We start from the raw sequence: 49,739 nt of genomic DNA, 5'->3' as shown, positions 1-49,739 counted from the left end.
GGGCCGCCCTCATATCAGGCGCATCCTCTACATGGCGTGCCTTTCCATCATAAGGGCCAAGAGCCAGCCACTGGCACGCTTCTACCAGAAACTCAGAGCCGCTGGAAAACCCTTCAAGGTTGCAATTGTGGCCATCATGCGAAAACTCATCGTCATCATCAACGCCATCATCAAAACCGACACACCATGGAGATTAGAACACCAAATCTGATCAACACCCAAACACAGTTGCTCACCATGAGGGAGAGGTGTGATGAAAGGGAGACACGTTCGTCCCATCGTAGTCGATAAGTTTCGAGCATCGTTGTTTACCAATGGTGACGGATGAACGGCAACAGATCAATATTTCGCGCTTGTGGAACCACCGAACTTATAATTCAGACGCCCCAGCACAAGATTAGTACCGCCACCTGAACTGAAGCCCCCGACGGAGAGATCATTCGGGGTGGTGAATGTCACGCTGTGATGATCATCGAAGATGTGATTGTATTCGATACCAAGCGACCAGTTCTCAGCAAGGCCCAATTCGAGACCTGCACCCGCTGTACCGCTGATGCGGGTGTCGAAGCCGGTTTCGGATGCAAATGCACCGCCCGGTGCCAGAAACTGATAGTTTCGATTGGTGACGGCCAAACCGCCCTTTGCATAAAGCAAAACGTCGCTCCACACATAGCCCACTTGACCGGTCAATAGACCGAATGCATCCATCTTGGAGCGAACAACGCCACCCGGAACGACAAGATTGGCGTTGCTCCCGGAGATGTCGGCCCAATTGCCCTGCGCTTCCAGACCGAACACCCAGCCGCTGGTCTGCCAGCGATAGCCAATCTGACCACCGGCTGAGCCGCCGCTGGCATCGTAGCTGCTTAAGCTGCCGAGGCCATCGATCCCACGGTTATCGTGGCTTTGGCCCCAACCACCGTTAATTCCAACGTAGAACCCACTCCAGTTTCCAACCCGAACAACTGTTTCCGATGATGGCAATACCGGATCGGAAGCAAAGGCGGATGTGGAAAAAAGCAACATCGCGGTAAGAAAACCGTACTTCATTGAAAAATCCTACAAATTAAAATGAAAAAAAGATGAATAGAATCAGAATATGCATTTGAGATATATGAAGTTCTCAAAATAACCATACGACCTTCGGCTAGTACGCCCGTTCAACTTTGTATCAGGGATCTCGAACGCAAAACTCCGGGTTTCCGAGCCCAGCGTTTTACTGCAAATTATCCGGCCGATGACGCCGTCGTTTCGCGCAACCAGTCGTCGAAAACCCAGCCAGCTTCGGTGAGCGGCTCGGATGCTTGAGCTTGCGCAGTGCCTTGGCTTCGATCTGCTCTAAACATCTTCTAGTGATTAAGGTCCGGGCTCTAGTTGAGGTGGTAGGAGAGCCCCGCTCTCACTGTCCGCAATGGCAGCTTCCCACCGTCTACATCGAAATATTTCTCGCTTCCAAGGTTGATATACATATATTCTACGTTGGCCGATAATTTCGGAGTAACCATATACTCAAGGCCTCCGCCCGCAGTCCAGCCAGTATGCCAGTGACTTTCAGTTACTTTAAGGTCAAAGCCACTGACAGAAAGCCTATTATGTGCCAAAGCATACCCACCTTTCAGGTAAAACAACGCAGGATCAACAGCGATACCCACGCGACCTGTAACAGACCCAAGCGCGTTAAGTTTACTAGCCATAGTGATCCCGAAGAACTCTACTGATGCTTTGGCGTCCGCGACTCCGGCATAAACGTCGACGCCCAAGACCACCGGGCTATTTGGTATCTGCCAGTTATAGCCAAGCACACCGCCGCCAAAGCCACCATCGACACGAGGGGCGTTCTTACTATCTTCTTTTGCGTAACCGCCCATGATACCGGCATAAAAACCACTCCAGTTGTGGGCAGCGACAGGCGGTTTAGGTGTCGAAGGAAGGGCATCCGCAGCCAATGCTGCTGCGGGAGTCAGCAGAAAAATTGCGAAGAAAAAAACATACTTCATTGGCAAAAACCTTAAAACAAAACAAAATAAAAAAGACAAATAGAATCTAAGTACGCATCGATTATATATAAGATGAACAGAATTTATATTATACTTTTGACTAAGTTACAGTCTCAACTCGTGAATGCAAAAACGCCGGGCTCTGAGGCCCGGCGTTTTCTAGCAAGATATCCGGTCATAAAACCGGCGATATAACGCTTAGCTGTCGAGGAACGAGCGCAGTTTGCGCGAGCGGCTCGGGTGCTTGAGCTTGCGCAGTGCTTTCGCTTCGATCTGGCGGATACGCTCGCGCGTAACCGAGAACTGCTGGCCGACTTCTTCCAGTGTGTGGTCCGTGTTCATGCCAATGCCGAAGCGCATGCGCAGAACGCGTTCCTCACGCGGGGTCAGCGAAGCCAGAACGCGGGTTGTCGTGTCACGCAGGTTCGCCTGAATGGCCGCATCGATTGGCAGCAGCGCATTCTTGTCTTCGATGAAATCGCCAAGATGTGAATCTTCTTCATCACCCACCGGCGTTTCCAGCGAAATCGGCTCCTTGGCGATCTTCAGAACCTTGCGCACTTTTTCAAGCGGCATGGCCAGCTTTTCAGCCAGTTCTTCCGGCGTCGGTTCACGGCCAATTTCATGCAGCATCTGGCGCGATGTGCGGACGATCTTGTTGATCGTTTCGATCATGTGCACCGGAATACGGATGGTGCGCGCCTGATCGGCGATCGAACGGGTAATCGCCTGACGAATCCACCATGTCGCATAGGTCGAGAACTTGTAACCACGGCGATATTCGAACTTATCGACCGCCTTCATCAGGCCGATATTGCCTTCCTGAATGAGATCGAGGAACTGCAGACCGCGGTTCGTGTACTTCTTGGCGATGGAAATAACGAGACGCAGATTTGCCTCGACCATTTCCTTCTTGGCCAGCGCTGCTTCGCGCTCGCCCTTCTGCACCTGATTGACGATGCGGCGGAATTCCGAAATCGAGATCGCAGTTTCCTGCGCCATGTTCTGGATTTCCGTGCGCAGGTTCTTGATCGTGTCTTTTTCGTTCTTGGTGAACTCTTTCCAGCCACGGGTGGTGAGGTTGGAAACGGCCTTCAGCCAGTTCGGATCAAGTTCGTTGCCCTGATATTCCTTCAGGAAGTCCTCGCGGCGCACGCCATAGGATTCGGCAAGACGCAAGAGGCGGCCTTCATTCTGGACCAGACGCTTGTTGATGTCATAAAGCTGGGCAACCAGCGCTTCGATACGGTTCTGGTTCAGCGACAGTGACTTCACTGCCTTGATCAGCTGATCCTTCAGTTCCTTGTAGCGACGCTCCTGGCTGGGCGACAGGGAACCCGAGGCAGCGAGGCGGGCTTCCACCTGCTGGTCCTGCAGCTTGCGCAGCTTCTTATAGGTATCGGCGATAACGTCGAGCGTTTCCATGACCTGCGGACGCAGTTCAGCTTCCATCGCGGCAAGCGACAGATTGGCTTCATCGTCCTCATCATCATCGTCTTCAACGGGCGTATCACCACCAACATTGGTAATGTCATCATCGTCGCGGCGGCTGCGCGAGCGATCATTGCCAGCGGCAGGCTTTTCTTCCTCGACGCGCTCGATCACTGGAGCCTGCTTGGCTTCGGGGCCCGCATAGGTGGTTTCCAGATCGATGATTTCGCGCAAAAGAATCTGCGAGTCGTTCAAGGCATCGCGCCAGATGATGATGGCCTGGAAGGTCAACGGGCTTTCGCACAGCCCTGAGATCATCGTCTCGCGCCCGGCCTCGATCCGCTTGGCGATGGCGATTTCGCCTTCGCGCGACAGAAGCTCGACGGTGCCCATCTCGCGCAGATACATGCGAACAGGGTCGTCTGTACGGTCGGTTGGTTCTTTCTTGGTGACGGTTGGTGCGACGGCTGTGCCGGTTGCGTCGGCGAGTTCGCGAGCATCGCTCTCGTCGTCGCTATTGTCAGCCTCTTCGGCGTCCGCGTCCTGTTCGTCGTCCTCGACAACATTGATGCCCATATCACTGAGCATAGCCATCGTGTCTTCAATCTGTTCGGAAGTGACCTCTTCGGACGGAAGAACGGCATTAAGCTCGTCCATCGTCACATAGCCGCGCTTCTTGGCGAGCTTGATCATCTTCTTGACAGCGTCATCGGAAAGGTCGAGAAGCGGTCCGTCCGGCGCGCCTTCGCGCTCGACTTCTACTTCTTCGTTTTCCTTTGCTTTCGTTGCCATATTCTATGTCTCCAAGCGACGTTTCGCTTTGTTCATGCATGGGAACTAACGAGTGCGGTGGCGCACCGGTTCCCCTACAGCGTCAAGGTAGTAAATGATCGACTAGCCGAAATCCCGTTAATGCCGGATTAACCTTGTTATTCCGATGGCGAGCACATTGTATATTTGCCGTATTTACAGGTTTTTCAGCCAAACCTACAAACATCAACGCAATATTTTCAATTCCGCGCAATCTGATTCCGTCATTATTCACCCACGTCAACCCCGACTCAACTGATTCGGGGTAAAAAAGCGAATCAATTCCGTCAAAAACCCTTTCCGGAGCGTCCGGAGGGTATTCCGAAGCCCTCGATCAGTGCTTCCGTAGCTTGCGCGTTACGGATATCGTTCTGAATATCGAGCAGCCGGTTCAGGTTTTCGTCGGTTGTATCGGTGGCCAACGCGGTTTCAGCTACTTTCAGCTCTTTATGTAGTGTGCTTGCGCGCTGATGCAAGTGAACGGCCTGCCGTAATGCTTCCAGCGCGTCTTCTTCAGCGGCTTCTGCGGTGGCCGTCCACATGCGCGCCCGCCGGGCAAGCGCTTCCAGCGCCTCGATCAGCGTGCCATGTCCGGCCTCGGTCATCGCTTTGCGCATTTCAGCGCCGTCCACCACATGGTGCTCGGCCAGCGCATTCAGCATGGCCGAATGAAAGCGCTTCAGATCCGGGTGGCTGAATTCCAGCCGCACAACCGTTTCAAAATCCTCTTCGATCAGCCGGGGATGGTTGAACAGCGTCATTAATATAGCTGTTTCGCGCAAAGGCGGCGCTGCCGATGTTGTCTTAACCAGCACCGAACGAGCCAGACTGTCGGAAACCGCCAGCCGTCCCGATGCAGCGCCCCTGCCCCTTTGGCCATAACTGTTCTGGCCATAACCGTTCTGGCCATTGCCGCGCTGCCCGCCATCGCGGCGATTATTGTTATTGCGTTGATTTGACCCAAAGAACTGCTGGATACGCTCGCGCACATCCTGCGCATAATGGCGGCGCACATTTTCATCGGCAATCAGCGCCGTCATCTGCTTGAGCCGGGATTCCAGTTCAGCCCGCCGTTCGGGCGTGTCAAACACGCCGCCGCTGGTCTCGCGGGTCCACAGCATGTCGGCGAGCGGACGCGCATCGTCAAGCACCGCCTGAAATGCCTGCGGCCCTGATGCCTTGACGAGATCATCCGGGTCTTTGCCCTCGGGCAGCACGGCAAAGCGCAATGACCGGCCCGGCTTCAAAGCAGGCATGGCAAGATCAATGGCGCGGTAAGCGGCCTTGATCCCAGCCTGATCGCCATCAAAACACAGGACCGGCTCCGGCGACATGCGCCACAGGAGATCAAGCTGGTCCTCAGTCAGCGCTGTCCCCAGCGGTGCAACGGCCTGGCCAAAACCCGCCTGCGCCAGCGCGATCACATCCATATAGCCTTCAACGGCGATAACTGATTTGGCCGCCTGACCCGCCTGCGGCTGGGCAAACCTGCGCGCACGCAAAGCATTGAACAGGACCTTGCCCTTGTGGAAAAGCTCGGTTTCGTTGGAGTTCAGATATTTGGCTGGCGCATTGGGCGTCAGCGCACGGCCGCCAAAGGCAATAACCCGCCCGCGCAAATCCTCGATCGGGAACATGATGCGGTCGCGGAACCGGTCATAGGAAACAGGCTTGTCGTCGCCATAGACCACCAGCCCGCAAGCCTCGATCTGTTCCCGCGTTGCACCTTTCAGCGCCAGATGTTCCTTYAGCGCATTGCGGCTCTCAGGCGAATACCCCAGACGATAGGCATGTTGTGTGGTCGCTGACAGCCCGCGATCACGCAGATAGGCCCGCGCCTTGGCACCCGCCGCCGACTGCAACTGCTCCTCAAAGAATTTCGTCGCCATATCCATGACGTCATAAAGCGTCGCGCGCTTGGCCTCGCGTATTTCCATTTCGGCATCGCGCGCCGGCATGGGAATACCCGCCATATCAGCAACCCGCTGCACGGCCTCTGGAAAGCTCAGGCCCTCAAGCTCCGTCAGGAACTTGAAGTGATCACCCGTCACCCCGCAACCGAAGCAATGGTAGCGGCCCTTGCGATCCTCACAATGGAAACTCGGCGACTTCTCGCCATGGAACGGACAGCATGCCCAGAAATCACCCTTCGGCGCGTTGGTTTTTTTCCGGTCGAATGACACCCGCGTGCCGATCACACTGGAAATCGGTACACGCTCCCTGATCTCGTCGAGAAAGGATGGTGGAAATCGCATGCTGTTCTTCGTTCGCTCAATCTGGCGGTTCTAAAAACCGCACTGTTTTGATGGCTCGCACAGCGGTCTGCAGAACCAAATCCATATTGCATTATATCGTGTGGCGGTGGAAGGCCTGCAAGGCTGTCATCCCCTGCTCATCACTCTGATTCCGATTTAAATATCAGATTACCTTATCAACATATCAGCGCGCCTTATAGAAAGCCGGCTCATAATTTCCGATTCATCAAAAAACTGTCATAAAACTGTTACACTTTGCCAAAAACGACACAATTCTTCTTAGCCGGAACATATTTTTTCCCCTTTTGGAATGATATGTTATCTTAATAATTAGCAACTAGAATTCGTCTGGTTGTCTACCGCATTTTTCCACCTAGTCAGGATTGGCTCAAGTGAACGGTTCGACAGTTTTATTGCATCTTGCTGGTGCAGTGGCTCTTTTATTGTGGGCGACCCGCATGGTTCGCACCGGCGTCGAGCGCGCCTATGGTGAGCGTATGCGCCAAAGCCTGCGCGGCGTCCTGCACAATCCGGTTCTTGCGGTCCTTTGGGGAACGATGCTTTCCATCGCTCTGCAGAGTTCGACTGCGGTCAGCCTGCTCGTTGGTTCCTTCGTGGGCTCTGGCATTGTCAGCGGCATTTCTGGCCTCATGGCCGTGCGCGGTGCCGAGGTAGGTTCGGCGCTTGTGGTCCTCATCCTCAGTTTTGATCTGACGCTGCTGGTTCCCGTCTGTCTTCTCGCCGGTACCGTCATTTTCATGTCGACCGAACGCGGCGACTGGCGCCAGATCGGCCGCATTCTCGTCGGCATCGGTCTGCTCGTGCTTTCGCTTGAGATGACCGGTCAGGCTACAGAACCGTTGCGCAACAGCGATCTCCTGCCGGTTATCGTCAGCTATCTGAACACCGATCCGATCACCGCCTTCATGCTGGCTGCCCTGATGACATGGCTGTTTCATTCCAGCATTGCCGCCATCCTGCTGCTCGTCACCTTCGCCTCGCGCGGCTTGATCGAGCCGGAACTCGGCGTGGTCATGGTGTTCGGCGTCAATCTCGGCTCATCCTTCATTGCGCCGCTGCTCACCCGTAACGCCGCACCGCAGGCGCGTATCGTGCCCATGGGCAATCTTTTGATGCGCGGCGCCGGTTCGCTGATAATCCTCATCGCATATCTCACCTTCAAACCATCCGTGGCTTTCCTCGGCTCGGCTCCAACCGACCAGATTATCCACGCCCATATCCTCTTTAACGTCATCATTCTGCTAGCTGGTGTACCGCTGTCGGGTCTTGTCCTGAAAGCCACTAAAGCCATCGTCGCACTCAACGCCCCTGCCCCGCAGGCTCCGTCGCTGGAACAGGCGGAGATGAGTGCATTGGATGAAAGCGTGCTGGATATGCCTAATCTTGCACTTGCCAATGCCACCCGCGAAACGGTGCGCGTTTGCGAGACTGTAGAGATCATGCTGCAGCGGGTTATTGGCCTCTACGAGAACCCCGAGCAGCCCCGCATTGACGAACTATCCGGGCTTGATGACAAGGTTGACCGCAAACATGCGGCGATCAAGCTTTACCTCGCCAAGCTGACGACCCGCTCGCTCTCCCCGCAGGAGGTTGGCCGTGCGCAGGAACTGCTTGGCGCCTGCGTCAAGCTTGAACAGGTCGGCGATATCATTGTGCGCAACATGCTGGCGCTGGTGCAGAAAAAGATGGACCGCAACCTCAAATTCACCGATGAGGGCTGGCTCGAACTCAGCAATTTCCACGCCAAGGTGCTGACCAATGCACGTATGGCGTTCAACGTGCTCGTTTCGCGTGACAGCGAAATGGCACACCAGCTCGTTCTGGAAAAGGATCTCTTGCGCGATCTGGAAAAGCAGAGCAGCCAGCGTCATTTCAGCCGGTTGCGCGAGGGTACGCTGCGCAGTCTGGAAACCAGCTCGATCCACCTGGACACCATCCGCGATCTGAAGCAGATCAACTCACTTCTCGCCGCCATGGCCTATCCGGTGCTCGAAGAACAGGGCCTGCTCAACACTACCCGCCTGCGCGCGCTGAATAATTGAGTATTGCATGCAGCATCTTGCCCGCCCCCGAAGTAGGGAAGGTAAGATGATGCTTGATGCAGCTTTGTATTGGGGACACCTCCCCCTACCGGGGCGAGCCACGGCTTCCGTGGTTCGACATAACAACCATGAGGGGCTTGGGTGGATGCAATGCTGATCGCAGAGATTGCAGAACTTGGCAGCCTTCAACCTACCCCTCTCCGTCATCCTCGGGCTTGACCCGAGGACCATGATCGAGAAGCACGAAAATTGTAGTCGTTCCTTCCTCCCCCTTTGTCGTGGGTCCTCGGGTCAAGCCCGAGGATGACGGAGTGGGTTGAGGTGATGACGGAGAGAATTGAGATGTCCGGAGCTATATTCTGCAACCTTTGCGCTGCAACATCTGTGATCTGAAATGTCGGCGATTAGCGTTGCATCCTCCCTCTCCCTCATCCTGAGCTTGTCGAAGGGCGCGACAATGGTTCTGCAACCACCCATTTTCAAAAAAAATCGTGCCAACTTATCCAACACCATCCAGCCTCGCTTATTCTGATGGTGTCCTTTCCGGCGGGAATGCTCCGGAAACCTTCTGAAGTCAGGAAAGGACCGGTGATTTCACCTGCGGGGAGAACCCAACCGCAGATGGAAAGGTTTTATCTCACAAGGGTAAAACCAGTCATCGGGACGGGTGATCCGGGAGTTTTCTTGGTTGAAACAGGAAAGTTCCGGGGGAACGCACTGATTAGACTACCAATACCAAGACTTCCGCGTTCTCCTTTGGATCGCCCGTCTTTCCCACCTTTCAATAGCCAGACGCGAAAGCGGGCGTGGTAACGGGGAAAGCATGTTCCCAAACTGCAATGTTGGAGGATGCAATCACCCCCCTCTGCCCTGTCGGGCATCTCCCCCACAAGGGGGGAGATCAGCTGTCTGTACTGCCTTTGCACAATCTGAAACATTTCCGGTTGTGCAAAGGCGTTCATGTCGATGTGATCTCCCCCCTTGTGGGGGAGATGTCCGACAGGGCAGAGGGGGGTGAGCGCCGCGGGTACATGGTGCGTGGTTCGACAGGCTCACCATGAGGGAGAGCGGTGGATGCAACGATAATCGCCAACTTTGCGTATCACAAAGATTGCAGAATAAAGCTCCCCTCACCCTGAGCCTGTCGAAGGGCCTCATGGTGAGCTTCCTGAGCTTGTCGAAGGGCGAACCGCACGCACAATCGGCAATGCAGCGCGCTACTCCGGCTTGCCCATTGTCCCATCCGCAAGCAAGCTGTTCAGCAGTTCCTTGATCGCCTCGACAGCCCGGCGTGAGGTGGCTTCCGGTTCGGGCGAGTTGGCAATCCACGAGGCGGCATGCAGCAGAGCACCATTCAACAGGCGTGCCAGCGCCTCGGGATCACCCGGTTTGATAATTCCATCCGCATGCAGACCCTCGAGACTGGCCGACATGGAGCGGATGCATTTGTTCTGGTTGGGCCAGATTGCCGGATCGCCAAGGACGGAAGGACCATCGCGCAGGACGATGCGCTGGATTTCCGGCTCCAGCGCCATTTCCAGATAGGCAGTACACTCATCGACAAATCCCTGCCATTTGCTTGCCGATTTGCTGGAGACTTCGAGCAGGCGCGTATCCATCTCCGCATCGATCTCGGCAATAACCGCTTCAAGCAGTCCCTTTTTGTCACCGAAATGATGATAGAGTGCACCGCGTGTCAGACCGACAGCGGATGTAAAGTCATCCATGGAAGCATCGGCATAACCCACCGTGCCAAAAGCTCCTCTTGCCGCAGCAACCAGCTTGGCGCGCGTTTCTGCAATCATTTCGGCGCGAGGTTTATGAGCCATACAAATTCCCTTTACATACACAGCGTATATTAATTGACATACGCTGCGTATGCAACTATCTAATAAACATACGCTACGTATGTAAATGCGAGTCTTCGCTTATAAGGAATGTTCGCCATGACCAATGCTTATCGGGATATTTTCAGAGCCCCCGGAAGTTTCGCCTTCTCCGCATCCGGATTGATCGCGCGCCTGCCTGTTGCCATGATAACCCTCGGCATCGTTACGATGCTTTCGCAAACCCATGGCGCCTATTGGCTGGCGGGCGCTGTATCGGCTGCGTTCGCCCTTTCCAATGCGCTGATTGCCCCGCAAGTCTCGCGGTTCATTGATCGGTATGGACAGCGGCGCGTTCTTCCCCCTGTTACAATCATCACCATTCTTGCACTGACAGCGCTGATGTTGTCGGCGCGCTATGGCGCTGCCAATTGGGTGCTGTTTCTTTTCGCCATTCTGGCCGGTTTCATGCCAAGCATATCGGCCATGGTCCGGGCGCGCTGGACAGAGATTTATCGCGACACACCCAAACTCCACACCGCATTTGCGCTGGAATCAGTTGTCGATGAAATCATTTATATGCTGGGACCGATCATCTCGATCGGACTGAGCGTTGCGCTTTTCCCGGAAGCCGGTCCACTGGCGGCAACGCTGTTTCTGGCAGTTGGCGCACTTCTGTTCATTGCTCAAAGATCAACGGAACCGCCTGTCCATGCCCAGGATAAAAGCAAAGGCACTTCGGTTATCCGCCTTCGCCGCCTGCAATGGATCGTGCTGACCTTGATCGCGATTGGCGCCATCTTCGGCACCGCAGAGGTGACAGCTATCGCCTTTGCCGAGGAACACGGACAAAAGGCAGCCGCCAGCATTGTTCTGGCCAGCTATGCCGCTGGCTCACTGATTGTTGGTCTTGTCTTCGGTACGCTCAAATTCAAACAGTCTCTACAGGCGCAATTTCTATATGCCATCACTTTGGCAATGCTGACCACGCTGCCGCTGCTCTTCGTCACCAATATCCCTGCGCTTGCAGTGATATTGTTTCTTGCCGGTGCGGCCGTATCACCGACCATCATTATCTCGATGGGCCTGATCGAACGCCTTGTCCCACCATCAAAACTCACCGAAGGCATAACCTGGGCCATGACGGGTATCGGCATTGGAATGGCATTGGGTTCGTCAGTCTCCGGCCTTGTCATTGATGCCTATGGCGCGCGCTACGGCTTCTGCGTTTCCATCGCCGCTGGTGTCATCGCCCTGATAATTGCAATGATGGTGTACCGGAACGCACGAGCGACATGCGCCACCAACCTTGAAGCGACCGTTTCAGTGCCCTGCTGAAAACGGCTTCTCCTTGTTCCTATCGTCTGCATCTGCCTTACAAACATAGGAGCATCGCACACCGCGATGCTCTTTTTATTTGAACATACGCAAACCGGCGGGTTCTGTTGACGGTGGTATTTTTGGAATTGGATGCATTAAGATTGCTGGAAGATTGCTGGCAATTCTGAATAAAAATTCGCATGCCCGTAGAACAGGACAGAGAAAATGAAGCCGAACGAAACCGACTATCTCGCCGCGTCCTTTCTGCAGATTAGTCAGGATCTGGTCAAAGCATCGCTTAGCGGAATGACGGATATCGAGATTACAACGGTTCTGGGCACGGATTTATTGAACGCCGGAGTGAACATCTCAACCATTGAGATTGCGTGCGATGTCGTTGATCCTGAAGTGGAACTGCACCGGGTGCGATGGCACAGCCATACGGCCAATGCCGCAAAGACTGACCTTTCTGTCCATGTTTTCCCTTATATGCTGGAAGAGGAAATAACGGTGCTACGGCTCAACGCCGAAAGCGATAGATTTGCATCGGTGCTGCAAGGCAGAGGAACAGACGCCATTGCCTTCGCGAACCATCTTGAGCCTGATGTCACGATTGGTTTTTTTGATGATGTGATGAGCTTTTTCATCACACAAGAGCCCGGTGGCTTTAAACCTTCTGATATCGACCTGCTGCATCTCGTGACGCCCGTTTTTGCACTGGCGTTGGGCGCCCGATTAAATGCCGCCGCTGCCCGCACGCTGCTCCAGACCTATCTTGGCAGCAATGCTGCGACTGCCATGCTCGACGGGCGCGTGGGTCTGGGTGAAGTCGAGCAAATCAGCGCCATCGTGCTTTTCTGCGATTTGGTCGAGTTTACCCATATGACGGAGATGCTGGACGCCCAATCGCTCATCAGCAATCTCAATCTTTTCTTCGAAACGGTGACAAGACCTCTGTCGCGCGCCGGTGGGCAGGTGTCGGGCTATGTTGGCGATGGTGTCGTGATGTTTTTCCCGATCACCGATCCTGCCAATGAGGGCGCTTTGTGTGCCACGGCAGTAAACGCTGCGCTGGAAGGACTGAAAGCGCTGGACATGCTGAATGATGATCCGTCACGAAACAACAGACCATCATTGCGCGCCCGTATCGGGATCGACTTGGGAAAAGTCGTGCATGGCAATATCGGTTCGGCTGGCCGATTCTCATTTACGATCATCGGCTCGCCTGTCAACCGGGCTGCCCGGCTGCAAGCCCTCGCCAAAGAGGTTGGTGCGGAATTGCTCATGACCGCCAACCTTGCCGACAAAGCCAATATACAAGGTAGCTCATTTGGCAATCATGCGTTGAGAGGGTTTGACAGTCCTGTCGACGTTGTCGGGTTCGGCAACCCGCATACCGTCAAACCCTAGAAATCACTGGAGGATTTCCTTCACAATGCCGCTGGCCTTGGTGAAGTCCATCTGCCCAGCATATTTTTCCTTCAGCGCATTCATGCACTTGCCCATGTCGCGCAAACCGCCGGCACCGATTTCATCGATGACCTGCGTGCAGGCCTGACGGATATCGTCTTCGCCAAGCTGCTTGGGCAGAAAACCGCTGATGATCTCGATCTCGCTGCGCTCCTGCTCAGCCAGTTCAAGGCGGTTGCCTTCCTCGTAAAGCTTCGCGGATTCTTCGCGCTGCTTGATCATCTTGGCGAGAATCGCAGTGATCTCATCTGAAGTAACCGGGTCCTTGCCCGATCCACGATTGAGAATATCCCGATCCTGAATAGCGGCCATGATCAGGCGCAGCGTTGAAACGCGGCGCTTGTCCTGTGCCTTGACGGCTGATGTCAGTGCCCCGGCGATAGTATCGCGCAGCATAGCGTATTCTCCTTTTTCCGCGCACACTACCGGTGGGTCCGAGCGAAATCAATCATCGTGGCAGGTGGGGTTAGCACCGAAATCCACGAAGAGTTTTCGTGTCGCAATTGACCGGAAGCGCGGTTTTCTTTAAGGTCCGTGACCTAGCCAGACATTTTGGGTTGTTGCTGCGGTGGTAAGGTCAATCGACCACCGCGTTCAGCCATGTCATATGGAATACCGAAGGGCATTTTTCAATGCCCAATCAATAACGACGACGCCAGTCTACATTCAGGCCCATATTCAGGCCCATATTCAGGAGTGCCGCATGACAACCACAGACGCAGGGGCAAAAACTGCAGCCTGGACAGAATTCAAGCCGACAGCGGTTCTGGTTCTGGCCGACGGAACGGTTATCGAAGGCAAGGGCCTTGGTGCAACCGGCGCCTGCGAGGCGGAAGTCTGCTTCAACACCGCGCTAACAGGCTACGAGGAAATCCTTACCGACCCCTCCTATGCGGGCCAGATCGTCACATTCACCTTCCCGCACATCGGCAATGTCGGCACCAACAAGGAAGACATTGAAGACCTGCACCCGGCCAACCGCGCCGGTGCCGTCGGCGCCATTTTCAAGGCTGACATCACGGCACCCTCAAGCTACCGCGCTGCCGAACACCTCGACCATTGGTTGAAGGCACGCGGCGTGATTGCGCTTGCCGGTGTCGATACCCGTGCGCTCACCGTTCTCATCCGCGAAAAGGGCATGCCCAACGGCGTTATCGCCCATGACCCGGAAGGCAAATTCGACATCCCTGCCCTGACCAAACGCGCCGCCGCCTGGCATGGCCTTCTCGATCTTGATCTCGCCAAGGATGTTACATCAGGCCAAAGCTCGGTATGGACCGAGAAGCCATGGGTGTGGAACGAAGGTTTTGACCAGCAGACGGCACCTGATTTCCATGTGGTCGCCATCGATTACGGCATCAAGCGCAATATCCTGCGCCTCATTGCCGGGCTTGGTGCCAAGGTCACCATCGTTCCGGCAACGGCAACGGCTGATGATGTTCTCGCCCACAAGCCAGACGGTATTTTCCTGTCAAACGGTCCCGGCGATCCCGCTGCAACGGGTAAATATGCGGTTCCCGCCATTCAGGAACTGATCAAGACAGATATTCCCGTCTTCGGCATCTGCCTTGGTCACCAGATGCTGGCGCTCGCGCTCGGTGGGGATACCAAGAAAATGCATCAGGGCCATCACGGTGCGAACCACCCGGTGCGCGACGACACAACGGGCAAGGTGGAAATCGTCTCGATGAACCATGGTTTTGCCGTGGATGCAGATTCATTGCCCGATGGGGTCGAAGAAACCCACGTATCACTGTTTGACGGCAGCAATTGCGGCCTGCGTGTAACAGGCAAATCGATCTTCTCGGTGCAGCATCACCCTGAGGCATCGCCCGGCCCGCAGGACTCGCATTACCTGTTCCGCCGGTTCGCCAATCTGATCCGCGCCCGTCAGGGTCTGGAACCCCTACCCGAACGCGATCAGGCTGCCTGATCGCGGAGCTAAACCGCTTAGCTTTTTCCCACTGAGCGTGGGCGTGGTTCGTGGTTCGACAAGCTCACCATGAGGGAGATGGGGGATGCAACGCTAATCGCAAAGACTGCAGAACTTGGCAGCCTTCAACCTACCCCTCTCCGTCGTCCTCGACACCTCAACCCTCTCCGTCATCCTCGGGCTTGACCCGAGGACCCACGACAAAGGGGAAGGAACGACTGCAATTTTCGTGCTTCTCGATCATGGGTCCTCGGTCATCCTCGGGTTAAACCCGAGGACTGAGGATGACGGAGAAGGGTGTGGGTTGAAGGCTGCCAAGTTCTGCAATCTTTGCGATTAGCATTGCAGCACCTCTCTCCCTCATGGTGAGCTTGTCGAACCACGAACCACGAACCACGCCCCCAACCCACCAACCAGACGAATACCGAACTAAGCCACATCCTCACCGGTGCTGGCTTTCAGAATGGCAAACCATTGCTGGCGCTCAAGTTTGATATCGAGTGCTGACACCATCTTTGCCAGACGATCGCGCTTCAGGCTACCAAGCACTGGAATGAGTCGCGCCGGATGCTTCAGGAGCCAGGCGATGGCAATCGCCGAGATATCATCAATACCCAGCTCATCACCAACAGCTTTCAGCGCAGCACGCACCCGCTGTTCCTGCTCACCTGTTCCGGTGAACAGGCTGCCGCCACCCAGCGGTGACCAGATCATCGGCGAATAGCGCAGCCGCTGGGCATGGTCGAGACTGCCATCGGTCAGCGGCGCCGTATAGGTTACCGACATCTCGATCTGGTTGGTGACAAGCGGGAATGGCAGGCGCGAGGTCAACAGATCCATCTGCGACGGGGTAAAATTCGACACGCCCACGGCGCGCACTTTTCCCGCTTTCACCACGTCCTGCAATCCCGCTGCCGTTTCATCCGCATCCATCAGCGGATCGGGACGATGCAACAGCAGCACATCGATATAATCGGTCTTGAGGTTCTGCAACGAACGATCCACCGAAGTTTTGATATGCGCTGCGCTGGTATCGTAATGTTTAACCCGGTTTTGCGGACGCTCTGATGAGGTCAGCATGATATCGCATTTGGTGATCAGCTCGATGGACTGGCGCTTGCCGCTCCAATCGGCAAGACCTGCACCGAAAGCCGCCTCAACGCCGTAATTGCCATAAATATCCGCATGATCGATGCTGGTCAGTCCGAGATCAACAGCCTCGTCAATCAGCCGCGCCACCTCTGCCGCGGTCGGTTTTGCACCCTGATCCAGCAGCCGCCACGCACCCAGCACCAGCCGGGACAGCGACAGACCTTCGGAATTAAGCGAAATACGTTTTGCGTCGGACATGGGAAACCTCATTGCATCAGGTGGGACAGGTTGCATAGCGCAAAGCGACGACCAATCAAATAGGAGCAGATCTGATTTCTGAACCGACGATTGACAGCTTCGATCAACGATTGTACTTATCAATACAGACTTTACCAATCAGTACAACTCGTTTAACAGGAGCGTACCATGTCTGAACAGCGTCCACCCCTTCCGCCCTTCACCCGCGAAACCGCCATCCAGAAAGTTCGTGCAGCTGAAGATGGCTGGAATACCCGCAATCCGGAACGGGTGGCGCTGGCCTATACAGCCGATAGCTATTGGCGCAACCGCGCCGAATTCGTGCAGGGGCGCGAGGCCATCGCCGCATTTCTTGCGCGCAAGTGGAACCGTGAACTGGATTATCGTCTGATCAAGGAACTCTGGGCCTTCACCGATAACCGCATCGCCGTGCGTTTCGCCTATGAATATCACGATGATTCCGGCAACTGGTTTCGCGCCTATGGCAATGAGAACTGGGAGTTTGACGCAAACGGCCTGATGCAAACGCGCTTTGCCTGCATCAACGATCTGCCGATCAAGGAATCCGAGCGAAAGTTTTTCTGGGACCGCTCCGGACCGCGCCCGGCGGATCATCCCGGATTGACCGAACTGGGCCTCTGAGACATGGCACGAACAATCGCCGAGCGCGCCGATGTCATTCCCGCCCTGGCTGAAACCTTCCGTGAATACGGTTTTGAAGGCGCAAGCCTTTCGGTGATTGGCGAAAAGACCGGTCTTGGCCGCGGCAGCCTCTATCACTTCTTTCCCGGCGGCAAGGACGAGATGGCAACGGCTGTGTTGCAGCACATTGATGCGTGGTTTGAAGAGCGCATCTATCGCCCGCTGCGCCAATCGGATGATCCGCAAGCGGCGATCAGCGCGATGTGCCGGGCCGTGTCGGATTATTTCCACTCGGGGTGCCGCGTCTGCATTGTCGGTGCCTTCGCCCTCGATAATGTGCGGGACCGTTTTGCCAGCGCTATTCTTGACTATTTCGCTGTCTGGCAAAGCTCCCTTGCCACGGCATTGCAAAAGGCCGGTCATGAACAGGATCAGGCCATCGATCTTGCCGAGGAAGCGGTTGCCAATATTCAGGGCGCGCTGGTTCTTGCCCGCGCACTCAATGATCCAGCCATATTCGAGCGCGCGATGATCAGGATCGAGAAGCGCTTGCTATGAAGCTTCACCGGACACCAAGGCACCCGGTTCCAGCGGTTCATGTGTTGCTATGGCGGGCTTCTCCACGCGCAGCACAAAGACCGCCACGGCGATGACAACAAAAATTCCGCCAAGCACATAGGGCGCACCGCCAAAGGCAAAAGGTGCCGTCGGTGCCGTGAAAATCGCAAATATCTGGGTGAAAATCAGCGGGCCGATCACATTGGTGATGCTGAAGAGGCTGGTCATTGCACCCTGCAATTCGCCCTGCTCGGAAGGCGGAACCTTGGCAGAAGCAATGCTGCGCATGGCTGGATCGGCAATGCTTTCAAGGCAGGTCGCGACAATCACCGCATAGACCATCCAGCCCTGCCACGCGGCGGCATAACCGAAGAAACCCAGCGCCGTGAAAACCAGCCCGATCACCGCCGTGCGCCACTCACCAAACCGCGCCACAACCCGCGGCAGGATGAACACCATAACCAGCGCCCCGCCCATGCCGAAGACACCCAGCGACAGGCCAATATCCCGCTGGTTCCAGCCATAGCGATAATCGCTGACAAACGACCAGACGGACGGATAGGCCATGTGGCCAAGCGTCAGCATGAAGAACACGAGCCCAATCCACAGAATGCCCTTATGACCGCGCATCTGCTTCAAGGCGCCGAGCGGGTTGGCGCGTTTCCAGTCGAACGTCCGGCGGTTCTTCACATCAAGCGTTTCCGGCAGGAAGAAATAGGCAACGATGAAATTGAGGAACGCGATCAGCGCCGCACCATAGAAGGGCACGCGCGGACCAAATTCGCCCAGCAACCCGCCAATGATCGGGCCGAGAATAAAACCCACACCGAACGCAATGCCGAGCAGGCCAAAATTCTTGGCGCGATTATCGTCCGTACTCACATCGGCAATATAGGCTGATGCCGTGGAGAAGCTCGCGCCACTGATACCCGCCAGCACACGTCCGATAAAGAGGATGCCGAAACTGGTTGCAAGCGCGCAGATCAGGTTGTCGATGGCGAAGGTGAACACCGAGGCCAGCAGCACCGGACGACGGCCATACCGGTCACTCAGATTGCCGATCAGCGGCGCAAAGACAAATTGCATGGCCGCATAGACAAACAGCAACCACCCGCCATCAATCGCCGCGTGGCTGACATCGGACCCCGTCAATTCTTCCAGATAGGCAGGCATGACAGGCACGATGATCGCAATGCCAATGACATCAAGAAGAAGCATGACAAAGACAAGTGTCAGCCCACGCTTGGCAAGAACGGGATCAATCATCGGAAACCCTCAACTGGCATTGCGGAGCAAATAGGCCCGGAAAATGGTCTTAAACGATTTGGGCCAGCGAAACAATACGTGAACATTATTGAAAGGTGGTGCCGTTTGAGGGGGATGATTGAAGTTGATTGTGCGATGCGACCGTCACCCCCCTTTGCCCTGTCGGGCATCTCCCCCACAAGGGGGGAGATCAGCCTTCACTACTGCCTTTGCAAAATCTGAAACTTTTCCGCTTGTGGGAAAGCGTTCATGTCAATGTGATCTCCCCCCTTGTGGGGGGTCCGAAGGACGGGCGAGACCCGTGGCTCGCCCCGGTAGTCCGACAGGACAGAGGGGGGTGAGCGCCACCGCTGCGTTGTTCGTGGTTCGTGGTTCGACAAGCTCACCATGAGGGAGATGGGTGGTGCAAGGGAGCTATATTCTGCAGCCTTTGTGATCTGCAACCTTGGTGATTAGCGTTGCATCCTCCCTCTCCCTCATGGTGAGCTTGTCGAACCACGAACCACTCCCTTATCAACAAACCCTACCGCGCATAATGCGTTGGCAAAGCCGTGGTTGCTTTCAGCGTCTCCATGGAAACCGAGGCGGATATGTCAAAGAACTCAACCTTTTCCACCAGTGTCTTGTAAATCCCGTCATAGGCTTCAACACGCGGCAGAACCAGCTTCAGAATATAGTCGATGGTGCCGGTCATCCGGTGTACCTCGACAATTTCAGGGATATCGATAATGGCAGCGCGGAACTGTTCCAGCCAGTCGGCGGAATGGCGGGCGGTGCGCACGATGACGAACATTGTCGTTGGCAGGCCCATAACGGGCCGGTCGAGAAGAACAACTCTTCGGGCAATATAGCCCTCATCCTCCAGACGCTGGATGCGCCGGGAACAAGCCGACACGGATAGGCTGACCCGGTCAGCCATGTCAGACACCCCTATGGACGAATCTTCTTGCAGCAAATCAAGGATTTTGCGGTCGCGATCATCGAGCATATCAATTCCCAAGCAAAATTTCAGCGTGTATCACTATAGATACGCTTATTTTTTGCGACAAGACAGATTTTATTCGCAAACTTTGCGAACCTTTCGCGCGCTATCCGAACTATTATTCCTGTAATGACTTCAATGGGAGAATAAGAATGCGCACGATTGGCCTGATTGGCGGAATGAGCTGGGAAAGCACTGCGGTTTATTACCGGCAGATCAACGAAGCCGTCCGTATTAGGTTGGGTGGTCTTGCCTCCGCCAAGGTCGCCATGCAGTCGCTGGATTTCTCCGAAGTCGTCGCCCTGCAAAAGAGCGACCGCTGGGATGATGCCGCAGCCCTTCTGTCCGATGCCGCCAAGCGCCTTGAAGCTGCGGGCGCCGATTGCGTGCTCATCTGCACCAACACCATGCATCTGGTTGCTGATGACGTTGCCAAGTCCGTCACCATTCCGCTGATCGATATTCGCCGCGAAACCGGCCTTGTGCTGGCTGCCAATGGCAAGAAGCGCCCGCTGCTTCTGGCAACCCGCTACTCAATGGAGCACGGCTTTTACGCCGATTACATGCGCGATGAGTTCGGCATTGACGTTATGGTACCCAACGAGATTGATCGCGCGAAAATTCATTCGGTGATCTTCGATGAACTCTGCTGCGGTATCGTCAAGCCAGAGTCCCGCCAGGCACTGGAAAAGATTATCGTGCGCGGCAAGGAAGCCGGAGCCGATTGCGTTATCCTCGGTTGCACCGAGATTTGCCTGTCCATCACTGATGACAATGTCGCTCTGCCGGTGTTTGATTCCACAACCATTCATTCCGATGCAGCTGTATCCATGGCGCTGGAACAGGATGCGGCAGCCAAGCAGAACGCTGTTTAATCCTGCATGGTGATAAGTGCGTGGTTCGTGGTTCGACAAGCTCACCATGAGGGAGAGGGGTGATGTAGGGGAGCACATTTCATCTCCCCACCCCACCCGTCATCCTCGGGCTTGACCCGAGGACCCAAGGCAAAAAGCACAAACCGGGTTTCGTAATCTCGGTCGGCTAGTTGGTATATCTCTGTTTTGGAATTGTAATTTTTCCAATGGTGGGTCCTCGGGTCAAGCCCGAGGATGACGGAGAAGTGGATGATCAATATGAAGTGCTTCAATAAGAAAAAGGCGGCATCTCTGCCGCCTTTTGTTTGTGTGAGTGATCGGTCTCAGATACCGCCGCTGAATGTATCGCAGCTATCGAGTTTACCGCTGTCAAAGCCGCGCTTGAACCACGCACTGCGCTGGGCAGAGGTGCCGTGGTTGAAGCTTTCGGGAACCACATAGCCCTGCATCTTGCGCTGCAGGGTGTCATCGCCGATCTGCTTGGCGGCATTGAGCGCCTCTTCCAGATCACCCGCTTCGAGAATACCCTTCTGCTGGGTAAAATGCCCCCAGATACCGGCAAAGCAATCGGCTTGAAGCTCGACCCGCACCGACATGGCGTTGGCATCGGCCTCGCTCATGTTCTGGCGCATCTGGTTGAACTTCGGCAGAACACCAATGAGGTTCTGCACGTGATGGCCAACTTCATGCGCCAGCACATAGGCCTGAGCGAAATCGCCCGAAGCACCAAATTTCTTGTCCAGCTCGTCATAGAAGCTCAGATCGATATAGAGCTTTTTATCACCAGGGCAATAGAATGGCCCGGAGGCCGCACTGGCAAAACCGCAGGCCGAACGAACCTGTCCATTGAACAGAACCATGGTGGGTGGTGGATACTGCTTGCCTTCAGCCTGGAAAATACCGCTCCAGACATCTTCTGTCTCGGCCAGAACCGTTTTGACGAACTGAGTCATCTGGTCGTTCGCCTGGGCAGTAGGGGCCTGACCCGCAGGGCGGGAAGCCGGCGACGTTTCGGTCTGGCTCTGCCCCGGCGCCAGCTGATCGAGCCCGCCATTCACCAGAATCTGCATCGGATCAATATTGGTGCAGAATTTCAGGAACAGGAAAATAGCCGCGAGAATAAGAATGCCGGAGATACCGCCGCCGCGCACTGACTGCATGCCGCCGCCGCTTGGGAAGCGAAATCCACCGCCGCCCGTTCCTCCGGGAGTACCACCATCGTCACCCTCGGTGCGGCGGTCCTCAACATTGTCACTTTGTCTACCGCCTTGCCAGCGCATTACCAACCTCCAGATGAACCCTCAGCCCACAGGCCGATATGCTGCACGTCAACAGTATAGTCCCATATTTGTTCCATGCACGATGCTATTTTCAACTGCTGGCTGCAATCAGTTCATAATCAATTTTCGTGACTGAATAATGCAGCTTGAAGCAGACATTCCATGGCCTTAGCGAGACAAGAGGCCATCAGGCGCAATATCCTGATAAAACTGCGGCGAAAAAGCATGGAATTGTGCGTTTTTGGGGTTACGCAACGCGATCGCTTTGCCTATAAGGCAGCCTTAGCCTCGCATTAGGAATTTTGTGTCTGCCCGTACGGTCAAATCCGTGCGGTTTTTTGCGCAGATACGCTGTTGATAGGAAGAAGCCATGCCAAAACGCACCGACATCAAATCTATTCTGATCATCGGCGCTGGACCGATCATCATCGGTCAGGCATGTGAATTCGACTATTCAGGCACGCAGGCCTGTAAAGCGCTGAAAGAGGAAGGCTACCGCGTCATCCTCGTCAACTCCAATCCGGCCACGATCATGACCGATCCGGAGCTGGCCGATGCGACCTATATCGAGCCGATCACTCCTGAGGTTGTCGCCAAGATCATCGCCAAGGAACGCCCCGACGCCCTGCTGCCGACCATGGGCGGACAGACCGCGCTGAACACCGCCCTGTCGCTGCGCCGCATGGGTGTGCTTGAACGCTACAATGTCGAAATGATCGGCGCCAATGCGGAAGCCATCGACAAGGCCGAAGACCGCGCGCTTTTCCGCGAGGCCATGGCCAAGATCGGGCTGGAAACACCCAAATCCATGCTGGCCAATGCGACCGATGTCAAAAACCTCGACCGCCGCCTACACAAGGAACAGCGCGAAGTTGTCAAAGCCAAATACTCAGGTGATGAACTTGATGCGGCACTCGACAAGCTGGAAACCGAATGGCAGCTCGGCGAAGGCGACCGCAAGCAGCGCTACGTCTCCCATGCGCTGGGGATGGCCGGTGCGGCGCTTGATCATGTCGGCCTGCCCGCCATCATCCGCCCTTCCTTCACCATGGGCGGCACCGGCGGCGGCATTGCCTATAACCGCTCTGAATTTTACGAGATCATCGGCAGCGGGCTTGATGCATCGCCAACCACCGAAGTGCTGATTGAAGAATCGGTCCTTGGCTGGAAGGAATATGAAATGGAAGTCGTCCGCGACAAGGCGGACAATTGCATCATCATTTGCTCCATCGAGAATATCGACCCGATGGGCGTCCACACGGGCGACTCGATCACCGTTGCGCCAGCCTTGACCCTGACGGACAAGGAATACCAGATCATGCGCAACGCCTCGATCGCGGTGCTGCGCGAGATCGGCGTGGAAACTGGCGGTTCAAACGTGCAGTTTGCCGTCAACCCCGAGAATGGCCGTCTGATCGTCATTGAAATGAACCCCCGCGTCTCGCGCTCCTCGGCGCTGGCTTCCAAGGCAACCGGCTTCCCGATTGCCAAGATCGCGGCAAAACTTGCCGTCGGCTACACGCTGGATGAACTTGAGAACGACATCACCGGCGGCGCAACCCCGGCATCGTTCGAACCCTCAATCGATTACGTCGTCACCAAGATTCCGCGCTTTGCCTTTGAAAAATTCCCCGGCGCCGAACCGACGCTGACAACGGCGATGAAATCCGTTGGCGAAGTCATGGCCATTGGCCGTACCTTCAAGGAATCGCTGCAAAAGGCGCTGCGCGGCCTTGAAACCGGTCTGACCGGTCTTGATGAAATCGCCATTCCGGGCCTTGGCGAAGGCAGTGACAACAATGCCATTCGCGCCGCTATCGGCACGCCTACACCCGACCGTCTACGCATGGTCGCACAGGCGCTGCGCCTGGGCCTTTCCGTTGAGGAAGTGCATGAGGGTTGCAAGATCGATCCCTGGTTCCTTGAGCAGATGGCAGAGATCATCGCCACCGAAGAGCGCGTGCGTGAGCACGGTCTGCCGCAGGATGCCCAGAACCTGCGTATGCTAAAGGGCATGGGCTTTTCCGATGCCCGCCTCGGCAGCCTTGCCAAGATCGATGCCAACGACGTGTTCAAGCTGCGCCGGAAGCTGGGTGTGCATCCGGTGTTCAAGCGCATTGACACCTGCGCCGCCGAGTTCGCCTCACCAACAGCCTATATGTACTCGACCTATGAAGTCCCCTTCGCCGGAGCCGTCGCTTCGGAAGCGCAGGTTTCGGACCGCAAGAAGGTTGTCATTCTCGGCGGCGGCCCCAACCGGATCGGCCAAGGCATCGAGTTCGATTATTGCTGCTGCCATGCGGCCTTTGCGCTACGCGATGCGGGCTATGAAGCCATCATGATCAACTGCAATCCGGAAACGGTTTCAACGGATTATGACACCTCGGACCGGCTCTATTTCGAACCACTGACGGCCGAAGACGTGCTGGAAATCCTGCGCACCGAACAGACAGCGGGCACATTGCACGGCGTCATCGTCCAGTTCGGCGGCCAGACACCGCTGAAGCTCGCCGATGCGCTTGAAAAGGCCGGTATCCCGATCCTCGGCACCTCACCCGATGCGATTGATCTCGCCGAAGACCGCGACCGCTTCCAGAAGCTGCTGATCAAGCTTGATCTGACCCAGCCGAAGAATGGCATCGCCTATTCCGTCGAACAGGCGCGCACCATTGCCGGTGAACTCGGCTTCCCGCTGGTCGTTCGCCCGTCCTACGTTCTGGGTGGCCGTGCCATGCAGATCATCCACGACGAGCGCGCCTTGCAGAGCTATCTGCTCGACACGGTGCCCGAACTCGTGCCTGAAGACATCAAGCAAAAATATCCGAATGACAAGACGGGCCAGATCAACACGCTGCTCGGCAAGAACCCGCTGCTGTTCGACCGTTACCTGAGCGAAGCCATCGAAGTCGATGTGGATTGCCTGTGTGACGGCAAGGACACCTGGATTTGCGGCATCATGGAACATATCGAGGAAGCTGGTATTCACTCCGGTGACAGCGCCTGCTCGCTGCCTGTACATTCGCTCTCCGCCGAAATCGTCGAGCAGCTTGAGGCGGAAACCGCTGCACTGGCAAAGTCGCTGAATGTTGTCGGCCTGATGAACGTGCAATACGCCATCAAGGACGGCACAATCTATGTGCTTGAGGTCAATCCGCGTGCGTCACGTACGGTGCCTTTTGTTGCCAAGACTATCGGCAAGCCGATCGCCAAGATCGCCGCGCGCATCATGGCCGGTGAAACACTGGATGAGGCACTTGCCAATTACGGCGGCAAGCCCTCAGGCACCGCGCGCAAGCACATCGCTGTCAAGGAGGCGGTCTTCCCGTTCGCCCGCTTCCCCGGTGTCGACATTCTGCTCGGACCGGAAATGCGCTCGACCGGTGAAGTCATGGGCCTCGATTACGATTACGCCCTCGCCTTTGCCAAGGCGCAGCTTGGTGCCGGTGTTGATCTTCCGCGTGACGGCACATTGTTCGTGTCGGTGCGTGATGAGGATAAGCAGCGCATTCTTGCACCGGTCAAGCGCCTGTCGGAATTGGGCTTCAAGGTTCTGGCGACCGGCGGTACAGCCCGTTTCCTCGCGGAAAACGGCGTAGCGGCCCAGAAGATCAACAAGGTTCAGGAGGGACGTCCGCATGTCGAGGACGCCATCCGCAACCGGCAGGTGCAGCTGGTGTTCAACACCACCGATAGCGCCAAGGCGATCTCGGACTCCAAATCACTGCGCCGTGCCACATTGATGCAGAAGGTGCCTTATTACACCACCCTTTCGGGTGCTGATGCGGTGGCGGAAGCCATTGCAGCGCTCAAAGCCGGTTCGCTCGAAGTGCGTCCGCTGCAGGATTATTTCTAAGACCATATCCGGTCACGGCCCGCGCCGTGACCGGATACTTTTTTCAGTCGCGCTTGGCTTCCTTTGTCGGATCGCCCTTTTCCGCATTGAGCGCCACACCTGCCGTGACAAGCTTGCGGACAATAGCTGTCTTGATCTCGCCCGGTCCCTGAAGTTTTAGCGAAGCCATCAGAAAGCTGCCGCTCTCATCCAGTTTCGGTTCGAGCGACTTCATTTCCGCACCGCGCCACAGGGAAAACGCCACATGCGACTTGTGCGCTTTGAACAGACACACCGGACCATTGGACTCATAGACGGGATGCCCCCATTTGAAGGTCTCGGTAATGCCCTCGACACTCAATATGTCGCGGCGTAGCGCGACAACAGCTTCCGCCTGCCAGCCGCCAAGGCCCGCAATATAATCGTCAACCGTCTTGGCCATATTCACTCCCCTCATGCTTTGGAAATTGGTTAGTTCGGCGTCCCGTTGGGATCACCCTTCTGCAAGGTCTGCAGATAATCTTCAAGCCGGTCGAGGCTCTGATCCCAGAACCGCCGGTAATGCTCGAGCCAGTCGGATACTTCACGCAAAGGTCCGGCCTCCAGACGGCAGGGCCGCCATTGAGCTTCGCGCCCGCGCGCGATCAGGCCCGCCTTCTCCAGCACCTTCAGATGTTTTGAAACCGCTGGCATGCTCATGTTGAATGGCTCGGCCAATTCAGTCACAGATGTTTCGCCTTCGGACAGTCGCGCCAGAATAGCCCGCCGCGTTGGATCGGCGAGAGCAGACAATATGCCACTGAGACGGTCAGGCGTCATCTTTATTACATTACCCTTAGGTTAAATAACCAAATAGTTTAATACTGCAAATCCTATGGGATTGTCAAGATTCGACATTGCAATGGTATCAGAATTGAGAGGTGTAATCTTGATCGATATTCAGCGCTCCAACGAAAAACGCAAAAGGGTGTAAAGCGATCTTTCATACTTCGATCAGGGCCGAAGTATCTCATTGAGATAACGTGCTTAGCTCGTGCGATAACGAGGTAGCAAATAAATGAAAAAGCAATTTTACACATCCGCCGATCTAAACGAGGGTTTCGTTGTTGCGATCAGCATTGAAGCCAAGAAAGGCCAAGAAGAGGCTGTAGGAGCCCTGCTCAAGGGGCTCGTTGCGCCAACAATGGCTGAACCCGGCGTCAAACTCTTCTTGCCGTATCGCTCGCCAACCAACCCGGCCAATTTCTTTCTTTACGAGCTTTATGTCGATGAGGCAGGTTGGCAACAACATCAAGAAACTGAGCACTTCAAAGCAGCCATCGAAAAGCTGCTTCCCCTGACAGCAAAGCGCGAGCGACTGCCATTCGTTCCGTTTTTTGAGTAAACTATTCTTTCAGTTTGGAGCCAACCACGGATCAGCTTCTGCCTATTTTCAGGCATCACCCTCGCTTGGACAAAATGACCTTCAACAGACCGATTGACCTCAACTTAAGTTGAGGTTCTATAAACCACGCTCCTATCGGAATCGACCTATCCAGGAGCAATCATGTTGACCGACATTGAAAGACTAACAGACGCACAGTTTCTCCGGCTGTTTCAGGCAAAACGATTTCTTGTGACAGGCGCGACAGGCAATGTTGGCCGGCATATCGTCAATACACTATTGGAAAATGGCTATCTTGTCCGGGCGCTCACCCGTGATGCGAAGCGCGCCAATTTACCCCGCTGCGTTGAGGTGGTCGAAGGCGATCTGACAAGGCCTGAGACATTCGAGCGGGCACTGGCCGGGGTTGCAGGGCTTCATCTCATCACCATTGGCGGTGATGATTATACACCGCTCGAAAACGGCGACGAAATCGTGCAACTGGCGCGTTGGGAGGGTGTGCAGCGCATCAGCGTGCTCAGCGATGGCCGCACCGGCAGCGTTGAAAAGGCTGTTATGGCAAGCGATGTGGACTGGACGATTTTGCAGCCTGTTGATCTCATGTCCAACACGCTCGGCTGGATCAAGAGCATCAAATCCGCCAATGTGGTGCGTGAGCCCTATGGCCGTATGGCCAAAACGTTGATCCACGAAGCGGATGTCGCTGCAGTTGCCGCAAAAATCCTGAGTGACGGCGGGCATTCGCGCAAAACGCTCAAGCTGACAGGATCAGAAGTCCTGACCATACCGGACAAGATCCGGGCGATCAGCGCCGCCACGGGCAAGCCCATCACATATGTCGAGGTCAGCGAGGAGCATACAAGGCAGTCCATGCGCGAACTCGGCATTGACGAGGATGTCATTGATTACGTGGTGGCATGGAACAGCAACCCGCCAGTGGAAGGCCGTGCGGTGACAAAGAGCGTACAGCAGGTGATTGGCCGCCCGCCCCTAAGCTTCACCCATTGGGTGAGAGAGCATGCTCCGCTGTTTATGTGAGTGGGGAGAGGGTGTGGTTTGTGATGGGTGGGATGTGGTTCGTGGTTCGTGGTTCGTGGTTCGTGGTTCGTGGTTCGTGGTTCGACAGGCTCACCATGAGGGAGAGGGGTGATGCAACGCTAATCGTAAAGATTGCAGAATAAAACTCCCTGCAACCTCACCCCTCTCCGTCATCCTCAGTCCTCGGGTTTAACCCGAGGATGACCCAAGGACCCACGGTTAAGGAGATTGAACGAAATTGGATGCTCGGAGCTTTTAAATTGTGGGTCCTCGGGTCAAGCCCGAGGATGACGGAGAGGGGGGATCTAAGGGAGCCAAGTTTTGCAACGTTGGTGATTAGTATTGCATCACCCATCTCCCTCATGGTGAGCTTGTCGAACCACGAACCACGAACCACGAACAATAGACATGCAAACCTATAGGCGTATCGAAGGACACGTGAACCACGGCCCTAAACCCCGCTCAGGCCCTCTTCTTCCATACCGTGACCGCTGGGATCGCTGATAAAATGCAGCACTTTGGAGAACACATGGTTGGTTTTGTCTTCGCGCCCGATATGCACCACGGTTGACTTGGCGAGTTTATCGCGCAGCACGCCCAGAACGCGGTCATGCGCTTCGGCTTCCATGGCATCAAGCGACTCGTCAATAACAACCCATTGCGGCTTGTGTAGCATCAGCCGGGCGAAGGCCAGAGACTGCTGCTCGTCATCGCTCAGCTCACGATCCCAGCGCGTGCGGAAATCCAGCATGGTTTCCAGCCGATCAAGACCAAGCTCATGCAGGGCAGAGACAAGCTCCGTGTCAGGAAAAGCATCTTTGCCGAGCGGATAGGACATGACCTCCCGCAGACTGCCCGGCGGAAAATAGGGCGAACGCGGCATATAAAGAATTGAGGTGTCCTTTGGTAGGGCGATGTTCCCCGCACCCCATGGCCACAGACCGGCAATCGCGCGGAACAGCAATGTCCTGTCAATGCCGGGCTCGCTGGTGATGAGCACGCGCTCCCCCTCTTTCACCACGGCTTTCTTCTCTTTCAGGCGCACCGTTGCGAGTGGCGCAGTAATCTTCAATCCATCGAAAACCAGCTGATTGCTATCCGATTCCGAGAATTTGATCCGCTGTTCGACGCTGTTGAGCGTGTCCATCGACTGCACCGCCTGACGGAAGGATGTGACACGCAAAAGCGTGGCGCGCCAGTCGGCAATCGCCCCGAAATTATCGACGAACCATTTGAGCGAGGCCTGAAGCTGGTTGAACGAACCAACAGCGATGATCATGCCACCAAAGGACAAGTTGCCGGTGAAATAGACAGGTGCGGCCACCAGATAAGGCGCGACATTGGTGAACCAGCCATAGCCCGATGTAACCCACACAAGTTGCGTCCAGGCGGAAACCAGTTTGCGGATCGCCCCCATCAGGCTGTCGACATCAAGACCGAGCCTCACCTTTTCATCCTGCTCGCCCCGATAGAGCGAAATGGCATCAATATGCTCATTGACGCGCATCAGCGAAAAACGCAGGTCAGACTCGCGCTGATAGCGGTCAGCATTGAGCTTGATCAGCTTACGCCCGACGAACCAGCTGATTGCCGATGCTGAACCCGCATAGAGGATTGCGGCCCAAACCATGTAGCCGGGAATGGAAAAACTGTAGCCATAGACGTTGAAGACAAAGCCGCTGGAAAGCCCCCAGAGCACGCCAATGAAGCTTGCCACCAGAATGGATGCCTGCAGCAGGCCAAGACCAAGATCCGTCGACATTTCAGCCAGGTGGCGCGCGTCCTCATGCAGACGCTGGTCGGGGTTAACGCCGATAGGCCCGGAATTGGAAAGCTTGAAAGCGCGGCGCGGGACGAGCCACTCGCCGATCAGATCGCGGGTCAGGCCCTCGCGCAGTTTCATGCGCGTCATCTGGTTGAACCACGCCTGCGCCACGGCCAAGATCAGGAGAACAATCGCAATACCCAGAAACACCAGCAACTCATTGACAAATGCCGGGAAATCCCGATGGGAAAGCGCATCAAGAAAGCGCCCGTTCCATTGGACGAGGCGGACTTGTCCTGCCGATGTGATGATGATGATGGCAAACAGGGTCAGCAGCAGCAATATGAGCCGATTGCGGACGGGTGAGATCCAATAAACGTCGAGGATAACGCGAAGCTGAGAAAGAAGTCCCACCTGCACTTCGCCGGCAACAGCGATGGCGGACGTCTTGCTCTGTTTCTCTTCCGCCATGAGTTAGCCCCCGTGGACGACCATGATTCGCCACATCCACTCTACCATCAAAGGTTGCCAGCAAGGTTAAATTGCACGGGATAACGTGCTGGATTTCCCCAGCGCAAGTAAGGCTGAATTTCGCCTAATCAAGGGCAGAAGCGTGACCCCAACAATGTGCGGTTTTGAATCCGGCTTGTTTCTGCTCCGATTCTGTCTTATGTATCCCGCATCGATTTATCGGTCGAGTGACTTTGCGACCCGCGCAACCTGTTGCGCTTCCTGATGAACTCCATTGCATAGGTTCGATTCCCTGGGCAGCATAGCTGTATGTTGCCTGTTTTATATCTCTGAAAGGAATTTCCCATGGCTACGGGAACAGTGAAATGGTTCAACAGCACTAAAGGCTTTGGTTTCATCCAGCCTGACACCGGCGGTGCAGACGTTTTCGTACACATCTCTGCTGTTGAGCGTGCAGGTTTGCGCGGCCTCAATGACGGCCAGAAGATCAACTACGAAATCGTACAGGATCGTCGTTCGGGCAAGTCGTCCGCAGACAACCTCAGCGTTGCTGGCTAATCGCCGCAAGCGAAAATCTCCGGATTTTCCAGCGCACACATTTGAAAAGGCGGGATTTTAATCCCGCCTTTTTGCATATTATCAATTGGGTTTCAGGCTTCAGCCGATCTCGACAACGACCTTGCCAAAGGGGCCACGCTCCAGATGGTCGAGCGCAGCGGCAAAATCTTCCATCTTGTAGACGGCATCAATGACGGGCGTCATGCCGGACAGATCGAAGGCGCAGACCAGATCTTCCAGCGAACGCCGGTGCCCGACCTGAATTCCCTCAACGATCAGACGTTTGCGGGCAAAGGCGCCGAAACCACCCGATATCTCAAAACCATCAATCACGCCGATCAGCGATATCCGTCCACAGACCGCAGCGGCCCGCAGGGATTTGTCGAGATGTGCGCCGCCGATCGTCTCCAATATATGGTCCGCACCATGATCATTGGTCAGACGGTAGACCGCTTCCACCCAATCCTCATTCTGGCGATTGATGCCGTGATGGGCACCAAGCTCCTTGGCCCAAGCCAGCTTCTTATCATCGCCTGATACAACGATGACTTGGGCGCCGTGCATCAATGCAATCTGCATGCCGGAGATCGCCACACCGCCGGTGCCGATCACAACCACCGTCTGCCCTGCCCGCAGCTTGCCGCGCTCGACCAGCGCCGTCCATGCGGTCAGGCCAGCACAAGGCAGCGTGCTTGCCTGCAGATCAGTAAGCTTGCTCGGTGCGCGCACTGCCCAATCCTCGTGCAGGACAACATATTCGGCAAGCACACCCTGCAACGGCCCGCCGAGAACACGGTCATTCGGATCGCGGGCAGTCCCCGGACCGTTACCGTCGATCCAATCGGGTAGAAACGTCGAGATGATCCGATCACCTTCAACGAACCGTGTTACATCACGCCCGGCAGCCACAACGGTTCCGGCCAGATCGGAAAGAGGCGTGACCGGTTCGGTCTGTGGTATCGGCAAACCAAAACCGAGATCGACCAGCAGCTTGTCGCGATAATTAAGCGAGGCAGCGCTCGCTTTCACAAGGATTTCCCTCGGGCCAGGTACCGGGATGTTGGCCTCGATCAATTTGAGGTTTTCGCGTCCGGCACCGCCAAGCACCCAGCGCTTCATTATCTTGCTCATCGTTCTTCCTCGTTAAACCCTTTCATCGGGTGGAGGACATCAAACTATATGATCGATAGGCGATGCAGTTGCGCTCATATTGTGCAATATTGTATCCTGAAACTCTACAATGGAGCGATAAAATGGATCGGCTTGCGGGTATTCAGGAATTTGTCGCGGTGGTGGACGCCGGAGGCTTTTCTGCGGCTGCCCAGAAACTTCACCTTTCCCGCTCTGCCGTCGGAAAGGCCATTGCCCGGCTGGAAGAACGGCTCGGTGTTCGTCTTTGCCACCGCACCACCCGGGCGTTCCAACTGACAAGCGATGGCCACGCTTTTTACGAGCATTGCGTGCGGATATTGGCCGAACTCGATATTGCCGAAAACGCCATGACGTCGGACAAGGAGCAACCGGCGGGCCGCCTGCGCCTCAGCGTTCCCGTGATTTTTGGCCGACGCTGCGTGGCTCCCGTTATCGCGGATATCGCCCGCCAGTACAGCGAGCTGCGTTTTGATGTTTCCTTCACCGATCGGCCTGTTGACCTGATCGATGAGAGCTATGATCTCGTCGTTCGCAATTCTGCACTGCCTGATAGTGCCGTTCTCACAGCACGCCGGATTGCGCGTCAGCGTATGACGATATGTGCCGCTCCCGCCTATTTGGCTGCGCGTGGAACACCACGAAATATCGAGGATATTGCGGAGCATGACTCCATTGTTTATGGCCGCGACGGCAATACACGGTCTTGGGTTTTCCCCAACGGAAAAGGCGGCACCTACACCGCCCCTGCCCGCAGCCGCTTGATCCTCGATGATCTGGAGGCTGCTGCGGATATGGCCGTCGCGGGCATGGGGCTGGCGTGGCTGCCCTGCTGGCTCATTCGTGAACGAGTGCATAGCGGGACGCTTGTCCGGGTACTGCCCGACATCGAGCCGCTGGTTTTTGACACGTTTGCCGTCTGGCCGAAGGCACCGTTCATGCCCGCGCGGCTGCGCGTGCTGATCGATGCGCTTGCCTCCCGCCTGCCCGGGATGACCGGAGCAGATGGCGAAATCAAATCAGCCGCCTGATGCGTCGGGCAGCCAGCCGATAGGCACATGCCCCTCATCGCCAGCAACACGGCTCAGCCATTTGGCCACAGACGGATAGGCAGACAGATCATAGCCACCCAAGCTTGCCTCATGGGTATAGGCATAAAGCGCGATATCAGCGATGCTGATGGCATCACCGGCAAAATAGGGGGTCTTCTGCAATTGCTGTTCCATGACCAGCAATGCCTTGTTTCCGCCCTCCAGCGTTGCCGCCAGCCGCTCCGGCGTCGCATCTTTCGCCCGCTCGGGATAGACAAGCAAAGCCCGCCGCACGGCAATATTGGGCTCATGCGTATATTGCTCGAAGAACAGCCATTGATACATCAGGGCGCGCGCATAGGAATCTTCCGGGATGAAGCGGGTGCCCTCGGCCAGATAAAGCAGGATCGCATTCGACTCCGCCAGAAACCGGCCATCATCAAGCTCAAGCAGTGGCACCTTGCCATTGGGGTTCTTGGCGGTGAATGCAGGTTGTCGCGTCGACCCGTCGATGGACGAAATGGCCACATGCTCAAACGGCAGACCAAGCTTGGCCATCAACAGGCGCGGCTTGTAGCAATTTCCGGAAGTCATCTGCGAATAAAGTATAGGCATGATTGGTCTCCTGTGGCGGCCGACCGTAGCCGCTGGTGTCCTGATGTATCTGTATATGTGAAGCATCTTGCAAACATACGTGATGCTTTGAACGTTTCATGTCACACCCTGCATAGAAACAGCGCGATGTGAAGCCTTCAATGTATGCTTTTGCTTGCGATTCCGCGGCCATTGCGACATAGCAGACGCGCAAACCGGCTTCCAATTATCAAACACCTCAGGAGAACGATACCATGGCATTCCTCGCCGACGCCCTTTCCCGTGTGAAGGTTTCCGCAACGATTGCGATCACCCAGAAAGCACGTGATCTGAAAGCCGAGGGCCGGGATGTGATTTCGCTCTCCGTGGGCGAGCCGGATTTTGATACGCCTGAAAATATCAAGGAAGCCGCCATTGCCGCCATCCGTCGCGGCGAAACCAAGTATACACCGGTATCCGGCATTGTGCCGCTGCGCGAAGCCATTGCCCGCAAATTCAAGCGTGAGAATGAGCTGGAATACAAGCCAAGCCAGACCATTGTTTCAACCGGCGGCAAGCATGTCATCTATAACGCGCTGCTCGCCACGCTGAACCCCGGCGATGAGGTTATCTGCGTTGCGCCCTACTGGGTCAGCTATCCGGAAATGGTTGCGCTGTGCGGTGGCACACCGGTTATCGTTTCAGCCCTCCAGAAGAATGAATTCAAGCTGCAGCCGGAAGATCTGGAACGGGCGATCACACCAAAGACCAAATGGGTCATTCTGAATTCGCCATCCAACCCTTCGGGCGCCGCTTACAGCTGGGATGAACTCAAGAAGATCACCGACGTTCTCGTGCGTCATCCGCATGTCTGGGTTCTGACCGACGACATGTATGAGCACCTGACCTATGGCGACTTCAAATTCGTCACCCCGGCGCAGGTCGAGCCAAGCCTTTATGACCGTACGCTGACCATGAACGGCGTGTCGAAAGCCTATGCCATGACCGGCTGGCGCATCGGCTATGCGGCGGGTCCGCAGGCGCTGATCAACGCCATGGATATGGTGCAGGGCCAGCAGACATCTGGCACCAGCGCGATCTCGCAGTGGGCCGCCGTGGAAGCTCTCGACGGAACGCAGGAACATCTGCCCATCTTCAAGAAAGCCTTCGAAGGTCGCCGCGATCTCATCGTTTCGATGCTCAATCAGGCGCCGCTGCTGGAATGCCCCAAGCCGGAAGGCGCATTCTACGTCTATCCGTCCTGCGCGGCAGCCATCGGCAAGACGGCCCCATCAGGCAAAGTGATTGAAACGGACGAGGATTTCGTCAGTGAATTGCTGTCGAGCGAAGCTGTTGCCGCCGTGCATGGCTCAGCCTTTGGCCTTGGACCGAACCTGCGCATTTCCTATGCCACATCGGATGCCAAGCTTGAGGAAGCCGGCAAGCGTATCCAGCGCTTCTGCGCCAGCCTGCGCTGATCTGGCAATCCTGTTCGACATGATGAGGGGCCTTCATGGCCCCTTTTTCTTTGGCATGTCGGCTTCACAGCTTTGTGTGAAGCATCAGCACGGGGAAATGGCATATTTTCACGGGCAACCCCCGCAGGAATGAAAGAGCAGTCATGGTCGCAATCCACCGCAAGCCCGTCTGGGCAATAGCCGAAACCCTGGCAACCCCGGAAGCTGCATTCATGAACCGGCGGGCAATTCTTCAGGCGTGGGGGCTTGGTGCGCTGGCAACCGTGGCTCTCGCAGCTTCGCCGAAGATGGCGCGCGCGGAAGGCGAACGCAAACCCGCTGGCAACCCGGCGCTTTATCCGGCCAAACGCAATGACGCCTACAAGCTTGATCGCAGTCTGACACCGGAAGAAATCAACGCGAAATACAATAATTTTTATGAATTCGGTTCCGACAAGGGCGTTTACACGGAAGCGCAAAGCCTGATTACCAATCCATGGGCGATTGAAATCGACGGCATGGTGGAAAAGCCTTTTACGATTGACTTCGCTGACCTTGAAGCAAAAATCCCGCTGGAAGAGCGCCTTTACCGGCATCGTTGTGTCGAAGCATGGTCGATGACCATTCCATGGACCGGCTTTTCCCTGTCCAAGCTGGTTGAACTGGCAAAGCCGCTTGGCACAGCCAAATATCTCAGGTTCGAGACCTTCAACGATCCATCCATGGCCAGCGGCCAGAACGGCTTTCTCTACACATGGCCTTATGTGGAGGGCGTTACCATGGCAGAAGCCGCCAACGACCTCGCCTTCATGGTCACGGGAGCCTATGGCAAACCGCTGCTCAACCAGTTCGGCGCCCCGATCCGGCTTGCTTTGCCGTGGAAATATGGCTTCAAGTCGATCAAATCGATCCGCAAGATCACTTTCACGGACAAGCAACCGGTGAGCTTCTGGGAAGAGCTGGCATCGAACGAATATGGCTTCTGGGCCAACGTTAATCCGGCTGTTGCGCATCCACGCTGGAGCCAGGCGCATGAGCGCGTGCTGCATACGGGTGAAAGTGTGCCGACGCTGCTGTTCAATGGCTATGGCGATCAGGTCGCATCGCTCTACACGGGACTGGAAGTCGAAACGCTCTATCGCTGATTTGTGAAAACAGACCCCAGAAAGAAAAGAGGCCGGACAATTGCCCGGCCTTAAGTTTTGAAGGATGCCATTTCTGGCAAAACCTCCAGAGGGGAACACTTGCGGATGCGCAATGGGAGGAGGAGACGCATCGGCAAGTGATGTGGATATGGGCCTATTAACCGTTTCTTGCAATCCCCCAATTGTGCATTGCACCCATGCACAAAATGCATATCGACAATTTATCGGCATTTTTGAAATGATGATGTGCTTTACCTGATCAAACGGGCAACGTTATGCTCCAAATGATCGCGTTTTAGAAAGAATATTTTTCCACCAAAATGCTGAAAACCTCGATCAATACGACCAGGTACGCGCCTTCGAGAAAAGAAAATCTCTGAATACGTGCAATTTGGCGGCGTTCTTGATTCCCTCGGGGTAGCAGAAGAACGTATCGAAGGATGGCATTTCCATCTCCGGCAACAGGCGCACGAGGGTCGAATCCTTCTCGACCATATAATCAGGCAGCACCCCAAGACCGACGCCTTTCTGGATGGCGCGCTTGATCGACAGGAGGTTGTTGATCTGCAGCACAGCGGGCCGCAGATTGCCGTCGGAGCGACCGATCACCTCAAGCCAGTTGAGATTGGTCAGGTATGACGGTGCCGGTTCGCCAAAGCTGACAATGCGATGGGAGTCGATCTCGTCGATGTTTTCAATCTTGCCATATTTGGCAATATAGCCCGGCGAGGCATAGACGTGCATATGCACCGTGAACAGTCGCCGCTGGATCAGGTCAGGCTGTTGCGGCTGGCGCAGACGGATCGCACAATCTGCATGGCGCATCGTCAGATCAAGCTCTTCATTGTCGAGCAACAACTGCAACTGCACTTCCGGGTAGAGTTCGATGAATTCCTGCACACGCTCGATCAGCCAGCCGGAGCCGAGGCCCACGGTGGTCGTCACCCGCAGCTTGCCCGATGGCCGGTCCTTGCTTTCGGTGAGGCGAGAGCGGACGTTTTCCAGCTTCATCAGCACTTCATGTGCCGTGCGGTAAAGCACCTCGCCCTGCTCGGTCAGGATCAGCCCGCGGGCGTGCCGGTGAAACAGGGGAACGCCGACATCCTGCTCCAGGGCGCTTACCTGACGGGAAATGGCTGATTGCGACAGATGCAGCGTCTCGGCAGCGTGGGTGAAGGACCCCGCTTCCGCCGCAGCATGAAATATTCGCAACTTGTCCCAGTCAAGCGACATGGCGCAGTCTCTCCCCCGTTCCGGTTTCGCACATCGAAACCGGCTCCATTATTTCAACCCCTATTCGGCAGCCTGACGCACCGGTTCCTGTGCCGTCAGCCAACGTTCAGCCTCAAGCGCCGCCATGCAGCCCATTCCGGCCGCCGTCACAGCCTGACGATAAATATCGTCTGTGACGTCACCGGCAGCAAAAACGCCGGGAACATCGGTTGCTGTCGAATCCGCAGCGGTCCACAGATAGCCATTCGGCTTATGTTTGAGTTTCCCCTTGAACAGTTCCACCGCTGGCGCATGCCCGATGGCAACAAACACGCCATGCGTTGCAACATCCGTCGTCTCGCCCGTTTTGATATTCTTCAGGCGAACGCCGGAAACCGATGCTGCCATAGGCGGCTTTGCCTCCGTACCCGTAATCTCGTCAATCACGTTGTCCCAGACGACTTTGACATTTTCACGAGCAAACAAACGATCCTGCAGAATTTTTTCCGCACGGAAATGGTCGCGGCGATGCACGACCGTGACGGCCTTTGCCAGATTGGCAAGATAAAGCGCTTCTTCGACAGCGGTATTACCGCCGCCAACCACAACCACGTCCTTGTTGCGATAGAAGAAACCATCGCAGGTGGCGCAGGCGGAAACGCCAAAGCCCATAAATGTCTGTTCGGTGGGAATACCCAGCCATTTTGCCTGCGCGCCTGTTGCGATAATCAGCGCATCGCAGGTGTATTGCGTGCCGCCGTCGCCGACGAGGCGGAACGGGCGAACGGAAATGTCCACTTCCGTAATGATGTCGTGAATGATCTCGGCGCCCACATGCTCCGCCTGAATGCGCATCTGGTCCATCATCCATGGCCCCTGCACCGGATCGGCATAGCCCGGATAGTTTTCCACATCCGTGGTGATCATCAGCTGACCACCCTGTTGCAGACCGGCGACGATCACAGGTTTCAGATTGGCGCGAGCCGCATAGATAGCTGCGGTATAACCGGCAGGACCGGAACCGATAATGAGGACGGGCACGTGGCGCTGTGACATATCAAGACCTATAACAACAGATGTTCAGCCAGAAAGGGTTCGGAGCAGAGTTTTCATCATTTCCAATGCCATAAGGTAGTGGGTCAGCCCCCTCCGTTGCAAGGTCTGAGCTTGATATAGCCGGGTTAGCCACAGCTTGTACGTGGTGTTTTGCTATTTCTGGCGCATTGTGACACCTGTCAGAACCGGTTATGAAACATTCTCATGTCCATCTCGCCAGCCTGAGGTCCGCTCATTTTTCGTACCATCATCAATATTTGCGCGCGATTTGGCTTGGTCATGGCCGCAGCCATGCTGATTCCGGCCGCTGTTGATCTGCATATCGGCAATCGGGACTGGATCGCTTTTGTTCAATCGGCCATTTTCACCGGCGTTCTCTGCGGTCTGATTGCACTTGCCACAAACAACCCCGAGATACGCTTCACCCCTCGCCTTGGCTTTCTGCTGATCGTTGCTGTGTGGCTGACGGCCGCTGTGCTTGGCTCCCTGCCCCTGTACTTTTCCACCCTGCCGATCAGTTTTGCCAAGGCATTCTTCGAATCCATGTCCGGCATCACGTCAACAGGAGCGACGGTGCTGACGGGATTAGATGCAATGCCGCGCGGCATCCTGCTCTGGCGCTCGCTGCTGTGCTGGTTTGGTGGTTTCGGGTTCGTTGGCTTGGGGCTCTTGCTTCTGCCATCGCTACGCGTCGGCGGCATTCAGCTGCTTCACATGGAATCCTCGGATAAATCAGAGAAAATCCTGCCGCGTATCCATCAGATCGCCACAGGTATTATCATTGCCTATGTCAGCATGACGGTGCTGTGCACCATCCTCTATTTCGCCGCCGGCATGGGCATGTTCGATGCGGTTAATCACGGCATGACGACGGTTGCGACTGCCGGCTTTTCTACCCATGACTCATCCCTCGGTTTTTACGCCCATAATCGGGCGATCCTCGTTATTGCCACCGTGTTCATGGTGCTCGGGGCCCTGCCGTTCGTGCTCTATATCAAGGCCGTGATGCCGCAGCGCCTGACTTCACTGGCCGATCCTCAGGTGACACTGTTCTTCATCATCGTGATCGGCCTAAGCTTCTTTCTGGCCGTGGGTCTCACGCTCGAAACCGGTATCGGCTTTGGTGACGCGCTGATTGCCGCATCCTTCAACCTTGTATCCGTCATTTCCACCACGGGTTTTGCCACTGAGGATTACACGCGCTGGGGATCGGAAGCGCTCGGCATCTTCTTCATCGTCACATTCATTGGCGGCTGCGCCGGGTCCACCTCGGGCGGCATCAAGCTTAATCGTCTGATTATTCTCTGGCAGCTCGCCTCCGCCAGCCTGACGCGGCTGATCATGCCCAATGCCATTGTCAAAATGCGTTATGGCCGATCGGAAATCAGTCAGGAAGTCGCCCAATCGGCGCTGCTGTTCATTTTTCTCTATATGGCATCATTGGTTATTGGCGCCACGGCTCTTGCCATGCTTGGCAATGATCTGGGCACATCAATCACCGGCGCCCTCACGGCGCTTTCCAATGTAGGCCCCGGTTTTGGCGATACAATCGGTCCCGTTGGCAATTTCTCGACGCTTGGCGATCCTTCCCTGCTTGTTCTCAGCTATCTGATGCTGGCCGGACGGCTTGAAATCATCACCATCGTTATTCTGTTTACACGCCGCTTCTGGAGCAGATAGGTCCATGCTATGTACCGAACCTGTTTGTAACTGGATGCGGATGCATTACACAGCGACAGGAATCGCCTATGGTGCTTACCGCAAGCGCCTTTTTGACAGGGATATAATCAGACCATGCCTTTGAAGGCGGACTTGGACGAGATCGACTGGAAAATCCTGAAACAGCTTCAGGATAATGGCCGCATCACCAATGTGGAGCTTGCCGAACGCGTCGGCATATCGGCGCCGCCCTGTCTGCGCCGCGTGCGCAAACTGGAGGAAAGCGGGATTATTCAGGGCTATAGAGCCATTCTGAATGGCTCCATCCTTGGTCAGGATATTGTGGCATTCTGCATGATCCGGCTGCACCGGCAGTCCGATGCCGACCTGAAAAGTTTTGCTGAAAAGACCAAAGGCTGGACGATTGTCCGCCGCGCATGGATGGTATCAGGGGAATCCGACTTCCTGCTGCATTGCGTGGCCAGCGATATCAGCATCTTCCAGAATTTCGTTATCGAAGACCTGACGGCAACGCCCAATGTGGATTCGGTGCGCACCTCGCTGACAATCCGTTCGGTCAAGAACGAACCGCTGATGGTGCTCTAACGCCTGATCTTTGAATAGAGAAACAAGAGAACCCGGTAATAGGGCCGGAGCACCTCGCGCTTCAGCTTGTCCGAAAGCGTCTTCTTTCCCTGAACAACCGTGCCGCCGAGATTGAAATCAATCTCGCGAATGGTGATGGGCCGCGCCGAAAGCACCCGCACCGGATGCAACCAGCGCATTTGCAGCGTGGTGTCCACAGGTCGGTCGAACCGCTCCGTCGCCGCAAGCAAGGCAATCGCCGCCTCACGACCAATCAGTTGCATCTGCATACCCAAACCCGGCAGTTTAGGCTGCATGATGGACATATCGCCCGCACGGACAACCTCATCGCCCACCTCACCCCGTGGCCAACGGGGAAACCGGATATAGTCCGCAGGCTTGATTGTCTCGACAGCCAGCTTCAACTGTTCCGCGAAACCCGCATCGATATCGACATCATCCTCAATGACCAGACCGGCATCAAGATTATCGTCGACAATCGCCTGCCACGCCTTTCGGTGCGAGAGGAAACAGGCAATCTCGGTGATACGCAAGTCGAAGGGATAAACAGGGAAATGCAGCGATTTCCGGCTGTAAACCGCCGCAATATCACTCTTCCCAAGCTGCTGCGCGTCAACAGCGTCGATAATTTCTGATTTGATCGGCAGCCGCTGCATCAGTGCGTGGACATGCTCACCACGTTTTTCGGCGCGCTTCAGATGGATGATGAAAGCCGCGACTTTCATCATCCGGCCCTGCTGTTGCTGCCGAACAACCGCTCATACACAGTGAGAATTTTGGCTGCCTCGTTCTGCAAGGGAAAATTCTCCCTGACATGCTCAAGACCTGATTTGCCCGCTTCTTCGCATTTATGCGGATCGGCCAGATAGCGCTCAATTGCCTGTTCCAGCGCCAGGCCATCGCCAGCCGGAACCACCATACCCGAGGCGCGGTCGACCATTTCCGCATAGGCACCCGCATCGCTGGTGACAACAGCCGTTTGCGAGGCCATGGCTTCAAGCGGCGTCAGGCCAAAGCCTTCATTGCGCGAGGGCGCGACATAGAGCGTCATGCGGCGGTACCAGAGCTTTACGTCAGGTACTTCGCCCAGAAAAACCAAACGATCCGGCAATCCGGCTTTGGCAATCTTCTCGCGCAGGGCCTGTTCGAAGCCCTTATGCTCGGCAGTTGTCCGCCCGGTCATCACAGCTGTCCACTCAGGGTAGCGCGGCAACAGATTGATCATCGCGTCAACGAAAAGATCAGTCCCCTTGGAATGCCGGATACGCCCGGAACAGCCAACGAGATATTTGCCCGGCAAACCCGAGGAGGCAAATGCGTCTTCATTCGTCACAGGCGGATGGAACATCTCGGTATCCACGCCGTGCATGATGACCGTATGCGACACTTTGAGAAAGCTGCCCGACTTGGCGCTGGTGGCGATCACGGCATTCATCCGCCGGATCAGCCATTTGGTGAAAGGCTTGTGATCGCGCTGCGCGGCTGAGGTAAACAGCAGGCGCAGCTTCATGCGCAGCACATGGCGCAGGAAGATACCCGCAATCATTTCATTGTTGCGGCGCGCATGCCAGATTCGAAAAGGACGGGTCTTGGGCTTGAACCACAGTCCGGGCAGCGCACGCCACCCGATCTTTGGCAAAGTGTCGGGAAGCCCCGGCCCCATGGCAACGATATCGAGACCGTTTGCCCTTTGCAGCGGAATAAGCTGCACGATAGTCGAGGTGACCCCGGAAAGCTTGCGCTTGAAATTCGGGGCGATCACCTCAACGTTATCTACTGGTTCCGGCACGATATCAGGCGAACTTGAATCCGACGATTTCATAGGAACGGGCACCGCCCGGTGCATTGACCTCGATCGTGTCGCCTTCGCTTTTGCCGATCAGGGCGCGGGCGATGGGCGAGGAAATGGAAATGCGTCCGGCTTTCGGATCAGCTTCCTGATCGCCGACGATCTGGTAGATCTTCTTGTCTTCCGTATCTTCGTCGATCAGCTGCACGGTGGCGCCAAACTTGATCTTGTCGCCTGACAATTTCGAGATATCGATGATCTCGGCATGCCCGATATAGCCTTCAAGCTCGCCAACGCGGCCTTCATTGTGGCTTTGGGCTTCCTTGGCGGCATGATACTCGGCATTTTCCGAAAGGTCGCCATGGGCGCGCGCTTCCGAAATGGCCAGAATGATACGGGGCCGCTCTTCTTGCTGGCGCCAGCGCAACTCTTCCTTGAGCTTGTCAAATCCGCCTTGAGTCATCGGGACCTTTTCCATGCCCTCTCCTTTCGCAGTCAGTGTCAAATGCGCGCCGCCGGGGCCGCGCGACACAAAAAGAAAACGGTCACCGAAGCTCAAGACTTCGGAACCGTTCAGTCATCAGTCGTTTAATATAGCATTCTTTCCGGCGATTTCACGCAGAAAGTAGAAAATGTCGCGGATTCCCCTGTTTGAAGTGCGAACCACAACGGTCACGCGAGTGTGATTGAGTGTGAAAAGACCGGGGCGGCACAATACTTCACACTGCTTTCGACAAGATGGGACAAAACAGGGAGGACGCAGTGCTGAATCGAAAGAGCATATTGGCCGTTGGGTTCACATTTCTGCTTTGCACCACCCTGCCGCTTTCCGCTGCCAATTTCAAAACCGAAAAGGTTGATATCACCACCGAAACAGTCGCTGAGGGACTGGAGCACCCGTGGGGACTTGCGTTTCTGCCCGACGGCGCGCTGCTCGTGACGGAGCGAACCGGGAGCCTGCGGATCGTCAGGAATGGCCGGACATCGCAACCGGTTGCCAATGTTCCCGAGGTCGTCGCTGCCGGTCAGGGCGGGCTGCTTGACGTGACGCTCGCGCCGAACTTTTCCACGAGCGGTACGATTTACTTCACATTTTCTGAACCCGGCAAAGGCGGTGCTGGCACAGCGCTGGCGAGCGCCAAGCTCATACGCGGCGAAAACAGCAACAGGCTTGAGAATATCAAAATCCTCGTCTCGATGAACAAGAAGACGACGAAAGGCCAGCACTTCGGCTCACGGATCGTCATTGCACCCGATGGCAAGCTGTTTGTGACCATGGGCGAGCGCGGCGAGCAGAATCGCGCGCAGGATTTCAGGGATCAGGCAGGTTCAGTGCTGCGGATCAATGCCGATGGTTCTATTCCATCAGACAATCCATTCGCCGATGGCAAGGAAGGGCTTCCGRAACTCTGGTCGAAAGGACACCGCAATCCGCAAGGTGCGGCGTGGGACCCGCTGACAAAATCACTGCTGACTGTCGAACATGGCGCAATGGGCGGTGACGAGGTCAACCAGCCAAAGCCCGGCAGGAATTATGGCTGGCCGGTCATTTCCTACGGCAAACATTATTCCGGAGCCAAGATCGGCAAGGGCACCAGCGCCGCAGGCTATGAACAGCCGCTCTATTATTGGGACCCGTCCATCGCTCCGTCAGGATTGGCAATCTATCAGGGATCGATGTTCCCGGAATGGCAAGGCGACCTTCTGGTCGGATCGCTCAAATTCGAGCTGCTATCGCGTTTGGACAGGGACGATAAGGGGGCATTTACCGGCGAGGAGCGGATGTTCGACGGCGCGTTCGGCGGCATTCGCGATGTCAGGGTGGCGCCTGATGGCTCGGTCTATCTGTTAACCGACGAGGCCAATGGTAAGATCATCCGGCTGACACGCGGCTAGTGGTGAGTGCTCTTGAAGTCGCCCACGACAACCGGTAGAGCAAGGCGCGGGCTCAAATCCTTGGGATGACCGCACATTTTCTGTGGGTTCATCATGACGCAAGGCCGTGCCAATCTGTTGCTGCTTTTCGCAGGCGCCATCTGGGGCCTCGGATTTGTTGCGCAGGCCAGCGCCGTCGGCAATGTTGGCGCCTTTCTGTTCATCGGATTGCGCTTTGGTCTGGCGAGCCTCACGGTCGCGCCGCTGGCAATCCACGAAGCACGGCAAGCCAAACAGCGTCTCGCCCTCAAAGACTATGGCGGGTTCATCTTTATCGGATTGTTTCTATCAGTCGGGTCCGTTCTGCAGCAAATCGGCCTTGCCACGACAACTGTCACCAATTCAGGCTTTCTGACCGGCCTTTATGTGGTGATGGTGCCCATTTTCGGTGTCATGCTGTTCTGGAATTGGCCGAGCCCTATTGTATGGCCCTGCGCCCTGACAGCGCTTGGCGGCATTTATCTGCTATCCGGCGGGCAGTTGGGCAATCTGACGACCGGTGACTGGCTGACAATCCTGTGTGCCGCCTTCTGGGCGCTCCAGATCATCTTTATCAATCGTCTTGCCCATGAAAACGGCCGGCCCTTCATGCTTTCCCTCGTGCAGTTTCTTACCTGCGCTGTGTTCGGCATCACGATTGGCCTGTTCACCGAGCCGTTCAACCTGCCATCCATCATGCTGTCATGGCCCGCCATTCTCTTCGGCGGCGTGTTCTCCTGCGGCATTGCCTTTACCCTGCAGGCAGTGGGACAGCGCTATACCAGTGCGCCACAGGCGGCGATCATGCTTTCCTCCGAAGCCCTGTTTGCGGCACTTTTCGGCGCTCTTCTTCTTGGCGAGCGCCTGACATTCCACGGCATGATCGGTTGTGCGCTGATATTCATCGCCATGATAACGGTCGAACTCGTACCGGCACTCCGTAACCGTACGGATGCAGCGTAAAAAAACGCCTCGGAATCACCACATAGGTTAATCCGAGCGCTGACCTTTCCTTTACATTTTGGCTTTATTTTATCGCATCAACGCTTGGTTTCAGGCGAAAAGGATGTGGTGACATGAGTTTTGCGTTGTCGTCCGCCGTACCCTTGCGGCGCCTTTCGACCGTCTTTGTCCTGTGCACGGCAACCGCGCTCAGCGCCTGCGGCATGGGCGATGTCAGGCGTCCGCAAGCCAATGTCGGCCATGGCTCCAGCACAATAGAAAGCGACACCTATATCGCCGAGGCTCCGCCCGCGGACACAACCACCGATACGTCCATTGCTGATAATTCTCTGGCTGGTGAAGAAAGCCGCATTGCAAACAATGAGGTAGATCAGCCCGCGGCAAACGAGCAAAGCCCTCCCGCCGAACAGAATCTTGCAGCCGAACAGCCCGTTATGACGGAGGAAAACCACGCGGTGGCAAGCAATCAACAGAATTATGGCTATGCGGGCGGCAATCTTCGCGATCCTATTGCGCGCAGCGAGAGCCGTTATGGAATGCCCGCTAGTGAAGCCGCCTGCCGAACACAGCTCAAACAGCTTGGTGTCGTCTTTCAGGAGAGTGCGCCTATCAATGATGGCGGTGTATGCCGCATCGACAATCCGCTCAACGTCAGCGGCTTTGCCAGCGGGCAAATCCGGTTGAAACCGAGTGCAACCCTGAATTGTCAGATGACGCTGGCCTTTGCCCGCTGGGTCAAGGGTGATCTGTCGCCCTCAACGCGGCTGCGCTATCTGTCCGGCGTCAACACCATCCATCAGGCATCCAGCTATTCCTGCCGGACCATGAGCAACCGGCGCGGTGCCAATATGTCTGAACATTCCAAGGGCAATGCGCTGGATATTGCAAAAATCACCCTGAACAATGGCACGGATATCAAGGTACAGAAACCGGGCTTCTTCGCTTTCCGCCAGCGTGGATTGCTCAACAATGTCCGTTCCGACGCCTGCGATTATTTCACCACGGTGCTTGGACCCGGCTACGACATTTTCCACAAGGACCATTTTCACTTCGACCTCATGCAAAGGCGAAATGGTCATCGGGCCTGCCGTTAGTCCGCCCTAGTGATGGGCCGGTTCTTGAACCCGGCCGATATATTCCCAGATTGTCACGACGATGAGGATCAGGCTGGTGGCAGCGCCAAGCACCAGCGGAGAAAGCGCACCACCTGCAAACGCCAGAACCGCGCATAGCACTAGTCCTGCGATGTGAGACAGTGGCGGCCTGCCCTCGACATAGCCCTTGAACAGCAGATTACCGATCAGATAGAGCGCCGTGCCCCCGATGGAGGTCCATAGGACAGCGGGTGCAGAATGGCCGGTCGGGTGCGCCAAGATCAGCTCATCTGAAACCGCCACAACGATAATACCCGCCACCAGCAACACATGAATATAGGTATAGGCAACACGGGCGATGCGGCCCGGATCATCCGTCGAAGCGATTTTATGGTGGGCGCGCAACTGCCCGACATTGAAGTAGATCAGCCACATTGCCACCGAGGCGACAAAGGTGGTCAGGAAGGCCGAAAACGAAATAAACGTCCATTCCTGCTCGGCGAACGTCGCACCGGAAACGAGAATGGATTCGCCTAATGCGATGATGATGAACAGCGCCGCCCGCTCGGCCATATGGTCGCCGTCCACATCCCAGTCTGTCGTGGACGATGCGCCAAGACCCGGCGTGCGAAAACCCATCGCCGGTCCCGCAATCTCGATCAGCAGGGCAATGAGCCAGAAATATACCCGGTTTTCCGGCTCGGCCAGACCACCTGTGATCCAGAATATGCCTGACATGGTCAGCCAGATCGAGATACGGACAAAGTTGATATAGTTGGAGCGATTGTGGTGCCGCATCGCCCACATCATGAAGAGTGAGCGGCCAAGCTGCATCGTGACAAACGCCACGGCAAAAACCAGCCCGCGCCCGGCAAAGGCGGTGGGTATCGAGGTTGATAGTACCAGCCCCGCAAGCATCAGCACGAAAAGCATGACCCGGACGGGCGGCGTTGTCGGGTCGAGCCAGTTCGTCACCCAGGCCGTATAGACCCACACCCACCAGACTGCCGCCAGCAGCAGCGTGCTTTCGCCGAGCCCCTTGAGGCTCAGATCATGCAGCAGAAAATGCGAAATCTGGGTGATCGCGAACACAAAGACGAGGTCGAAGAACAGTTCGACGAAATCGACCTTTGCACTATCGCCTTCACCGCGCTTACGCGAATAGTTCCGGATTGCCCCAGATAATGTCATTTGCCGCCCTCAAATATCCCATCCGCACAAATGGTGCCTGATACAGCGTTTTATTCCAAGCTTTTTAGGGTGTTAACCCACAGCCAGTTTATCTCCACCCATCACCATATTCGAATGAAGGTGCATGAACACTCCTGACAAAACACCCTTGTCATTGGCGGATCAGCTGCCTTTAATGCTGGTAAATCCCAACCTTCAGGAAAGGCCTACCATGCGCTTTACCGATCGCTACCCGATCATCGTCACCGACAGAAAAGAGGCATGCCGCGATTTCTGGATACGGCATCTCGGCTTTACCAGCGGCTTTGACAGCACATGGTTCTGCTGGCTTTCAGGCGAAGATCACACGGCTTCCATCGCCTTTATGACGCCGGATCACCCATCAGCACCGCCCGGCCCGGAAAGCTTTGGCGGCAAGGGCATGTGTTTTGAATTGCAGGTGGAAGACGCCGCCGCGGCATATGAAAAAATCGTCGCCACAGGATTGCAGGTCGAATATCCACTCACCGACGAACCTTTCGGCCAGCGCCGTTTTGGCTTTCACGACCCGTCGGGGCTCTGGATCGACATTGTCGAGCAGATCGATCCGCAAGCCAATTTCTGGGACAAATATATGATCGGCGGCTAGCCCTTTGTCTCAGGCGGCACTGGCGTTGGATTGCCCGATGAATCAAGTGCCACCATGACGAAATCCGCATGGGTAACGCGTTCCATCAGATCGGAAAGATAGCGCTGTGCCCATGCCTCCACTTTCAGGGTGATGGATGTGCGCCCGACACGCTCGATATGGGTGTAAACACACAGCGTGTCGCCGATCTTGACCGGCTTGGCAAAGGCCATCTCTTTTACAGCCGCCGTCACCACGCGACCACGCGCCCGCTCCGCCGCCCGAATCCCGCAGGACAAATCCATCTGCGCCATAACCCAGCCGCCGAAAATATCGCCAGCTGCATTGGCATCCGCTGGCATGGCGAGCGTACGCAGGGTCAGTTCGCCGATAGGCTTGGTTTCTTCAGTCAATTCCGGTCTCCGTAGCAAATCATCTGCATTGATGATGCAGTGCAATAGAGGCAATGGAAAGACCTTGTGTGCAAGAACTGTCAGAAAGCCGACATGCCGGGTCGCTGCACGGTTTTTGACATCGCCGCCCACTCGCTTAGGGTCGCAATGACAGTGAACGACCGGAGCAGGCCATGAAAATCACCGATGTGAAAACCTTTGTCGTCGGCAATCGCCCGCCCTCGTTCGGTGGCACATGGTTCCTCTTTGTCAGACTCACCACCGATTCCGGCGTTGTCGGCTATGGCGAAGCCTATAATTCGACCGTCAGCCCGCAAGTCATGCGCAAGGTGATCGAGGATGTGGCCGAGCGCTGGCTGATCGGCGAAGACCCGCATCATATTGAGCGATTCTTTCGCCGCGCCTATTCCGGCGGATTCACCCAGCGTCCTGACGTGACCATCATGGGCGCCGTGTCGGCTCTCGAAATGGCCTGCTGGGACATTATCGGCAAGGAAGCAGATAAACCCGTTTATGAACTGCTGGGCGGGCGGGTGCATGACCGGCTGCGCAGCTACACCTATCTCTACCCGAAGCCCGAGCTGGGCGAGACATCGGCGATCTACTGGAATGCCGAAGCCTCGGCGGAGCGCGCTGCCGAATATGTGGCCGAAGGCTATACGGCGGTAAAATTCGATCCGGTCGCGCCCTATACTTCTTTCGATCCGCGTCAGCTTTCGCTCGAACAGCTGGATCTCGGAGAAAAATTCGTCCGCCTCGTGCGTGAAGCGGTTG

At 55.9% G+C, this 49,739-nt stretch carries 43 protein-coding genes and 1 pseudogene (1 of these 44 only partly in view); 22 read left to right on the top strand and 22 right to left on the bottom strand.

From position 1 onward, the window contains the following. Window positions 1-211 (top strand): annotated as a pseudogene (locus AB4Y96_RS09810) (hypothetical protein); the annotation flags it as partial. A gap of 128 nt (window positions 212-339) precedes the next feature. On the opposite strand, the gene AB4Y96_RS09805 reads toward AB4Y96_RS09810, so the two are convergent. From AB4Y96_RS09805 to dnaG, 4 genes are all read right to left on the bottom strand, one after another. Next, a complete protein-coding gene (locus tag AB4Y96_RS09805; protein ID WP_441917007.1) occupies window positions 340-1,050 on the bottom strand; it encodes an outer membrane protein in 711 nt (236 codons plus the stop codon). A gap of 320 nt (window positions 1,051-1,370) precedes the next feature. Continuing rightward, the gene (locus tag AB4Y96_RS09800; protein ID WP_441917005.1) at window positions 1,371-1,997 is read right to left on the bottom strand and encodes an outer membrane protein; all 627 of its coding nucleotides are present in this window, start codon (window positions 1,995-1,997) and stop codon (window positions 1,371-1,373) included. Between the two features lie 198 nt (window positions 1,998-2,195). Further along, window positions 2,196-4,220, bottom strand: coding sequence for an RNA polymerase sigma factor RpoD (rpoD, locus tag AB4Y96_RS09795; RefSeq protein ID WP_091877940.1), 2,025 nt, complete (start codon window positions 4,218-4,220; stop codon window positions 2,196-2,198). Window positions 4,221-4,525: 305 nt separating this feature from the next. Beyond that, window positions 4,526-6,493: a DNA primase gene (dnaG, locus tag AB4Y96_RS09790; protein WP_091877941.1), complete on the bottom strand. Its 1,968-nt coding sequence runs from the start codon at window positions 6,491-6,493 to the stop codon at window positions 4,526-4,528. A gap of 392 nt (window positions 6,494-6,885) precedes the next feature. On the opposite strand from dnaG, the gene AB4Y96_RS09785 reads away from it, so the two are divergent. Next, a complete protein-coding gene (locus AB4Y96_RS09785; protein ID WP_441917003.1) occupies window positions 6,886-8,556 on the top strand; it encodes a Na/Pi cotransporter family protein in 1,671 nt (556 codons plus the stop codon). 1,217 nt (window positions 8,557-9,773) lie between these two features. Here AB4Y96_RS09785 and AB4Y96_RS09780 read toward each other — a convergent pair. Beyond that, on the bottom strand, window positions 9,774-10,385 hold the full coding sequence (locus AB4Y96_RS09780) for a TetR/AcrR family transcriptional regulator (RefSeq protein WP_441917001.1): 612 nt from the start codon (window positions 10,383-10,385) through the stop codon (window positions 9,774-9,776). Window positions 10,386-10,502: 117 nt separating this feature from the next. Between AB4Y96_RS09780 and AB4Y96_RS09775 the strand changes: the two genes are divergently transcribed. Both AB4Y96_RS09775 and AB4Y96_RS09770 read left to right on the top strand, forming a co-directional pair. Continuing rightward, window positions 10,503-11,720: an MFS transporter gene (locus tag AB4Y96_RS09775; protein ID WP_441916999.1), complete on the top strand. Its 1,218-nt coding sequence runs from the start codon at window positions 10,503-10,505 to the stop codon at window positions 11,718-11,720. A 207-nt stretch (window positions 11,721-11,927) separates the two neighbouring features. Beyond that, entirely contained in the window at window positions 11,928-13,112 is a 1,185-nt protein-coding gene (locus tag AB4Y96_RS09770; protein ID WP_441916998.1) for an adenylate/guanylate cyclase domain-containing protein, read from the top strand. 3 nt (window positions 13,113-13,115) lie between these two features. On the opposite strand, the gene AB4Y96_RS09765 is transcribed toward AB4Y96_RS09770, so the two are convergent. Further along, window positions 13,116-13,568 (bottom strand): GatB/YqeY domain-containing protein, encoded by a 453-nt coding sequence (locus tag AB4Y96_RS09765; RefSeq protein ID WP_091877947.1) that lies wholly within the window; start codon window positions 13,566-13,568, stop codon window positions 13,116-13,118. A 307-nt stretch (window positions 13,569-13,875) separates the two neighbouring features. Here AB4Y96_RS09765 and carA point away from each other — a divergent pair, with 307 nt between their 5' ends. Further along, the gene (gene carA / locus AB4Y96_RS09760) at window positions 13,876-15,105 is read left to right on the top strand and encodes a glutamine-hydrolyzing carbamoyl-phosphate synthase small subunit (protein ID WP_091878508.1); all 1,230 of its coding nucleotides are present in this window, start codon (window positions 13,876-13,878) and stop codon (window positions 15,103-15,105) included. Between the two features lie 429 nt (window positions 15,106-15,534). Here carA and AB4Y96_RS09755 read toward each other — a convergent pair whose 3' ends face one another. Continuing rightward, window positions 15,535-16,455: an aldo/keto reductase gene (locus AB4Y96_RS09755; protein WP_441916995.1), complete on the bottom strand. Its 921-nt coding sequence runs from the start codon at window positions 16,453-16,455 to the stop codon at window positions 15,535-15,537. Between the two features lie 168 nt (window positions 16,456-16,623). Between AB4Y96_RS09755 and AB4Y96_RS09750 the strand changes: the two genes are divergently transcribed. Together AB4Y96_RS09750 and AB4Y96_RS09745 are read left to right on the top strand one after the other, a co-directional pair. Then, window positions 16,624-17,097: a nuclear transport factor 2 family protein gene (locus AB4Y96_RS09750; protein ID WP_441916993.1), complete on the top strand. Its 474-nt coding sequence runs from the start codon at window positions 16,624-16,626 to the stop codon at window positions 17,095-17,097. A 3-nt stretch (window positions 17,098-17,100) separates the two neighbouring features. Beyond that, window positions 17,101-17,655, top strand: coding sequence for a TetR/AcrR family transcriptional regulator (locus AB4Y96_RS09745; protein WP_441916991.1), 555 nt, complete (start codon window positions 17,101-17,103; stop codon window positions 17,653-17,655). On the opposite strand, the gene AB4Y96_RS09740 is transcribed toward AB4Y96_RS09745, so the two are convergent. After that, window positions 17,650-18,921, bottom strand: a complete 1,272-nt coding sequence (locus tag AB4Y96_RS09740) for a TCR/Tet family MFS transporter (protein ID WP_441916989.1) — start codon at window positions 18,919-18,921, stop codon at window positions 17,650-17,652. The genes AB4Y96_RS09745 and AB4Y96_RS09740 overlap by 6 nt on opposite strands. A 523-nt stretch (window positions 18,922-19,444) precedes the next feature. Then, window positions 19,445-19,909 carry an Lrp/AsnC family transcriptional regulator gene (locus tag AB4Y96_RS09735; protein WP_441916987.1) on the bottom strand — a complete coding sequence of 155 codons (465 nt, stop codon included), beginning with the start codon at window positions 19,907-19,909 and terminating at the stop codon, window positions 19,445-19,447. 146 nt (window positions 19,910-20,055) lie between these two features. Here AB4Y96_RS09735 and AB4Y96_RS09730 point away from each other — a divergent pair, with 146 nt between their 5' ends. After that, window positions 20,056-20,778, top strand: coding sequence for an aspartate/glutamate racemase family protein (locus AB4Y96_RS09730; protein ID WP_441916986.1), 723 nt, complete (start codon window positions 20,056-20,058; stop codon window positions 20,776-20,778). Between the two features lie 323 nt (window positions 20,779-21,101). Here the strand turns inward: AB4Y96_RS09730 and ypfJ are convergent, their stop codons facing one another. Further along, entirely contained in the window at window positions 21,102-22,058 is a 957-nt protein-coding gene (gene ypfJ, locus AB4Y96_RS09725) for a KPN_02809 family neutral zinc metallopeptidase (protein WP_091877953.1), read from the bottom strand. 370 nt (window positions 22,059-22,428) lie between these two features. Here ypfJ and carB point away from each other — a divergent pair, with 370 nt between their 5' ends. Then, complete coding sequence (gene carB, locus AB4Y96_RS09720; protein WP_441916984.1) at window positions 22,429-25,911, top strand: carbamoyl-phosphate synthase large subunit; 3,483 nt, start codon at window positions 22,429-22,431, stop codon at window positions 25,909-25,911. A 43-nt stretch (window positions 25,912-25,954) separates the two neighbouring features. On the opposite strand, the gene AB4Y96_RS09715 is transcribed toward carB, so the two are convergent. Both AB4Y96_RS09715 and AB4Y96_RS09710 read right to left on the bottom strand, forming a co-directional pair. Continuing rightward, window positions 25,955-26,332 carry a DUF1801 domain-containing protein gene (locus AB4Y96_RS09715; RefSeq protein ID WP_175540513.1) on the bottom strand — a complete coding sequence of 126 codons (378 nt, stop codon included), beginning with the start codon at window positions 26,330-26,332 and terminating at the stop codon, window positions 25,955-25,957. 29 nt (window positions 26,333-26,361) lie between these two features. Further along, window positions 26,362-26,709, bottom strand: a complete 348-nt coding sequence (locus AB4Y96_RS09710; protein ID WP_091877956.1) for an ArsR/SmtB family transcription factor — start codon at window positions 26,707-26,709, stop codon at window positions 26,362-26,364. A 238-nt stretch (window positions 26,710-26,947) separates the two neighbouring features. Between AB4Y96_RS09710 and AB4Y96_RS09705 the strand changes: the two genes are divergently transcribed. Together AB4Y96_RS09705 and AB4Y96_RS09700 are read left to right on the top strand one after the other, a co-directional pair. Next, on the top strand, window positions 26,948-27,274 hold the full coding sequence (locus AB4Y96_RS09705; RefSeq protein ID WP_091877957.1) for a putative quinol monooxygenase: 327 nt from the start codon (window positions 26,948-26,950) through the stop codon (window positions 27,272-27,274). Between the two features lie 162 nt (window positions 27,275-27,436). Further along, a complete protein-coding gene (locus AB4Y96_RS09700) occupies window positions 27,437-28,312 on the top strand; it encodes an NAD(P)H-binding protein (protein ID WP_441916982.1) in 876 nt (291 codons plus the stop codon). A 451-nt stretch (window positions 28,313-28,763) separates the two neighbouring features. Here the strand turns inward: AB4Y96_RS09700 and AB4Y96_RS09695 are convergent, their stop codons facing one another. Next, window positions 28,764-30,548: an ABC transporter ATP-binding protein/permease gene (locus tag AB4Y96_RS09695; protein WP_091877959.1), complete on the bottom strand. Its 1,785-nt coding sequence runs from the start codon at window positions 30,546-30,548 to the stop codon at window positions 28,764-28,766. A gap of 345 nt (window positions 30,549-30,893) precedes the next feature. Here AB4Y96_RS09695 and AB4Y96_RS09690 point away from each other — a divergent pair, with 345 nt between their 5' ends. Further along, window positions 30,894-31,106 carry a cold-shock protein gene (locus AB4Y96_RS09690; RefSeq protein WP_091877960.1) on the top strand — a complete coding sequence of 71 codons (213 nt, stop codon included), beginning with the start codon at window positions 30,894-30,896 and terminating at the stop codon, window positions 31,104-31,106. 99 nt (window positions 31,107-31,205) lie between these two features. Here the strand turns inward: AB4Y96_RS09690 and AB4Y96_RS09685 are convergent, their stop codons facing one another. Beyond that, on the bottom strand, window positions 31,206-32,237 hold the full coding sequence (locus tag AB4Y96_RS09685) for a zinc-dependent alcohol dehydrogenase family protein (RefSeq protein WP_441916979.1): 1,032 nt from the start codon (window positions 32,235-32,237) through the stop codon (window positions 31,206-31,208). Window positions 32,238-32,359: 122 nt separating this feature from the next. On the opposite strand from AB4Y96_RS09685, the gene AB4Y96_RS09680 reads away from it, so the two are divergent. Beyond that, entirely contained in the window at window positions 32,360-33,286 is a 927-nt protein-coding gene (locus AB4Y96_RS09680) for a LysR family transcriptional regulator (RefSeq protein WP_441916977.1), read from the top strand. On the opposite strand, the gene AB4Y96_RS09675 is transcribed toward AB4Y96_RS09680, so the two are convergent. Beyond that, complete coding sequence (locus AB4Y96_RS09675; protein WP_441916975.1) at window positions 33,275-33,901, bottom strand: glutathione S-transferase family protein; 627 nt, start codon at window positions 33,899-33,901, stop codon at window positions 33,275-33,277. The genes AB4Y96_RS09680 and AB4Y96_RS09675 overlap by 12 nt on opposite strands. 233 nt (window positions 33,902-34,134) lie before the next feature. On the opposite strand from AB4Y96_RS09675, the gene AB4Y96_RS09670 reads away from it, so the two are divergent. Beyond that, entirely contained in the window at window positions 34,135-35,337 is a 1,203-nt protein-coding gene (locus AB4Y96_RS09670) for a pyridoxal phosphate-dependent aminotransferase (protein ID WP_091877964.1), read from the top strand. A 143-nt stretch (window positions 35,338-35,480) separates the two neighbouring features. Then, on the top strand, window positions 35,481-36,461 hold the full coding sequence (msrP, locus tag AB4Y96_RS09665; protein ID WP_441916973.1) for a protein-methionine-sulfoxide reductase catalytic subunit MsrP: 981 nt from the start codon (window positions 35,481-35,483) through the stop codon (window positions 36,459-36,461). 336 nt (window positions 36,462-36,797) lie between these two features. Here the strand turns inward: msrP and AB4Y96_RS09660 are convergent, their stop codons facing one another. Next, complete coding sequence (locus AB4Y96_RS09660) at window positions 36,798-37,694, bottom strand: LysR family transcriptional regulator (RefSeq protein ID WP_091877967.1); 897 nt, start codon at window positions 37,692-37,694, stop codon at window positions 36,798-36,800. A gap of 60 nt (window positions 37,695-37,754) precedes the next feature. Then, window positions 37,755-38,729, bottom strand: coding sequence for a thioredoxin-disulfide reductase (gene trxB / locus AB4Y96_RS09655; RefSeq protein WP_441916970.1), 975 nt, complete (start codon window positions 38,727-38,729; stop codon window positions 37,755-37,757). Between the two features lie 279 nt (window positions 38,730-39,008). Between trxB and AB4Y96_RS09650 the strand changes: the two genes are divergently transcribed. Together AB4Y96_RS09650 and AB4Y96_RS09645 are read left to right on the top strand one after the other, a co-directional pair. After that, window positions 39,009-40,409 (top strand): TrkH family potassium uptake protein, encoded by a 1,401-nt coding sequence (locus AB4Y96_RS09650; RefSeq protein ID WP_091877969.1) that lies wholly within the window; start codon window positions 39,009-39,011, stop codon window positions 40,407-40,409. A 114-nt stretch (window positions 40,410-40,523) separates the two neighbouring features. Beyond that, window positions 40,524-40,994: an Lrp/AsnC family transcriptional regulator gene (locus AB4Y96_RS09645; RefSeq protein WP_091877970.1), complete on the top strand. Its 471-nt coding sequence runs from the start codon at window positions 40,524-40,526 to the stop codon at window positions 40,992-40,994. Here AB4Y96_RS09645 and AB4Y96_RS09640 read toward each other — a convergent pair. The 3 genes from AB4Y96_RS09640 to greA are packed head-to-tail and all read right to left on the bottom strand — an operon-like array spanning window position 40,991 to window position 43,261. Further along, window positions 40,991-41,719: a glycosyltransferase family 25 protein gene (locus tag AB4Y96_RS09640; RefSeq protein WP_441917018.1), complete on the bottom strand. Its 729-nt coding sequence runs from the start codon at window positions 41,717-41,719 to the stop codon at window positions 40,991-40,993. The two genes, AB4Y96_RS09645 and AB4Y96_RS09640, sit on opposite strands and share 4 nt — an antisense overlap. Further along, window positions 41,719-42,816: a glycosyltransferase family 4 protein gene (locus AB4Y96_RS09635; protein ID WP_441916968.1), complete on the bottom strand. Its 1,098-nt coding sequence runs from the start codon at window positions 42,814-42,816 to the stop codon at window positions 41,719-41,721. The genes AB4Y96_RS09640 and AB4Y96_RS09635 overlap by 1 nt, the downstream gene beginning before the upstream one ends. Beyond that, window positions 42,788-43,261, bottom strand: coding sequence for a transcription elongation factor GreA (gene greA, locus AB4Y96_RS09630; protein WP_091878512.1), 474 nt, complete (start codon window positions 43,259-43,261; stop codon window positions 42,788-42,790). Before greA ends, AB4Y96_RS09635 begins: the two co-directional genes overlap by 29 nt. Before the next feature lie 284 nt (window positions 43,262-43,545). Between greA and AB4Y96_RS09625 the strand changes: the two genes are divergently transcribed. From AB4Y96_RS09625 to AB4Y96_RS09615, 3 genes are all read left to right on the top strand, one after another. Then, window positions 43,546-44,679 (top strand): PQQ-dependent sugar dehydrogenase, encoded by a 1,134-nt coding sequence (locus AB4Y96_RS09625; protein ID WP_441916966.1) that lies wholly within the window; start codon window positions 43,546-43,548, stop codon window positions 44,677-44,679. Between the two features lie 93 nt (window positions 44,680-44,772). Then, the gene (locus AB4Y96_RS09620; RefSeq protein WP_441916964.1) at window positions 44,773-45,660 is read left to right on the top strand and encodes a DMT family transporter; all 888 of its coding nucleotides are present in this window, start codon (window positions 44,773-44,775) and stop codon (window positions 45,658-45,660) included. Between the two features lie 113 nt (window positions 45,661-45,773). Continuing rightward, window positions 45,774-46,754 (top strand): extensin-like domain-containing protein, encoded by a 981-nt coding sequence (locus AB4Y96_RS09615; RefSeq protein ID WP_441916962.1) that lies wholly within the window; start codon window positions 45,774-45,776, stop codon window positions 46,752-46,754. Between the two features lie 6 nt (window positions 46,755-46,760). On the opposite strand, the gene AB4Y96_RS09610 is transcribed toward AB4Y96_RS09615, so the two are convergent. Next, window positions 46,761-47,945, bottom strand: coding sequence for a low temperature requirement protein A (locus tag AB4Y96_RS09610; RefSeq protein ID WP_441916960.1), 1,185 nt, complete (start codon window positions 47,943-47,945; stop codon window positions 46,761-46,763). Window positions 47,946-48,156: 211 nt separating this feature from the next. On the opposite strand from AB4Y96_RS09610, the gene AB4Y96_RS09605 reads away from it, so the two are divergent. Continuing rightward, window positions 48,157-48,573, top strand: a complete 417-nt coding sequence (locus tag AB4Y96_RS09605) for a VOC family protein (protein ID WP_091877977.1) — start codon at window positions 48,157-48,159, stop codon at window positions 48,571-48,573. On the opposite strand, the gene AB4Y96_RS09600 is transcribed toward AB4Y96_RS09605, so the two are convergent. Beyond that, window positions 48,570-48,914, bottom strand: coding sequence for an acyl-CoA thioesterase (locus AB4Y96_RS09600; RefSeq protein WP_091878514.1), 345 nt, complete (start codon window positions 48,912-48,914; stop codon window positions 48,570-48,572). The genes AB4Y96_RS09605 and AB4Y96_RS09600 overlap by 4 nt on opposite strands. 224 nt (window positions 48,915-49,138) lie before the next feature. On the opposite strand from AB4Y96_RS09600, the gene AB4Y96_RS09595 reads away from it, so the two are divergent. Then, window positions 49,139-49,739: the 5' portion of a mandelate racemase/muconate lactonizing enzyme family protein gene (locus AB4Y96_RS09595; protein WP_441916958.1), read on the top strand. Its footprint extends 596 nt past the window's final position; only the first 601 of its 1,197 coding nucleotides appear in the window; it begins with the start codon at window positions 49,139-49,141; its stop codon lies beyond the right edge, outside the window.

Source organism: Phyllobacterium sp. TAF24 (assembly GCF_052113785.1).
GTDB lineage: Bacteria > Pseudomonadota > Alphaproteobacteria > Rhizobiales > Rhizobiaceae > Phyllobacterium.
This window is presented reverse-complemented; position numbering and strand designations above follow the sequence as displayed.

Bases quoted from the DNA above. Each gene is read 5' to 3' on its own strand.
- AB4Y96_RS09805 (WP_441917007.1), bottom strand. From the start codon at position 1,050: ATGAAGTACGGTTTTCTTACCGCGATGTTGCTTTTTTCCACATCCGCC.
- AB4Y96_RS09800 (WP_441917005.1), bottom strand. From the start codon at position 1,997: ATGAAGTATGTTTTTTTCTTCGCAATTTTTCTGCTGACTCCCGCAGCA.
- rpoD (WP_091877940.1), bottom strand. From the start codon at position 4,220: ATGGCAACGAAAGCAAAGGAAAACGAAGAAGTAGAAGTCGAGCGCGAA.
- AB4Y96_RS09780 (WP_441917001.1), bottom strand. From the start codon at position 10,385: ATGGCTCATAAACCTCGCGCCGAAATGATTGCAGAAACGCGCGCCAAG.
- AB4Y96_RS09775 (WP_441916999.1), top strand. From the start codon at position 10,503: ATGACCAATGCTTATCGGGATATTTTCAGAGCCCCCGGAAGTTTCGCC.
- AB4Y96_RS09770 (WP_441916998.1), top strand. From the start codon at position 11,928: ATGAAGCCGAACGAAACCGACTATCTCGCCGCGTCCTTTCTGCAGATT.
- AB4Y96_RS09765 (WP_091877947.1), bottom strand. From the start codon at position 13,568: ATGCTGCGCGATACTATCGCCGGGGCACTGACATCAGCCGTCAAGGCA.
- carA (WP_091878508.1), top strand. From the start codon at position 13,876: ATGACAACCACAGACGCAGGGGCAAAAACTGCAGCCTGGACAGAATTC.
- AB4Y96_RS09755 (WP_441916995.1), bottom strand. From the start codon at position 16,455: ATGTCCGACGCAAAACGTATTTCGCTTAATTCCGAAGGTCTGTCGCTG.
- AB4Y96_RS09750 (WP_441916993.1), top strand. From the start codon at position 16,624: ATGTCTGAACAGCGTCCACCCCTTCCGCCCTTCACCCGCGAAACCGCC.
- AB4Y96_RS09745 (WP_441916991.1), top strand. From the start codon at position 17,101: ATGGCACGAACAATCGCCGAGCGCGCCGATGTCATTCCCGCCCTGGCT.
- AB4Y96_RS09740 (WP_441916989.1), bottom strand. From the start codon at position 18,921: ATGATTGATCCCGTTCTTGCCAAGCGTGGGCTGACACTTGTCTTTGTC.
- AB4Y96_RS09735 (WP_441916987.1), bottom strand. From the start codon at position 19,909: ATGCTCGATGATCGCGACCGCAAAATCCTTGATTTGCTGCAAGAAGAT.
- AB4Y96_RS09730 (WP_441916986.1), top strand. From the start codon at position 20,056: ATGCGCACGATTGGCCTGATTGGCGGAATGAGCTGGGAAAGCACTGCG.
- ypfJ (WP_091877953.1), bottom strand. From the start codon at position 22,058: ATGCGCTGGCAAGGCGGTAGACAAAGTGACAATGTTGAGGACCGCCGC.
- carB (WP_441916984.1), top strand. From the start codon at position 22,429: ATGCCAAAACGCACCGACATCAAATCTATTCTGATCATCGGCGCTGGA.
- AB4Y96_RS09715 (WP_175540513.1), bottom strand. From the start codon at position 26,332: ATGGCCAAGACGGTTGACGATTATATTGCGGGCCTTGGCGGCTGGCAG.
- AB4Y96_RS09710 (WP_091877956.1), bottom strand. From the start codon at position 26,709: ATGACGCCTGACCGTCTCAGTGGCATATTGTCTGCTCTCGCCGATCCA.
- AB4Y96_RS09705 (WP_091877957.1), top strand. From the start codon at position 26,948: ATGAAAAAGCAATTTTACACATCCGCCGATCTAAACGAGGGTTTCGTT.
- AB4Y96_RS09700 (WP_441916982.1), top strand. From the start codon at position 27,437: ATGTTGACCGACATTGAAAGACTAACAGACGCACAGTTTCTCCGGCTG.
- AB4Y96_RS09695 (WP_091877959.1), bottom strand. From the start codon at position 30,548: ATGGCGGAAGAGAAACAGAGCAAGACGTCCGCCATCGCTGTTGCCGGC.
- AB4Y96_RS09690 (WP_091877960.1), top strand. From the start codon at position 30,894: ATGGCTACGGGAACAGTGAAATGGTTCAACAGCACTAAAGGCTTTGGT.
- AB4Y96_RS09685 (WP_441916979.1), bottom strand. From the start codon at position 32,237: ATGAGCAAGATAATGAAGCGCTGGGTGCTTGGCGGTGCCGGACGCGAA.
- AB4Y96_RS09680 (WP_441916977.1), top strand. From the start codon at position 32,360: ATGGATCGGCTTGCGGGTATTCAGGAATTTGTCGCGGTGGTGGACGCC.
- AB4Y96_RS09675 (WP_441916975.1), bottom strand. From the start codon at position 33,901: ATGCCTATACTTTATTCGCAGATGACTTCCGGAAATTGCTACAAGCCG.
- AB4Y96_RS09670 (WP_091877964.1), top strand. From the start codon at position 34,135: ATGGCATTCCTCGCCGACGCCCTTTCCCGTGTGAAGGTTTCCGCAACG.
- msrP (WP_441916973.1), top strand. From the start codon at position 35,481: ATGGTCGCAATCCACCGCAAGCCCGTCTGGGCAATAGCCGAAACCCTG.
- AB4Y96_RS09660 (WP_091877967.1), bottom strand. From the start codon at position 37,694: ATGTCGCTTGACTGGGACAAGTTGCGAATATTTCATGCTGCGGCGGAA.
- trxB (WP_441916970.1), bottom strand. From the start codon at position 38,729: ATGTCACAGCGCCACGTGCCCGTCCTCATTATCGGTTCCGGTCCTGCC.
- AB4Y96_RS09650 (WP_091877969.1), top strand. From the start codon at position 39,009: ATGGCCGCAGCCATGCTGATTCCGGCCGCTGTTGATCTGCATATCGGC.
- AB4Y96_RS09645 (WP_091877970.1), top strand. From the start codon at position 40,524: ATGCCTTTGAAGGCGGACTTGGACGAGATCGACTGGAAAATCCTGAAA.
- AB4Y96_RS09640 (WP_441917018.1), bottom strand. From the start codon at position 41,719: ATGAAAGTCGCGGCTTTCATCATCCATCTGAAGCGCGCCGAAAAACGT.
- AB4Y96_RS09635 (WP_441916968.1), bottom strand. From the start codon at position 42,816: ATGAAATCGTCGGATTCAAGTTCGCCTGATATCGTGCCGGAACCAGTA.
- greA (WP_091878512.1), bottom strand. From the start codon at position 43,261: ATGGAAAAGGTCCCGATGACTCAAGGCGGATTTGACAAGCTCAAGGAA.
- AB4Y96_RS09620 (WP_441916964.1), top strand. From the start codon at position 44,773: ATGACGCAAGGCCGTGCCAATCTGTTGCTGCTTTTCGCAGGCGCCATC.
- AB4Y96_RS09615 (WP_441916962.1), top strand. From the start codon at position 45,774: ATGAGTTTTGCGTTGTCGTCCGCCGTACCCTTGCGGCGCCTTTCGACC.
- AB4Y96_RS09610 (WP_441916960.1), bottom strand. From the start codon at position 47,945: ATGACATTATCTGGGGCAATCCGGAACTATTCGCGTAAGCGCGGTGAA.
- AB4Y96_RS09605 (WP_091877977.1), top strand. From the start codon at position 48,157: ATGCGCTTTACCGATCGCTACCCGATCATCGTCACCGACAGAAAAGAG.
- AB4Y96_RS09600 (WP_091878514.1), bottom strand. From the start codon at position 48,914: ATGCCAGCGGATGCCAATGCAGCTGGCGATATTTTCGGCGGCTGGGTT.